Raw genomic sequence first — 57671 nt, forward strand, 5'->3', positions numbered from 1 at the left:
TTGGGGACTTCGTCCTCGAACGTATGGGCGATCTCGTCCGCCGTGATTTGCTTGTGAACTTCAACCGCCGACATGCGCTTGTTCCCCAACCTGGCTCCCACGTCATTCCGGGGCGATGCGTCAGCATCGAACCCGGAATCTCGAGATTCCGGGTTCGGCTCTTCGAGCCACCCCGGAATGACAGCTCATTGCTATTTGACCGCCTGAATGCGTTCCCAGTCGGCCTTGCGATAGTCGAAGCTCTCAAAGCTCACGTTCTTGAGCACGGTGTCGCGAAACTCATCCTTGTTGACCTCGGTCACGGTCAGGCCCTTCTGCTTGAAGAAGTCGACCAGCTTGCCTTCGTTGGTCTTGATTTCCGCGGTGGCCTTGGCCGCCGCTTCCTGGGCCACGTCGGTGAAGATCTTGCGGTCTTCCTCGGACAGCTTCTTCCAGAGCGCGCCGGAGACAACGGTGTTGAGGTGATCGACGATGTGGCCGGTCAGCACGATGTGTTTCTGCACCTCGTAGAACTTCTTGGCCTCGATCGTGGTGAGCGGATTTTCCTGCGCTTCCACGGTGCCGTTCTGTAGCGCCAGATAGACTTCCGCAAAGGCGATCGGCGCGGTGTTGGCGCCGCAGGCGCGCGGCATCGCCAGATAGGCCGGCACGTCAGGCACGCGGATCTTGAGCCCCTTCATGTCGGCGCAGGTCTTGATCGGCTTGTTCGATGACGTCTGGCGCACGCCGTAATAGGTCACGGCCAGGATGCGGTGGCCCGTCTTGTCCTCATAGCCCTTCGCAAGCTCCTTGAAGACGTCGCTCTTGGTATAAGCCAGGAGGTGATCGGCGTCGCGGAAGGTGTAGGGATAATAGGTCACGCCGATCGGCGGAAAGCTTTTGGCCGCAAAGCTCGAGCCGGAAATGATCATGTCGACCGAGCCGAGCGAAAGCCCCTGGTTGATGTCGGTTTCCTTGCCGAGTTGCGAGGCCGGATAGACATCGATCTGGTAGCGCCCGTTGGTGCGCTTGTTGATTTCGCCGGCGGCCCAGACCGAGGCGGTGTGGAACGGCTCCGAGGTTTCGTACACATGCGCCCATTTCAGCTTGGTCTGCGCCATGCTAGAGGTGGTCGCGGCCAGAAGCGCAGCGGATGCCGCGAAAGCAATCGTCAATTTCTTCAACATTTGAATTTCCTTCCCTTGTTCTAAATTGCTTTTGTTACTCAACCGGCCCGGCACTTCGCCGAGCCGCTCGAATTCCTCTCTCAGCCGCTCCTCGTAGATGGGCGGGCGGTTGAAGCCTGTGTTCCAAAGTTTTGCGCGAAGCGGGCCTGCGAGCGCGCCAGATGCTCGCGCATCGCCTCGCGCGCCTTATCCGGATCGTGGGCCGCGATGGCATCGCGGATCGCGCGATGCTCTGCCAGGGCGGCATTCCAGGATTGCGGATTCTCGAAATAGTGCGCCAACTTGGCGAAGTAGGGATTGAGCCGCTGGTCGAACAATTCGCCGACGACGCGCACCAGCACGGCGTTGTCGAGACAGCCGGCGACTGCGACATGGAATGCGCGGTCGTGAACCATCGAGGCTTCGCCCGGGTGTTGCACGGTCGCCATCGCCTCCAGCGAAGCGTCGATGCGCGCGATGTCTTCGGGCGTCGCCACCTTCGCGGCCTGCTCGGCAATGGCGCCTTCGAGGAATTCGCGGGCGCGCAACAGTTCGAACGGGCCTTCGATCTCGCTTGCTGCCGGCAGCATTGGCGCAAGGGGCGGTGGTTCGCAGACATAAATGCCGGAGCCGACGCGAATGCGCACCCTGCCCTCGACTTCAAGCGCGATCAGGGCCTCGCGCACGGTCGGCCGCGATACTTTGAGCTGTTCGGCAAGGTCACGTTCGGTCGGGAGACGGCTGCCCACGCCATATTCGCCGCTGTCGATCAACGCGCGGAGCTGATCGGCAACCTGACGATAAAGGCGTCGTGCTTCCACGGCTTCGAGCGGCACGCTCGGCTCTCCCTGACGATCCCGTGAATCGATTTTTCTTGCTTGGTCGGGGCAAGGCCAATAAATCCGGAACATTGGCCTTACCAATTGACCAGAAATTGATGGATTGAGTCCGCCATGTCAAGCGAAACGGCAAAAAACCCGCCTTCCAGCCCGAAAAACGGTGATTTGCGCCTGTCCAAGTCCAATCTCGACAAACTGCCCGGCCAGATTCGCCGGCCGGCCTATGACCGCTCGCGGGTCACACCGGGTATCGTTCACCTCGGCATCGGTGCGTTTCATCGGGCGCATCAGGCGGTGGTGATCGACGACCTCATCGCCGGCGGCGCGACCGAATGGGGAATCGTCGGCGCCAGCCTGCGCAGTCCGGACACGCGCGACGCGCTCGCGCCGCAGGATGGGCTTTACACGCTCGCGGTCCGCTCCGGCGAAGGCACGGATCACCGCATTATCGGCTCGGTCCTCGCCACCGAAGTCGCTAAGGAGAAGCCGGAATACTTGATTGCGCGTCTCGCCAATCCAGCGACGCGCATCGTCTCGCTGACGGTCACCGAGAAGGGCTATTGCCATACGCCGCAGACCGGCGACCTCGACGAAGCGCATCCCGACATCGTTCATGACCTGCAGAATCCCGGCACGCCACGCTCGGCGATCGGATTTCTCGTTGCCGCACTCGCGCGCCGGCGGATCGCCGGCGAGCCGCCTTTCACGGTTCTATCCTGCGACAACCTCTCCGCCAATGGCCACACGGTCGGACGCATCGTGACGCAGTTCGCGGGTTTGCGCTCGCGCAACCTAGCCAAATGGATCGAGGCCGAGGTCGCCTTCCCTTCGACGATGGTGGACCGGATCGTGCCCGAGACGACGGATGCGGACCGCGCCGCAGTGTCCTCCGCGCTCGGCATGATCGACGCATGGCCCGTCATCACCGAGCCGTTCACGCAATGGATCGTCGAGGACCGTTTTGTGGCCGGGCGGCCGGATTTCGCGGCCGGCGGCGTGCAACTGGTTTCCAACGTGACGCCGTTCGAGCACATGAAGCTGCGGCTGCTCAACGCCAGCCACTCGGCGCTGGCCTATCTCGGCTATCTCGCGGGCCATGAGACCATCGCGGCCACGATGACCGATGCGCACTTTGCGGCGTTTGCCCGGCAGGTGATGCTGGACGCGGCGCCGACGCTCGCGATGCCCGAGGGCACCGACCTGGCGTCCTATGGCGCGTCGCTGCTGCGGCGTTTCTCAAACCCCGCCCTGCACCACCGCACCTGGCAGATCGCGATGGATGGCTCGCAGAAGCTGCCGCAGCGCCTGCTTGCCACGATGCAGGACCGGCTGCGGCTGGGGCTGCCGATCGAAACCCACGCGCTCGCGGTCGCCGGCTGGATGCGTTACGTCACCGGCACCGACGAACAGGCCCGCGCGATCGACGTGCGCGATCCGCTCGCCGCGAAGCTGAAGGCGATTGCCGAGAGCGCGGGCCCGGTCGCGGACCGGCTTGCGCCGGCGCTGCTGGAGGTCGAGACCATCTTCGGCACGCTGGGTGCCGATCCCCGCATGCGCAGCGCCGTCACCGGGGCACTGACCAATCTCTACGCACTCGGTGCACGTCAGGCCGTGCAGACGTTTCAGGCAGTGTAATCGCTACGGCGACAACAACATCCTGATAAGCTGGTGGCCGGGATCGGCGAGCCCGTCGATGACATCGAAATGATGCCGGCCGGGTTCTTCGACCACGCAGGTTGTCGCGCCAAGCCCGGTCCAGACGTTGGCGAGCAGCGCGTTCTGGCGGACGAATTCCGGGCGCTCGGCGCTGCCTACCCAGCATGTCACGCGGGCATTGTGCATCGGCTCCAGCAATGCGGGGCTTTCTGTCAGCGCCTCGGCCGCATCGATGCGCAGCTCCGTGTTCATCGCGGCCTTCATCAGCGGACGCAGATCATGGACGCCTGATATCGAGACGGTGTGGCTGACGCGCGCGCGGACATTGTCCGGGAGTGGCGACGTCGCCGAGATCATGCGCGTCACCAGATGGCCGCCGGCGGAATGGCCGGTGAGAAACAGTGGGCCCTCGACCATCGCGGCGGCGCGCGCGATGGCCGCGCCGATTTCGCGCGTGATCTCGGCGATGCGCACGTCCGGGCATAACGTGTAGGAGGGCATCGCCACCGCATAGCCGTTTTCGACCGATCCGCGCGCGAGATGCGACCAAAAACTCTTGTCGAGCGCCTTCCAGAATCCACCATGGACGAAGACGACCATGCCCTTCGGCCGGCCTTCCGGGGTGAAGAGATCGAAGCGGTTTCGTTCGCGCTCGCCATAGCTGATGTCGAGCGTCACGCGGCCGCTGGCTTGCAACGCATCGCGATAGGCCTGCGCCGGCTGCACCCACGCGGCCGGCCAGCGGTCGCCGCCTGGAATGTTCGGAGCGTTCGCATAGGCGTCGCTCCAGTCGGAAATCTGATGAAAAATCACTTGGGTATCACTTGGGTTCGGTTTCCATTCGCTTCGGCGGACAGGACTGGGAATGATGTCCGCCGACAGCTAGTCTATACTGAGAAGCGCGCCCTGCGCCCATAAATTTTAAGCTTGAAATAATTGGCATCCGCGCAAATAATTGCGCGCGGGCACGGACCAGGGAACGACATGACCGATTTCACGCGAACGAAATCCCTGTTCGCCATCCCCGATGGCGTGATCTATCTGGACGGCAATTCGCTCGGCCCCCTGCCCGTTGCCGCCGCCGAGCGTGTCGGCCGCATGTTACAGGAGGAATGGGGCAAGCACCTCATCAAGGGCTGGAACGTCGCCGGATGGATGACGCAGCCACGGCATCTCGGCGACCGCATCGGCCGGCTGATCGGCGCCGCCGACGGCACGGTGGTGGTGGGCGATACGCTGTCCATCAAGGTCTACCAGGCGCTGGCCTCGGCGCTCGAACTCAATCCGTCGCGCCGCGTGATCCTGTCGGACACCGGCAACTTTCCTTCCGACCTCTACATAGCCAGCGGCCTGCTCCAATCGCTCGGCCGAGGCTATGAGCTGAAGGTGGTCGCGCCCGAAGAGGTCGAAGCCGCGATCGACGAGACGATCGCGGTGCTGATGCTGACGGAGGTCGACTATCGTACCGGCCGCCTACATGACATGCGCGCGCTGACGCGCAAGGCGCATGCCGCCGGCGCATTGACGATCTGGGATCTGGCGCATTCCGCGGGTGCGCTGCCGGTGGAATTGGAAAGTGCCAAGGCCGATTTCGCGGTCGGCTGCACCTACAAATATCTCAACGCCGGTCCCGGCGCGCCCGCCTTCATCTACGTCGCGCCTGTCCATGCCGATACGGCGCGGCCGGCGCTTTCCGGCTGGATGGGCCATCAGGCGCCGTTTGCCTTCGATCTCGACTACCGCGCCGGTCCAGGCATCGAGCGCATGCGGGTCGGCACGCCCCCGATCATTGCCATGGCCGCGCTCGATGCTGCCCTCGACGTCTGGGACGGCGTCAGCATGGCCGACGTGCGCCATGCATCGATCGCGCTTTCTGACCTGTTCATCCGCGAAGTCGAAGCGCGCTGCCCTGAACTGACGCTGGCTTCGCCGCGTGACGGCACGCGGCGCGGCAGCCAAGTTTCGTTTCGTCACCCGGAGGGCTATGCGATCATGCAGGCGCTGATCGCGCGCGACGTGATCGGCGACTTTCGCGCGCCCGATATGATGCGCTTCGGCTTTACGCCGCTCTATATCGACGAAGCTGAGGTTCGCGCGGCGGTCGACATCATCGCCGACGTCGTGGCCCATCGCCGCTGGGATGGCCCGGAATACCGCAAGAAGGCGCTCGTGACATGACTGGCAAGCCCGACGAGCCCTCGCGCGAGGGAGCCCAGATGTCGTTCGAAGGACGCATGTCCTACAGCGATTATCTGCACCTCGAGCGCCTGCTGGACGCGCAGAAGCCGCTCTCGGATGCGCATGACGAACTCTTATTCATCATCCAGCACCAGACTTCCGAACTCTGGATGAAGCTGGCCATCCACGAAATCCGTTCCGCCATAAGAGCGATCCGCCACGACCAGTTGCAGCCCGCCTTCAAGATGCTGTCGCGCGTCGCCCGGATCTTCGAGCAACTCAATACCGCGTGGGACGTGCTGCGGACCATGACACCCAGCGAATATACCGAGTTTCGCGATCAGCTCGGGCAATCCTCGGGTTTCCAATCCTACCAGTACCGCGCGATCGAATTCCTCGCCGGCAACCGCAACCTGGCGCTGCTGGGACCGCACGCCCACCGCGCCGACATCACCGCAAAGCTCGAGGAAATTCTCGCCGAGCCGGGCCTCTATGACGAGGCGCTACTGCTACTATCGCGCAACGGCTTTGGCATCGGCGAAGACGCCCGCCGAACCGACTGGCGCGTCAAGCGCACGCCGAATGACGAGGTTCTGGCGGCCTGGAAGACCGTCTACGCGGCCCCGGCGAAGCATTGGATGCTCTATGAGCTTGCGGAAAAGCTGGTCGATTTCGAGGACTATTTCCGCCGCTGGCGCTTCAACCACGTCACGACGGTCGAGCGCATCATCGGCCTGAAGCGCGGCACCGGCGGCACCTCTGGCGTCTCCTATTTGCGCAAGATGCTCGAGGTCGAGCTTTTTCCGGAACTCTGGAGGTTGAGAACCGAACTGTAGAGCACAATGATCCTTGGTTAGATGAGTTTAGCCACAGACGCGCTTTACCTCTCCCGCTTGCGGGGAGGTCGGCGCGAAGCGCCGGGTGGGGGCTCTCTCCACTCGGGCAGTATCGCTCGCGGAGACACCCCCAGCCCTCCCCCGCAAGCGGGAGAGGGAGCACACCTTCTTCGTGGCCGTAGTCGAATCTATTTTCATCAGCGCGGCACCACTGCCGTTGCCTCGATCTCGACGCGGGCTTCCTTCTCGACCAGGCGCACCACCTGCACCAGCGCCATCGCCGGATAATGTGCGCCAAAGATTTCGCGATAGGCGCGGCCGAGCTCTTTCAGGCTTGCGAGATATTCCTCGATATCCAGGACATACCAGGTGAGCCGCACGAGGTGCTCGGGCCTGGCGCCGCCGGCGGCCAGAATGTCGGAAATGTTGGCGAGCGTCTGGCGCGCCTGAGCGGCAAAACCCTGAGCCAGACGTTGCTCGGTATCCCAGCCGATCACGCCGCCCGTCACGATAATGCGGCCGTCCGCAGCCATGCCGTTGGCGTAGCCTTTCGGCATCGGCCAACCGCTCGGCTGCAGCACTTGCGGGCCCGACGAAACATCGGTCTTGGGATGAGGCACCACGCTCAGCGTGGGGCCCTTGGGGACGTTCACGGGTTAATCTCCATTAGTTACCAATCATTCCGCCGCAACGCTCGGCGGCGTCGGGCCGGAAGCGGCCATCTGGCGGAGCGCAAAGCGCCGCAGCTTGCCGGTTTCGGTCTTCGGCAGTTGCGTGACATATTCGATCGCGCGTGGATATTTATAGGGCGCGATGGTCTGCTTGACGTGATCCTGCAGCGCCTGCGTCAGCGCGGCATCGCCGAGCGCGCCACCCGCCAGCACCACATAGGCCTTGACGATCATGCCGCGCGCCTCGTCAGGCGCGCCGACCACGCCGCACTCGGCAACAGAGGGATGCGACAGCAGCGCGGCCTCGACCTCGGGACCGGCGATGTTGTAGCCGGAGGAGACGATCATGTCGTCCGAGCGGGCGACAAAGGACAGGCGACCAGTCGAGTCGCGAACAAAGGTATCGCCCGTGAGATTCCAGCCGTCGCGCACATAGTTCGCCTGCCTGGCGTCCGCCAGATAGCGGCATCCGGTCGGGCCGCGCACCGCTAGCTTGCCCGCGGTGCCGTCAGGCAACTCGTTCATGTCATCGCCGACGATCTTCGCCTCATAGCCCGTGACCGGGCGTCCCGTCGCGCCGGCAACGGCATCGCCGACGCGGTTGGTGATGAAGATGTGCAGCAGCTCGGTCGAGCCGATACCGTCCAGAATGGTCTTGCCGGTCTTCTTCGTCCAGCTCTCGAACACCGGCGCCGGCAGAGTCTCGCCGGCGGAAACCGCGATCCGCAGCGACGAAAGATCAGCCCCGTTGTCCATCGCCGCCATCATCGCGCGATAGGCGGTCGGCGAGGTAAAGCAGATCGTCGCCTTGTAGGTCTCGATGATCTTGATCATCTCGGGCGGTGAGGCATTTTCCAGAAGCGTTGCGGTGGCGCCGAAACGCAACGGAAAGATCGCCAGGCCGCCGAGCCCGAAGGTGAAGGCCAGCGGCGGCGAGCCGACGAACACGTCGTCCTCGGTGACGTTGAGGACTTCTTTCGCGTAACCATCGGCGATGATCATGAGGTCGCGATGGAAATGCATCGTCGCCTTGGGCTCGCCTGTGGTGCCCGAGGTGAACCCGAGCAGCGCGACGTCGTCGCGGCCGGTCTTCACGGCGTCGAACTTCACCGGCTTGTTCAGCGCAACACGATCGAGCTCGGCATCGTGGTTCGACGTGCCGTCGAAATTCACGACCTGCTTGAGGAAGCGGCTGGTCTTGGCGCAGGCGACCAATTCGTCGGCGATGCGGCTGTCGGTCAGCGCCAGCGCTATCTCGGCCTTGTCGATGATCTTGCCGAGCTCGCCGGCGCGCAGCATCGGCATGGTGTTGACGACGACGGCGCCGGCCTTGGTGGCGGCGAGCCATGCCGCGACCAGCGCCGGGTTGTTGCCGGAGCGGATCAGGACGCGGTTGCCCGGCTTGACGCCGTAATTCTCCACCAGCGCATGCGCGAGGCGGTTCGACCAGTCGGCCAGCTCCTTGTAGGTGCGCTGGCGGCCGTTGCCGATCAGCGCGATCCGGTCGCCCCAGCCTTTTTCGACGATGCGGTCGGTGAGTTCGACCGCGGCGTTGAGATATTCCGGATACCCGAACTCCGGACGGTCCAGCAGCAGATCGGGCCACTGCTCTGACGGCGGCAGATTGCGCCGCGCGAAATCATCGACATGGCCGGAGGGGCCAAGAGATCGGATGGGAGTTCTACCTGACATTTTCATCGCCTCATCAAGGAAAGGCTTGAGATCAAAGACGCCCGGCAGCGCTGGCTCGTCAATCATTTTAAGCTTAAAGTATTTTTCCGCAAGTGCGGAATTGGGCCCTGCCCACAAATAGAACGGCCGGGCAGCACGCGCCCGGCCGTGGAACTTGGCCCCTGCCCCTAGGCCGCAGCCCGGTAATCCGGCGCTGCGGCCAGGAAGCGACCATAGGCGGCGGCATCGGGCGGGGTGAATTTCTCGACCAGCGGATTGCGCCGCCGTCCGTTGACGCCGATATCGGCCAGCAATTCGTCGAAGTGCTTGAAGTGATAGGGCGCGACACACAGGCCGCCATAGACGCCGGCGGCCGGCCGCTCGACCCGCCGGAAATGCAGCATCATCTCGATGTTGTCCCGCATCTCTTTCGCGGTCGGCTGACGGGCGAGCTGGCCATCGGCGTAGCGCACCAGCCAGTTCGCCGCGAGGTCTGCGCACAGCACGGTGCAGAAGCTCGAATTGAAACCGACGAACCCCATCTCGGGCAGATCGGGATTGGCGATCAGACGATAGAGCCGGTACTGCCCGTCGGGATCGACAAGCTTGTCACGATACGCCTGCGGCAGGAACGGCACGCCGAGCTTGTAGCCGATCGCAAGCACCGCGACGTCGGCCTCAACGCGCTGCCCGCCCGTCATCACGATCGAATTGCCGTCGTAATGATCGAAGCTGCCTCTGATAGCCTTGATGCGGCCATCGGCGACCATCGGAAAGAATCCCGGGGTAGCGATCGGCACCGAGCAGTTGACGCCGTCCTCGATTCTTTCCTTCGGCACCATGTCGCATTTGCCGAGCTTGAGCTGCACCTTCAAAAGGCTCTCCAGCCCGCGCCAGTTGGCCCAGACGAACGGCTTTGCGACCGCATGCGCTAGCCGCGATAGCGCACCGATACTCCAGCTTTTGAACATCTCCTCCTGGGCGCGGATGTAGAGAATGCGTTTGAAATTGACGAGGCCGCCGATGAAATACGGAATCCGCCACACCGGCTCGCGATAGACCAGCGTCACCTCCGCCGCGCCGGAATTGACCGCATTGACGGCAATATCCGTCGCCGACTTCGAGCCGCCGAGCACGACGACTTTGCGGCCCTTGGCGATATCAGGATCGTTGTACTTCGAAGAGTGCATGATGTGCCCGCCCTGCGCCCTGAAGGCCTCCTCGCCGGACAGGCTGAGCGCCTGCGGCTCGTTGAACTGCCCGGTGCAGACCGCGACGAAGTCGAAATCTTCCAGACCGGTGGCGCCATCCGGCCCGCGCATTTCGAGCCGCCAGCCGGGTGCGGAATCGGGACGCCGCTCCATCCGCACCACCGTCCTGTTGAAGCGCATCGCGCCGAGCAAGTCGTGATCCTTGGCGTAGGCGGTGAGATAGGCATGGACCTGCGGGCCCTTCGGCCATTCCGGATAGGAATCCGGCATCGCCTTGTCGGTGTAGCGGTAGAGGTCCTTCGGGCTCTGGGTCTGCACTTCGGGATAAGAGCGCGCCGGCTCCCAGACGCCGCCGAGATCGCCGCTGCGCTCGATGATCGTGATCTGATGGCCGCGTGCGGCAAAGGCTTTTGCGGCCGCAAGTCCGGATACGCCTGCGCCGATGACGCAGACCTTCTTTCGCCTGACCATGACGACGTCTCCAGCTAGGATGAAATCAACGCGCTATTCGTTGGCCTCGGGCGGCAGGAAATCCACCTCGTGCTGCGCCGAGATTCGGACCACCTCTTCGGGATCGGTGAGATTGTGGAGCTTGTCGAACAGCGCCTCGAGCTTCTGCATCGGCGATACCCAGAACAGCGCCCGCGCCGGCCTGTCCGACTTGTTGAAATAGCCATGCGGGATGCCGCGCGGCATCCGGACGAGGTCGCCGGCCTTGGCCTGCACCCAGACGCCGTCGAGCTTGAGATCGAGCGTGCCCTCCTGCACCAGGATGAACTCGTCCTGGGTCGGGTGGACGTGCACGGGCACGAACTGGCCGGGCTCGCTGTTGGTCTCGAAGGCAAAGGTGGAATCGGTGACCGCCTTGGGGAAGTAGACCTGACCCAGGATGTTCCAGGTCTTGCCGCCATACCCGGCGCCGTTCTTGGTGATGCCTTTTTCGAGTGCCGCCATATCGCCCTCCTCTGTCGCTGTTTTGGTGTGGTTGCGATGTCCGAATTGGTCTGGGCAGGCTGGATCGGGTTGAGGCGACCGTCTATCCGGAAAACGAATCCGGGCTGACGCGCTGGTGGTTTTTTGAATGCTGCGGCGCAGAAAGGCACCGTCTTTCCGGGGACGATGCGAAGCATCGAACCCGGAATGACCGCGGAGCGCCTGCCTCCCTATCGGGCACCCACGGCCATCAAATTGCCTTTCCATCCACCCTGCCCGCAGATATTATAGGCTTCAAATAATGCGGAGGAACGGATTTGTGGTGACGGGCGTCAGCATTGCCAGGCGTGATCCGGCCGCCCGGCTGGCCGCGTTCACCCGCGTCGCCACCGACAGCGTCGATGATGCCGCCGACGCTGTGGGGCGCATCTTCTGTCCCCATCGGCTGACACCCGAGCGCAGGACTTCATCTGAATTCTTCGCACTGCATAACAGCGCTATTTTCAACGGGCTCTCCGTCAACTACGTCGCCTATGGCGGCTCGGTGTCGATCGATCCCGGCTGTCTGGAGCGGTTCTTCCTGTTGCAAATTCCGGTGCACGGCTCGGCGCGGATCAAGACCGCCTCGCGCGACATCGCGACCGTCCCCGGGGCCTGCGCCTCGCTGTTGTCGCCGACGATGCCAACACAAATGATGTGGCAAGACGATTGCGCCCAGATCATTCTGCTGGTCGATCGCCGCCTTTTGGAGCAACGCGCCGCGGCGCTGTCGGGCCGGCCGGCGGGCGCCGTCGAATTCGAGCCCGCGGTCGATCTCTCCTCCGCCGGCGGTCAGGCGCTTCAGTCGCAGATTCTGGAATTCGTTGATATCGCCGAGCGCCTGGGACCGCGGAAGCCGCTCTCGCCGGTCGCAGCGACTGACATCCGCGAGGCGCTGCTGGGAGCGCTGCTTCACGGCCAGCGCCACAGCGCGAGCGAGGCGATCGACCGCTTCGCCGGCCGGGCCGAAGTGCTGCCGCCGTCGATACAGCGGGCGCGCGAATTCCTCTATGCGCATGCCGACGAGCCGCTCGATCTCGTGCAGCTTGCCGCGACCGCCGGCGTCGGCATCCGCGCGCTGCAGCTCGGCTTCCGCCGGCACTTTGGAATGTCGATCTCGGAAATGCTGCGCGATATCCGCCTGGCGCAGCTCAATGCCCGATTGATCGCCGCCGCTCCTGACGACAGCGTGACCGAGATCGCCTTTGAGCTCGGATTTACGCATCTCAGCCGTACCGCGAGCGCCTACCGCGCCAAGTTCGGCGAAACGCCGTCGGCAACGCTGCGCGGAATGAACTAGCGCCCGCCGATCTCAGGCCGTGCGCGCTTTCGCCGACCTCTGTGCCGACGCCTTGGTCTTGGCAAGCAATCGCATCAATTCGCGCACGTCCTTCGGCGTCAGGTCGCCGAACATGTCGGCGATCCATAGTTCGTGCTCTGCCGCCATCTTGCGGAATTCGGCGCGGCCCGCCTTGGTCAGGCGGATCACCTGGACGCGGCGATCGACTTCCGAGGTGCGGCGGTCGAGATGCCCTGACTCAACGAGGCGCTCGACGAGGCCGGTGACGTTGCCGTTCGAGACCATCATCCGCTTGGAGACATCAGACAGCGTCATGCCCTCGGGAACCTTGTCGAGCTGCGCCATCAGGTCGAACCGCGGCAGTGTGACATCGAACCGCTCGCGCAGGCGGCTGCGCACTTCACCCTCGATCAGGGTCGTGCAGGTCAACAGGCGCAGCCATAGCCTGAGCTCGTCGCCATGATGCTCCGGGAGTTCGACGGCCTTGGTCTCTGAATCGAGGGTCATGAAAGTCTTTATCCGGCTGGGGCCGCGATCATTGCCCAGATTTCTTTAAGTTTCAAGTAATTGGCGCAGGGCTTGCATCAGGGCTTGCATGGAGGCGTTCTGCTTGCAGGTGCGGCGATCGTCAGAATAAGCTGCGCCCCGAGCACTTGATGTGGCATGAGTTTCGGCAGCCAGGGCCGAGCGGAGGAATAATCATGAAGCAGTCGTTGAAGCTGACCGGACTCAAGCTGACCGGACTTGCCGTTTTGCTGGGTACTGTCGCAGCTCCTGCCATGGCGCAGGAGAAGATCAAGGTCGGCATCATCGTGACACTGTCCGGCCCCGCCGCCGTGCTCGGCCAGCAATCCCGCGACGGTTTCCAGCTCGCGGTTAAGGACCTCGGCGGCAAGATGGCCGGCAAGGATGTCGAGGTCGTCGTGGTCGACGACGAACTCAAACCGGACGGCGCCGTATCCAAGGCCAAGGGCCTGCTCGAGCGCGAGAAGGTCGATTTCGTGGTCGGGCCGATCTTCTCGAACATCCTGCAGGCGATTCATCGCCCGGTGACCGATAACAAGACCTTCCTGATCAGCCCGAACGCCGGGCCATCGAGCTATGCCGGTAAGGAGTGCAACCCGTTCTTCTACGTCACCTCATACCAGAACGACCAGGTGCACGAGATCCTCGGCAAGGTCGCGCAGGACCGCGGCTACAAGCGCGTCTATGTACTGGTGCCGAACTATCAGGCCGGCAAGGATTCGGCCGCCGGCTTCAAGCTCGACTACAAGGGCGAGATCGTCGAGGAGAGCTACACGCCACTCAACACGCTGGATTTCCAGGTCGAGCTGACCAAGATCGCCAACTCCAAGCCCGATGCCCTCTTCACCTTCATGCCCGGCGGCATGGGCGTCGGCCTCGTCAAGCAATACAGGCAGGCGGGACTCGCCGAGAAGATCCCCGTGCTGTCGGCCTTCACCGTCGATGAATCCACCCTGCCCGCGCAGCAGGATGCCGCGGTCGGCATGTTCGGCGGCGCCAACTGGGCGCCGGATATGGACAATCCGCAGAGCAAGAAATTCGTCGCCGCTTATGAAGCCGCGTACAACAGCGTACCCGGCACCTACGCCATGCAGGGCTACGACACGGCGATGCTGATCGACAGCGCGGTGAAGGCGGTGAAGGGCGATTTGAAGAACAAGGACGCCGTCTCGGCCGCGTTGAAGAAGGCCGAGTTCATCTCGCTGCGCGGCGACTTCAAGTTCAACGTCAACGGCTATCCGATCCAGAACTTCTATCTGACCAAGGTCGCCAAGCGTCCGGACGGAAAATTCCAGACCGAGATCGTCGAGAAGGTGTTTTCGAACTACGGCGACCGCTACGCCAAGGATTGCCCCGCGAAATAATCTTGGGAAGGGAACAGCCAATGAAGACTGAAATCGCCGGCATCACCCGCGCCAATGAAGGCATCCAGGGCATTTCCTGGAGCATTCTCGGCCAGACCTATGTGCCGAAGAACGTCACCGAGCATTCCTTCTCATGGCATGCGACGTTTCCGGCCGAGACCTTCGTGCCGCCGCACATCCATCCCGACCAGGACGAATATCTCTACATCCTGGAGGGCCAGCTCGACTTCTTCCTCGACGGCGCCGAGACGCAGGCCACCCCCGGCGATCTGGTACGGTTGCCGATGGGCAAGCCGCACGGCATCTTCAACAAGTCGGGACGAACGGCGAAGACGCTGTTCTGGGTGTCGCCGACGCGGCGGCTCTACGATCTGTTCTGGGCGATCCACAACATGAAGGAGCAGAAGCCGGATGCCGTGGTAGCGCTGGCGGCCGAGCACAACATCCACTTCCTGCCGCCGCCTCCCGGAGCGTGAAGCACGCACGTGGTCGTCATGGCCGGGCTTGTCCCGGCCATCCACGTCTTTGCTGCTTCCAACACCGCAAGGCGTGGATGCCCGGGACAAGCCCGGGCATGACGGAGATTGCTGCTCGCTATGCGCGCACCGCCGCCAGCCCGAGCTGCGGCGCCGCGAACCCGGCCTTCGAGGCATAGCCGCGCACGATGGCCTCGCGCTGGGCGTGGCTCAGCACCTTCTCGATATCGGTGAATCCATCCGGCGCCAGTTGCTCGACGGCGTCGATCACGCCTTCGGGCCCGCCGCGGCGGTTGGAGCGCACGATCTCGGCCGTCATCGGCAACCGCTTCTTCTCATAGGCCACCAGCGCCTGGCGCGGATGCTCTGATCGCGCGAGTTCATCGGCCAGCGCGCGGGCATCGAGGATCGCCTGCGAGGCGCCGTTGGAGCCGACCGGATACATCGGATGCGCGGCGTCGCCGAGCAGCGTGACGCGGCCCCAGGTCCAGTACGGCAAGGGATCGCGGTCGCAGCAGGGATATTCATAAAATTCCGGGGTCGCCGAGATCAGGCTGCGCACGTCGACATAGGGCACCTTGAACCGCTCGACATGCGGCATCAGCTCCTCGCGCTTGCCGGGCCGCGACCAGTCCTCGCGGCGCGGCGGCTCTGAATTGCCGTCGCCGATCTTCACCATCACAGCCCAGTTGGTCAGCCGGCTCGACGGGCTGGAGCCTTCCGCGATGGGATAGATCACGACCTTGGCATTCAGCCCGCCCGCCACGATCATCGAGCGCCCGGTCAGGAACGCCGGCCAATCGCGCGCGCCGCGCCACAGCATGTGCCCGTTCCAGCACGGCGGCCCCTCGTCCGGGAACAGCATCTCGCGCACCCGCGAATGAATGCCGTCGGCGCCGATCAGGATATCGCCGCGCGCGGTTTTGACATGGGCGCCGGTGCGGTCGAAGAAATGCGCGATCACGCCGCCCTCGTGCTGCGCGAAGGAGCCGAGCCGGCAGCCGGTGTGGATCAGCTCAGGACCGAGCCGTTCCTCGACGGCGCGGTGGATCACGCTTTGCAGGCGGCCGCGATGAACGGAGAATTGCGGCACGTCATGCCCGGCGTCGAGGCCGCGCGGCTCGCGCCACACTTCCTGACCATGGCGGCTCAGATAATATAATTGATCGGTACGAACCGCGGCATTATCGAGCCGCTCCAAGAGGCCGAGGCCAGTCAGTTCCCGGATCGCATGCGGCAGCGTGTTGATGCCGACGCCGAGCTCGCGGATCGAGTCGGCCTGCTCGAACAATTCGCAATCGATGCCGCGTGCACGCAACATCAGCGCAGTGGTAAGGCCCCCGATGCCGCCCCCGACGATGATCGCTTTCATGCGCTTTACTCCACTCTCGTCCCAGCTCTCCTTCACCTCTCCCCGCTTGCGGGGAGAGGTCGGATCGCCACGAGCGATGCGAAGCATCGTCCGGTGCGATCCGGGTGAGGGGGTACCGCACTCACGGCAATCTCGCCCGTTGAGAGAGCCCCTCACCCCTGCCCTCTCCCCGCGAAGGGCGGGGAGAGGGAGAGATCGAGCCAGAGGGTGCCATCCGGCCTATTCGGCTGCAAGCGGCTTTGTCGCCTCGGCTTTCAGCTCAGCGCGGGTCTTCGGCTTACCCTTAATTTTGAGGTCTTCAAAATCCTGCCGATCGCGCACGCTGTTGCGGAAGATCTGCTCCTTACCGGGCAGATATTGCGGCGGACAGGCGATATCGGCGCCGTACCAGGCGGCGGCGCGCATCGTGAAGGACGGATCGACCAGATGCGGCCGTGCCAGGGCGACGAGATCGGCGCGGCCGGCGGCCAGGATGGTGTTGACCTGATCTGCGGTAGTGATGTTCCCGACGCACATGGTGGCGACCCGGGCCTCGTTGCGGACCTGGTCGGAGAACGGCGTCTGGAACATGCGGCCATAGATCGGCTGTGCGTCGCGCACGGTCTGGCCGGTGGAGACGTCGACCAGATCGACGCCGGCTTCGGCAAAGGCGCGCGCGATCGCCACCGCATCGTCGCCGGTGACGCCGCCGACGGCCCAGTCGGTCGCGGAGATGCGCACCGACATCGGCTTATGCGCCGGCCACGCCGCGCGCATTGCGGCGAATACTTCGAGCGGATAGCGCAGCCGGTTCTCGAGCGTACCGCCATATTCGTCGGTGCGCGTATTCGTCAGCGGCGAGATGAAGCTCGCCAGCAGATAGCCATGGGCGCAGTGCAGTTCCAGCATGTCGAAGCCGCAGGCCTCGCCGCGCAAGGCCGCCGCCACGAACTCCGCCTTGACCCTGTCCATCGCAGCACGGTCCATCTCGCGCGGCACCTGGCTGTCCGGGAAATAAGGCAACGGCGACGCCGAGATCGTGTCCCAACCGCCCTGCGCCAGCGGCCGGTCCATGCCCTCCCACATCAGCTTGGTCGCGCCCTTGCGCCCGGCGTGGCCAAGCTGCAGGCAGATTTTGGCGGCCGAATTGGCGTGGACGAAATCAACGATGCGGGTCCAGGCCGCCTGCTGCTCGTCGTTCCACAAGCCAGTACAGCCCGGCGTGATGCGGGCATCGCGGCCGACGCAGGTCATCTCGGTGAAGAGCAGGCCGGCGCCGCCGATCGCGCGGGAGCCGTAATGCACCAGGTGGAAATCGGTCGGCACGCCTTCCTTCGCCGAATACATGCACATCGGCGAGACGACTGCGCGATTCTTGATCTCCATCTCGCGCAGCTTCAGCGGCTGGAACATTGGTGCCACTGGCTTGTCGACATCGACGTCGAACCCTTTGGCGCGCACCTGCTTCGCAAAGGTCTGGTCGACCTCGCGGACGAACTCCGGCGCGCGCAGCATCAGATTCTCGTAGGTGATGGCCTTGGCACGGGTCATGACGCCGAACGCAAATTGTACTGGATCGAAATCCCAGAAGCGGTCGACATGCTCAAACCAGACCAGCGACACGTCGGCGGCGTGCTGGGTCTTCTCGACCTCCTCGCGCCGGCCGTGCTCGTAGGTCTGCAAGGCGGCATCGACCGAAGGCGCCGCGGCCATCGCGTCCGCGAGAGCAATCGCGTCTTCCATCGCGAGCTTGGTGCCGGATCCGATCGAGAAATGCGCGGTCGCCTTGGCGTCGCCGAGCAGCACCATGTTATCCTTGATCCAGCGCTGGCTGCGGATCATCGGGAAATTGCGCCACATCGAGCGGTTGATCAGCAGCGGATGGCCGTCGAGGAACCAGCCGAAGATTTCGGCCATGCGGTCGGCGGATTGCTGTTCGTCCAGCCCTTCGAGTCCGGCGCGCTGGAACGTCTCGGCATCGGTCTCAAAGATCCAGGTCGAGCGACCCGCCTCATACTGATAGGCATGCGCGATGAACGGGCCCCACTCGGTCTCCTGGAAGATGAAGGTGAAGGCGTCGAGCGGTTTGGTCGAGCCCATCCAGGCGAACTTGTTGGAGCGCAGGTCGATCTGCGGCTGGAAATGGTCGATGTATTTGTCGCGGAAGCGGCTGTTGATGCCGTCGGCCAGCACGATGAGGTCGGCATCGGCAAAACGTTCTTCGTCGTCGATATCGGTTTCGAACTTTAGCGTGACGCCGAGTTCGCTGGCGCGCTCCTGCAGGATCAGGAGTAGCGTGCGGCGCGAGCAGCCGCAAAAACCGTTGCCGCCGACGCGATGCACCGTGCCGCGGAAATGCACGGCGATGTCGTCCCAATAGGCGAATTCCTGCGTGATACGGCGATAGCTCGGCGGATCGTATTTCTCGAAATTGTCGAGGGTCGCGTCGGAGAACACCACGCCGAAGCCGAACGTGTCGTCGGCGCGGTTGCGCTCATAGACGGTGATCTCGGCCTGCGGCCGCTGCTTCTTCAAGAGGATCGCGGCGTAGAGACCGGCCGGTCCGCCGCCGATAATCGCGATCTTCATCTCTCGCCTCCGAGACAGGCTTTCGGGCTAGTCCAGAAATTACTTTAAGCCTAAAACAATTTTTGGGCAAGCCCCGTTGCCGCACCTTCCCTCATCCTGAGGAGCGGCCTCTTGGCCGCGTCTCGAAGGATGGGCCGCGGGCAAGATCAGGGCCTCCATGGTTCGAGACGCCGCCAAGGCGGCTCCTCACCATGAGGGGATAGATGGGCCTCAATTCCCTTCGAACACCGGGGTCCGCTTGTTCGAGAACGCCTCGAATGCGCGTCCAAAATCCTCCGTGGTCATGCAGAGCGCCTGGGCGACCGCTTCGGCCTCGATCGCCTCCTCCACCGACATCGCCCATTCCATCGCCAGCATCCGCTTGGTCATGGTGTTGGCGAACGTCGGACCTTCCGATATCTGCTTGCCCAGAAGCTGCGCCTGCGGCAGCACCTGTTCCGGCGTGACGATCCTGGAGAAGAAGCCCCACTTCTCTCCCTCCTCCGCGGTCATGAAACGGCCGGTATAGAGCAGTTCCGAGGCGCGCGACTGGCCGATGATGCGCGGCAGGATCGCGCAGGCGCCCATGTCGCAGCCGGCGAGCCCGACCTTGTTGAACAGGAACGCGACCTTGGCGCCTGACGCGGCGAGACGGATATCTGCGGCCATCGCGATGATCGCCCCGGCGCCGGCGCAGATGCCTTCAACGGCGGCAACGATCGGTTGCGGACAGGCCCGCATCGCCTTGACGAGATCGCCGGTCATGCGGGTGAAGGCGGTGAGGCCCTTGGTGTCCATCTGGATCAAGGGGCCGATGATTTCGAACACGTCGCCGCCGGAGGAGAAGTTGCCGCCCGCGCCGGTCACGACGATGGTCTTGACTTCATCATCCATCGCGCAGGCGCGGAAGAAATCGGTGAGTTCGCGATAGCTTTCGAAGGTCAGCGGATTTTTCCGCTCGGGGCGGTTGAGCGTGACGGTGGCGACGCGGTCGACCACGGCCAGCAGGAAATGCTTTGGCGAGTAATCTGCCAGCGGCAGTGTGACGGGATTGGCGGGCTTGCTCATGGGTCTCTCCCTGAATTGGATGTTGTCGTTGGCCGCTCAGACCTCGCCGCCGGCGACCGCAATGGCCTGCCCGGTAATGGCGGCAGCACCCTCGCCGCACAGCCAGAGTACGGCATCAGCCACTTCCGATGGCGCAATCAGGCGCCCTTGCGGATTGTGCTTGGCAAGTTCCGCGATCGCCTGCTCGCGGCTGCGGCCGGTCTTCTTGATAATGTTCTCGATCGAGCCTTCCAGCAGATCGGTCTCGGTGAAGCCGGGACAGACGGCGTTGACGGTGACGCCGCTCTTGGCTGTCTCCAGCGCCAGCGAGCGGACGAGGCCGATCACCGCATGCTTGGCGGCGCTGTAGGCCGAGACATAGGCATAGCCCTTCAGGCCCGCAGTAGAGGCGACGGCGATGATGCGGCCATTTCCGCGCTCCAGCATACCGGGCAACACGGCCTGCGCGGCATGCACCACGCCCATGAAGTTGACGTCCATCATCCGCTGGAACAGGGCCGCGTCGGAGCGGCCAAACGGTGCGGATTCCGCCGCGCCGGCATTGGCGATGAGAATGTCGATCGGCTGCCGCGCGGCGACTTCCGCGATCGCTGATGTCACCGACGCGGGATCGGCGACATCGGCAACAGCCACGAACTGTGCTGCGCCGAATGCAACCGCTTCATCGAGCGTCGCGCGGTTGCGGCCGAGCACGGTGACGGTCGCACCCGCCTTCGTCAGCGCCACGGCAATCGCCCGGCCGATACCCCGCCCGCCGCCGGTGACGAGCGCATGGCAGGAGCGCGATATCAGGGCCATCGGTGGAACCTCCTGAGGGATGGTCCAGCATATATTTTAAACTTCAAGCTTTTGCAAGGAAGCGGTGAACGCCCGCATATTGAGGCTCGCTTCAGATGTAGCCCACCCCTCGCCGTCCTTGCGAGCGCAGCAAAGCGATCCACGTCTCCGCGTGCCGCGCGATGGATTGCTTCGCGGAGCCTGTCATCCGGCGGCGCTTCGCGCCGACCGGGTGGCTCGCAATGACGGGAGATGTCGCCGCATCCACCGCTGTCATCCTCCGCGCAGGCGGAGGATCCAGCACGCCGCGGCTTCTCGGTTCTATCATTGGCGTCTCTGGGTACTGGGTCGCCCGGTCGAGCCGGGCGATGACAACGGAATATGAGGCGGCGTTCTCGCGACATGATTTGCCCGAGGTTTGCCAGATAACTTCCGCCCCCTCCAATCAGAGGGACTCACCCTCCCCCTCCAGGGCCCTTCAGGGGAGGGTAAGAGTTAGAGCAGCGTCATCGGTGATGGATGATGGGCACGCCGCGCTTACAGTTCGCTCATCCCGTCACATAGCCGCGCTGCGTCAGATGATCCCGTCTCTTCGCAGCGCTGCAATCGCGTCCGCATCATAGCTGACATCGGCCAGCACGCGATCGGTATGCTCGCCGAGCGTCGGCGGACGCCTGGCGATCTCGCCTGGGGTTTCCGATAGCCGCACCGCCGCGCGCGCCACTGGCGCCGGGTTTGGCAAGCCTGGATAATCGACATCCTGCAAGAAGCCGGTGGCGCGGATATGCGGATGTTCCAGTGCCTGTTGCGGACTGAGCACAGGCCCTGCCGGAATCATCGCTTTACCAAGCGCGTCGACCGCTTCCTGCGTGGTGCGTTCGGCGCACCAGCGCGCCATTCTTTCACTGATGATCGGGCCGTTGTCGCCGCGCTTGATGTCGTCGGCGAAACGCGGATCGCTCAGCCAGCGGTCCGCCTCGCCCATCAGCCTTGCCCAGCGGATGAACAGCGGATGCCCCGTGACCTGGCACAGCACCCAGCCGTCCCTGGTGCGGTAGATGTCGGCAGGCGCCGCGGTCTGGCCGAGATTGCCGGTCGGCACGCGGTTGGCCGATATCACCGCCTGCTCGATCAGTGTCGCGTTGGTAAAGGAAAGCGCGGTCGCCAGCAGCGCGCCCTCGACGATCTGGCCGCGGCCGGATTTGCCGCGCTCGATCAGCGCAGCCAGCGTGCCGAATGCACAATGCAGCGCGGTGCCGAAATCCACCCAGTTCACCGCGGCTCGGTAGGGCGGATCGCCCTTGCCCGTCATGTAGACCGCGCCCGACATCACCTGCCCGACCCCGTCGAAGCCGACGCGGTCGGACCACGGCCCGGGGTTGCCGAAAGCGGTCGCCGTGGTCAGGATGATGTCCGGCTTGATCGCTTTGAGCGATTCATAATCGAGCTTCATCGCGCGCAGCGTCTGCGGCGGCAGGTTGGCGACGACGACGTCTGCGGTCGCGACCAGGCGCCGCATCACTTCCTGCCCTTGCGGTTTCATCGGATCGAGCGTGATGCTCTTCTTGTTGCGGTTGACCTGCAGGAACAGCGCGCCCTCGCCGCCTTCGCCGACCGGTGCCACGAAGCGATCTTCGCTGCCGTCGCGCTTTTCCACGCGAATGACTTCCGCGCCGAATTCCGCCAGCAGGGTCGCGCAGTAGGGACCTGCGATATAGCGCCCGAAATCGAGGACGCGAACGCCCTCCAGAACTCCCCCCATCGGTCCTCCCTTTTTCTTATCCGCCGGTTACGCCGAGCCTTCTAGCATGTTGATGAACGAGTTGGACAACCATACAATCACTGATCCCCTCCGAACGGAACATCAAGAATGACCACAACTGCAAAACGGCCCCACCGCGGTGTCTTCCCCGTCGCCCCGACCATCTTCGACGAGCGCGGCGAGCTCGACCTCGAGGGACAGCGCCGCTGCATCGATTTCATGATCGACGCGGGCTCCAACGGCCTCTGCATTCTCGCCAATTTCTCCGAGCAGTTCGTGCTGACAGATGCCGAGCGCGAGAAGGTGATGCATGCGGTGCTCGACCATGTCGCCGGCCGCGTGCCTGTCATCGTGACGACGACGCATTTCGGCTCGCGCATCTGCGCCGAGCGCAGCCGCCAGGCCCAGGAGGCGGGGGCTGCCATGGTGATGATCATGCCGCCCTATCATGGCGCGACGTTCCGCGTATCCGAAAAGGCGATTTTCGAATTCTACCGCACCGTCTCCGACGCCATCGACATCCCGATCATGATCCAGGATGCGCCGGTCGCGGGGACGCCGCTGTCGGTCGACCTGCTCGCGCGCATGGCGCGGGAGATGGCGAACATCCGCTATTTCAAGATCGAGGTGCCGATGGCGGCGGCAAAGCTGCGCGATCTGATCGCGGCCGGCAGCGATAACATCGAAGGTCCCTGGGACGGCGAGGAAGCGATCACGCTGATGGCCGATCTCGATGCCGGCGCGACCGGCGCGATGACCGGCGGCGGCTATCCTGACGGCATCAGGCAAATTATCGATCCCTATCTCGCCGGGCGCCGGGTTGAGGCGATGGCGGCCTATGCACGCTGGCTGCCGCTGATCAATTACGAGAACCGCCAATGCGGCCTGCAGACCGCAAAGATCCTGATGCAGGAAGGCGGCGTGATCGGCTCGGAAGCGGTTCGCCATCCCCTGCAGAAAGTCCACCCGGCGACGCGCGCCGGGCTGATCGAAATCGCGCGGCAGCTCGATCCGGTAGTGCTGCGCTGGGGGCGATGACTGGCCGGCCGCGGCTCAGGGGTTCAGCTTGATCACCACGCCTTCGTTAGGCCGGAGATGCATCGGGCCCTCGACCTTGTCTTGCTCACGGTCGAGATGGGTCGAGATCAGCGTGACGCCGCGGCCCTGCCATTCCCAGAGCCGCGGCTCGCCGCAGAGATTGAGACCGACCAGGATTTCGGATTTATCCAGGGTGCGCGCGAACCAGAAGATGTCGTTGTGCGCCCGCTGCGGCCGGTACTCGCCGTGCAGCAGACATGGCTCGCGGTCCCGTAAGGCGATCACCTCGCGGTAGAGATGCAGCAGCGAACGCTTCTCGCGGCGCTGCGCCTCAATGTTGCGCGAACGATCCTCGTCCAGGGGCAGCCAGGGCTCGACGGTCGTGAACCCACCCTGCCCGGTGTCGTCCCAACGCAGCGGCGCGCGCTCGGGATCGCGATTCAAGCCGAACCCCTTCACCAGTTTTTCAAAGGGATCGCGAATCCTGTCGGGCGGAATTTTTACCTGCTCCGCTCCGAACTCGTCGCCGGCAAACAGAAACGGCGTGCCGCGCAGCGTCATCAAGAGAATCGCGAGAATTCTTGATTGCGCTTCGCCGAGCTTGCTCGCCACCCGGTGCTTGTCATGGCCACCGATCACGAAGTCGGGCCAGCCACCGTCCGGGATCGCATTGTAATAGGCATCGATTGTCGCCTGCAGCGCGATTGCATTCCATTCCGTATCGAGCAGCGCGAAGTTCAGCGGCAGGTGCATGCGCGGCTTGTCGTTGCCGTAGAAATGGCCGATACGGTCGGTCTTGCCCTGCACCTCGCCGCAAAGCAGCCTTTCATCATACTCGTCCAGAACGCTTCGAATGAACTCGATGCAGCCCATCGCTTCGGGCCGGTCATCGGTGAAGACGGGCGCGTATTTTTGCGGCGGGGGCGTGTTGTCGTCGGCTTCAGGATCTCTGGGATTGTCGCGCAGCAGTTCGTCCTTGATCAGCACCGCGCTGGCGTCGACGCGAAAGCCGTCGACGCCGCGGTCAAGCCAGAAACGCATGACGTTGGCCATGGCCTGACGCACCTTCGCGTTACGCCAGTTCAGGTCCGGCTGGCTGGTCAGAAAGGAGTGATAATAGAACTGCCGACGCGCCTCGCACCATTCCCAGCCGCTGCCGCCGAACCGGCTGAGCCAGTTATTCGGCGGTCCGCCGTTCGGGCCGGCTTCCGCCCATACGTACCAATCGGCCTTCCGATTGTTTCGCGACGTGCGGTTTTCTTGAAACCAGGCGTGCTGGTCGGAGGTGTGATTGGGGACGAAATCGAGGATGAGTCTGATGCCGGCCGCGTGCAGCGCGTCTCTGACGCGCTCAAAATCCTGCATCGTGCCACAGCGCGGATCGACGGCGCAAAAATCTGAGATGTCGTAGCCGAAGTCCTGATCGGGGCTTTTGTAGATCGGCGTCAGCCAGACCGCGCCGACACCGAGCCATTTGAGATAATCGATCCGTTGCAAGAGGCCCGGAAGGTCGCCATAGCCGTCGCCATTACTGTCCTGAAACGAGATGGCGGCGATCTCATAGATGACGGCGCTTTGCCACCAGGCCGTCGACTTTTCCTTTGCACTCACGCGTGCGACTAAGCTCCCTCGGTTCAAGCGGAAAAATCCGCCTCAGCGAGGGCCAAACGTCCGCCAGATGTGCTGGTTCCTATCGGCTCGCCAGATCGATCACGAGTCCCTCGTCCCCGACGATCGTGACGATGCCGGGAACGCGTTCGCCGTCGCGCTCCGCCCGGGTCGAGACCAGGATTTTTGCGTGCGCCCCCTCTTCCAGCTTCAGCGCCTGCGGGCGGTCAGTCAGGTTGAGGACGATGAGCAGCCGCTCGTCATTGAGCTCGCGGTAATAGGCCAGCAGATCCTCGTCCACAGCATAAGGCCTGTAAGCACCGACCGACAGCGCAGGCGTTTCCTTGCGCAGGCGCAGCAGGCGGCGATAGAGATTGAGGATCGAGCGGGCATCCCCGCGCAATTCAGCTACGTTGTTCGATCGCCAATCGTTCGCCAGCGGCAGCCATGGCTCGGCCGCGGTGAAGCCGGCGTTTTCGCCGGCCTCCCATTGCATCGGCGTCCGGCAGCCGTCGCGGCCGACGCCGATGCCGGGGACATTGCGCTCAAAGGGATCCCGCACGCGCTCGCGGGAAATATCGACCTGGGGCATGCCGAGTTCGTCGCCATAATAGATCGTCGGCGTCCCGCGCAAGGTCAGCAGCAGCATGGCCGCGACCGTGGCCTGGCGCGCGCCGACTCGGCCGGCAATGCGCGGACGGTCGTGATTGCCCAGCACCCAATTCGGCCAGCCACCCTCCGGCAACGAGCCCTCATATTCCGCGATCAGCGACTGGATGCACCTTGCGTCCCAGCGCACGTTGAGCAGCGCAAAGTTGAACGGCAGATGCACGCCGCCAAGATCCCTGCCGTAATAGGCGACGAGGCGCTCCACCGGCAGATAGATCTCGCCGATCAAGAGGCGGTTGGGAAACTCATCGATTGTCCGGCGCAGCGTGGCGATCACATCATGCACTTCGGGCAGGTCGGTGGTGTAGAGCGGGACCAGCGCTTCGTTCGGCGGCCTACCTGCGTGGTAGTCCGGGTTGAGCGGATTGTCGCGAAACTGCGCATCCTTGATCAGGTGCCAGATCACGTCAGCGCGGAAGCCGTCGACGCCCTTGCCCAGCCAGAAGCGCAGCACCTCGCGCATCGCTTCCACGACTTGCGGGTTGCGCCAGTTCAGGTCGGGCTGGGAATTCAGGAAGGCGTGGTAGTAATATTGCGCGGTCGTGGGATCGAACTCCCAGGCGCTGCCGCCAAACTCGGACAGCCAGTTGTTCGGCGGACCGCCGCCAGGAGCCGGATCACGCCAGATGTACCAGTCGCGCTTCGGGTTATTTCGCGAGCCGCGACTTTCGACGAACCACGCATGCTGGTCGGACGAATGGTTCGGGACGAAGTCGAGGATCACCTTGATCCCGCGCGCATGCGCCGCGGCAACCAGCCGGTCGAAATCCGATATCGTTCCGAAGATCGGGTCGATATCGATATAGTCGGCGATGTCGTAGCCGAAATCCTTCATCGGCGAACGGAAGATCGGTGAGATCCAGATCGCGTCGACGCCGAGATCGACGAGATAAGGCAGCCGTTCGGTGATGCCGTTGAGGTCGCCGATCCCATCGTCATCGCTGTCCTGAAAGGACCGCGGATAGATCTGGTAGATGACGGCGGATTCCCACCACGGCCTTGATCCATTCATGCCGTCAACAATTCGCTGGGCAGGCCGCGGTTCCGGAGGCGGTGGGAGATCCGGGCGATCGGGAACCTTCGCGTAACTCGGACGTAGAGCCGACGGAGGATCACATGACGGATGACAAAAGCTTCGCACCGCTGCTCGGCGATGCAGCCATCGCCATCTGGGGCGACATGCCCCGCGACATCCAGGAGGCGCTGTTCGAAACCGCGATGAAAGCGCGCCCGGAACTGCGCCACGATCTCGCCGTGCTCCTGCACGAGCGCCACCCAAGGACGCTACACCCTGCCAAGCCTGTTTGAAAAAGGATACAGCGAGCCGCGTCATCTAACCCTCATGGTGAGGAGCGCGTCTTCGCGCGTCTCACCATGAGGCCCGCGGCTCATCCTTCGAGACGCCGCTCCGCGGCTCCTCAGGATGAGGGGAGAGATTGCGCGCTCCGCTATATCCACGTCATTGCGAGCGCGGCGAAGCAATCCATCTATCTCCGAGCCGAGACGTGGATTGCTTCGCTGCGCTCGCAATGACGGAGCTGGATAGATTCACAGACTCTCAGGATGAGGAGTTGAAGCTATTCCCCAAACGCGACATCCGCGATCACGGGAAGATGGTCCGAATAGGCGCACGCCTTGCGATCGGTCCAGGCCGAGCGGATGGTGAGATCGCGCGAGGCATAGACGCGGTCGAGCCGCATCATCGGCAATCGCGACGGAAACGTCCGTAGCCGCGTGCGCACCGGGCAAATCCGCGCCAGCACGCCGCGCACCGATTTCACCCAGAACCAGTCGTTGAAATCGCCGAGCACCAGCGTTCGCGTCGGTTGCACCAGTTCGGCCAAGGCATGCGCCTGGGCGTGCCGCTCATGGATGCTCAGGCCAAGATGGGTGGCGATCACGGTGACCTCGCCCTGGTCCGCCAGGATGCGCGCGGCGATCGCCCGGCGCGGCTCGCGCTCCTGATAGGAGACATCGGAAATGTGCGGCGGCGCGGCGAACGGCCAGCGGCTGAGCAGCACCTGGCCGTAGTCGCCATCCTCGGTGACGATCGTCCGCGCATCGACGCTATGGCCGGCGATGGCTTTGGCCAGGAGGGCGAAGGGGTCGTCAGTCCTGCCGCGCGAATCGACCTCCTGCAGCGCCGCGATATCGGGAGACCAGCGGCGAATGATCGAGCACACGCCCTCCACGTCGAACTTCGGATTGAGGTGGAAGATGCCGTGCACGTTCCACGTCATGATGCGCAACGTGTTCGTCACGTGCGTCGTCCCGCCCACCAGGTGACCAGGAACTGCACGCCGAGGCACAGCGCGATCCAGGCGAGGATCGCCAGCGCGAGCAGCAATGCGTTGCTCCACGAGGCGTTTCGCGCGAGATCGGCGATCTGCGCGCCGAGCGCCGCCATCACTGCAATGCCCGGCGCCATGCCGAGCACCGTGCCGAGCATGAAATCGCGCAGGCTCAATTTGCTGGCGCCCGCCACCACGTTCACGATCGAGAACGGGGCAATCGGCACCATCCGGATCATGGCAACCGCAACGACGCCCTTGCCGATGATGCGGCTCTGCACCCGGCCCGCCCGCCGCCCGAGCAGCCGCTGCAGCCGCGCCTGGCCGAGCGCGCGGCCGATTGCAAACAACGTAAGCGCGCTAAGCAGCACGCCGGCGCCGGCGCTGAAGAACCCCATCCAGGGCCCCAGCGCCGCCGCCGTCGCGGCAATCAGCACCAGCACCGGAAACACGACCAGCCCGCCGAGGACAAAGGCGGCGACCGCAAACAGCGGCGCGAACTGCGTGCGCGCGGGCTGAGAAATGACCGAGGAGACGAAGCCGATATCGGTGAAGTCATGCAGCGACGTATACTGCCAGGCCAGCGCAAGGCCGCCGAGCGCCGCGGCCAAACCGCCTACCGCCAAAATCGTCCTTGGCGTCCACATCCGCGTGGCGGCGCGGTCGAGATGCAGCGGCTCACGGGGATCGGCGACCGGCTGCACCATGGCCGCCATGCCGCCCGCAGTCGCGGCCGGATCGATCGGCCGTAGCGCTTTCGCCGCCTCGCCCTCCGCCCGGGGGTCGAGATATCCGAACAGATCGGCCTCGTTGCTTTCGATCTCCCGTTCACCGACGCCGCAGAAATGCCCGATCAGCTGCCGCCGAAGCCGCGCGATAAATTTCTGCTGCGTCTCGGACGTTGCCTCGAAGGCGAGATCGCATTCGGTGTCCGCGCCCATCGAGCGGTTGTTGAGGTTGGCCGAGCCGACGCGGAGAATACGGTCGTCGACGATCATCACCTTGCTGTGCACCATGACAGCAGCATCCGCCTCGTCATCCCGCACCGCCGGATAGAGAAAGCGGACCCGGTCCATGACGCCGGCGGCCACGAACTGGCCAATGAATCCGCCGCGGCCGCTCTGCATCGCCTGCGATTCGAACCAGGACGAATGCAGTTTTGGCGTCACGATCAGGACGCGAAGCTGCGGCACCTCAACCATCCGCCGTGCCAGCAGGCGCGCGATGTCGGTGGCGCTGGTGAACTGGTTCTCGATATAGATGAAACGGTCGGCCGCGTTGATCGAAGCCTCGAACAGCAGCGCGACCTCGTTTACGCCGGGCGTGCTGGCGGTTGCAATCTCGGTACGAGCGATCCCGGCCGTCATGCCGCGGCACTGCACCGGCACCGAGGCCGGCCAGCGCTCGTCTGTCACCGCCGCCGATGTCTCGACCGTGCAGCCCGCCGCTCGCCACCGGCTCTCCGCAATTTGCGTTATGCTGGCTGCTGCGTCGCCATCCACCATGCACTGCACGTCGTGAAACGGCGGATAGGGCTTGCCGTCGGGATCGATCCGCAGCGGATCATGAACCTCGTGCGCGCTGGTGTCCCAGCGCCGGATCGTGAGGTCGAGCCCGCCAACGAAGGCGAGCGCGCCGTCGATGACGACGATCTTCTGGTGCTGCGCGGAGCCGAGCGGCAGGCTGGAATCGAAGCAGAAGCGAAGCCGCTCCGATGCGCCCGCGGTGAATTTGGTGGCGGAATTCCATTCGCGCTCGGCGGCATAGAGCGCTGGGAAATTCCAGATCAGGATATTGATCCGCAGCTCTGGTTTGGCCAGCAGCAGCGCCTTGAGAAAGGCGCCGAGCTCTTCCGGGTAGCCGTCCTCGCCCTGCCCTGAGGGCCCGACGAACCGCGTCTGGCTGTGGATGTCCCAGCCGATGATGTAGACCTGCCGCCTGGCAAGCAGCAGGGCTTCGCGCAGAGCGGCGAAATAAGCGGCTGCGTCGTTGAGGATTGCCAGCCGCCCTGCCTTGCACCTTCTCCAGACGGTTTTACCCGGAATGAGGATGGATGAGCTTTGCAGCAGGCGACACCTCGGCAACACGAAGAAGCAGATAGCGGGCACAGAGTGCCTCGCCCGAGGAGCAACGTTCCGCCAGCAGGTTTGGTTCCACCTTCCCGGAACCGAGCGGCTCAGGTGGGAACTGGAGGTGTCGGACCGCCGCTGTGCGGCACAAAACCTAAGAACCGGAGCGTCATGGGTTGGTGCGAGCGGATTCGCGTCATTCCTCGTCAATGGTTTCGATGTAAGTGCTGTGCAGCGACGTCGCCGATTTGAATCCGTCAAACATGATGCGGAACGTGCTGCGGTAGTGGCCGATGCCGATGATGACCCCTTCCCGCCCGGCCAGGTTTGGGCACCGTATCGCGCCGAGCGCGCTCATTCTGATCCGGATACGTCCCGGCAGCGCAGGCTGGTCCGGCAACTCATTTTCCGATCTGCTGCCCGGCCCCAAGGTTTTTTCGGGATTCATCGAGCGTGCCCTCCTTTCCTCGGCACGCGCCACCCACGCGGGATCACTCCGACAGCGAGTCTATGCCGAAATCACCTGTTCGCGGGCAGCTTGCCGGTCCGGCATGCTCCGCCAATCGCGCCACTTCCTCACCGACGCTCCGTTTGCAGGTTCGACGGCGGCCAGGAGCGCGGCATTGACTTCCGCCATCCGCCCCAGCTTCACCATGCATCGGGCCGCCGCGACAAACGCATCGGGCGAATCCGGCTGGAGCCGCATGACCTCCAGATGGTGGCGCAGCGCCTCTTCATGCTGATCGAGGCGTTCGCAGATCTGGCCGAGGCACTGCCACGCTTTGGGTGCGTCGGGGCGCACCGTCGTCAAGGTGCGGAACGCCCGCTTGGCACCGGCCAGATCAGGTTTCGCCGCCAGCAACTGGCCGAGCCGGTGCAGCGCATCGGCGTGCTTCGGCTGAACCTCCAGAATTCGCCGGTAGCCGACTTCCGCATCGCCAACCCTTCCCTTGCGGTGAAGTTCGGTCGCCTGCGCGAGCAGATCGGAGATGCAGCGGGGGTCGATCCGGCCGCCGAGATTTCTGCCGGTCCGGGTCTCAAGAAGGATGGAGTATATCCTCCGCTCGTTGCAGCCGAACGAATATTTGTATGGTTCGTCGCCGCGTAGGAAATCGTATTCGACAAACCCCCGCCCGATGGCGTCACGAATGCTGTAGGCATGCAGCAGCACGCCGGCCGGCGGCCCCTCGAACGTTTCGTCGCGCCCGGTCATGTAGAACGAGAATGTCCGCTTGCGCGGCTCCATCAGCGTGGCCAGCGCCGCGACCGCCCGGTCGCCATGCCAGAAGGTCGGCAGATACACCAGACCGGCTTGGAAGCTGCGTGTCAGCATGCTGCGGTTGGATCGGACCAGGCTGTCGGTCCGATCTCCCTTGCGCGGACGCCACTTGGTCTCCCAAAACCCGAGCAAGGTCTCGAGATCCCGCTCGAACGTCTCGGGCGTAGCAACAGTCATGTGGTACTCGCTCGACGCTTCGACCTGCTTCAGCAGACGTCGAGTTTTCTGCCGCGTATTCGCGCTGAGCTGGTCCAGATAGCCATTCCAGTCCTTTGGAAGCGTGACATAGGGGCAGCGACTGTTATCGATGTTGTCGATCTTGATAACCTTATTGACGGTCGTCGAATGGAATCCTGCCTTCGGAAAGCAGGCCGTCAGCAGCCGCCAGCGCCGCTCAGACGTCCTGATATTATCGAGATGGAATCGCGCCCAATTCATCTGTTTAATGGCGCGGGCAAAGGCCGGAATAGCCCTGTTGTCCGCCTCCGGCCGGCAGACGATGCCGGTATAATCGGCGGCAAAACTTCCCGCCATCCGGAGATTGCCGAGGACTTCGGACTTCTCGAACGTGGTTTGCAGCCGCAGCGGAAAGAAAGCGACGTAAGGCAGCTCGGCAGCGTCGCGCTCTTTCGCCGCCAGGATAAACCAGGGTCCCGGGATGCTGGACAGCCAGCCGCTCAGCCATTTCCATGACAGGAATATCTGGGCGTCGTCATCCGCATCGTAGACGGCGTTCCAGTCATCCTCGAGCCTGGCGAGCTGCGGCAAGTTTTCGATGATGTCGATATGCACGTCGGTCACCTTTCCAAGTCTGCGGGTTGACGGATCGGCCTAACGCTCCCTGAATGCGCGCATCATGCTGTCGTGGATCGGCCTGACGAGGTATTGCAGGAATGTCCGTTCCGCCGTCTTGATATAGACTTCGGCCGGCATACCCGGCGTCGGACTGAAGTCGGGAATGTTCCTGCTCTCCTCGCTGTTGAGCTTGACGCGCACGATATAGATGTCAGTAGGCCCGACCTGCTGCGACTTCTTCTCATCTGCAAGCGTGTCTGCGGACAAATAGATGACATCACCGGACAACATCGGCGTGATGCGCTGGTTCAGCGCCGTGAGCCGCACCATCGCCGTCTGACCGTGCTTGACATTGTCGATATCCTGCGGCCGCAACCTTGCCTCGATGATGAGCTCGTCCTTCAGCGGCAGCAGCTCCATGATGTTCTTGCCCGCCTCAACCACGCCGCCCTTCGTATGGTAGCGAAGCTTCACCACCACGCCGCTCACCGGCGCCGCGACGCGGACCCGGTCGAGCACGCCCTTTGCGCTCAGCATCCGCTCTCGTACGTCGGCCAGCTCGCCGCGGACCTCGTGCATCTGCTCCACGGCGGTCTTGATAGCGGTCTTGCGCACACCATTGATCTGCTCCACCGCTCGGGCGATGCGTTCCTTGGCATCGCCGATGTCGCCGAGGATGCGGCCGACCTCGCCTTCCAGATTGGCCTTCTGCCGCTGCAGCACCATCAGTTCCGGCTTGCGCACCAGTCCCTGCTGCACGAGCTTGTCCTTGGTTACGATCTCCTCATCGAGCAAGACGATCTGGCGCCGGACCGCGTCGAGTTGCACGTGCGATCCCCGGATTCGCTCATCGAGGGCGTTGATGCTCTCCTGGATGCTCTTGATGTCGCTGTTTAGATTGTTGCGGCGCGCAGCGAACGTCATTTGCTGGCTTTCGACGATTTCCCTCACCTCGGGCGAGCTGTCCATCCATTTGACGACTTCGGCCGGCAACGTGACATCGGACTCCTCCTTCGTCTCGGCCTGCAGCCTGGCGTCGATTGAGGTCAGGCGAATGCGCCGCAGGAACAGCCGCTGCAACTCCGCACGCGCCGCGGTATCGTCAAGCTCGAGCAATATCTGCCCGGCTTCCACCTTATCGCCTTCGCGCACGTAGATCTCGCGGATCATTCCGCCTTCGAGATGCTGGATGATCTTGTTCTGTCCGGTCACCACAAACACGCCGGAGGCGACCACGGCGCCGGCGATCGGCGCCATGTTGCCCCAGACGCCGAATCCCATCAGCACGACGGCCATAATCAGCGCGCCGGCGACGGTCGGCAGCCTGGTCGAGCGCGGCAGCGATTCGTACCACGTGCCTTCTGCTTCGGCGGGGCGGGCTGCAATTTTCCTCTTGGCCATCGCTTGACCTCGTTGCTTTCACATGGCCGCCCCTAGTTCAAGGAAGGCGGGGCGCCCCCTGGGCCGGGCGAGATGTTGTTCGGCTTGCGCCCGGTGATCATCGGAAGGATCTCGTCGCGGGTGCCGAACGCCTGCACCGAGCCCTGATGCATGATCATGATCTTGTCTACGCTCACCAGCAGCGCTGCGCGCTGGGTGATCGTCACCACCGTGATCTGTTTCTCCTTGGCGCGCAGCAGTGCCTTGGCGAGCGCCCGTTCGCCATTGGCGTCGAGATTGGAGTTCGGCTCGTCCAGCACGATCAAGCGCGGGTTGCCGAAGAAGGCCCGCGCTAACCCGATCCGCTGTCGCTGGCCTCCCGATAGCGGGCTGCCGTCCATTCCAACGATCGTTTCATAGCCCTGGGCAAAGCTGGAGATCATCTCGTGCACGTCGGCAGCCTCGGCGGCGTCGAATACATCCTCGTCGCGGGCGTCGTCGCGCATGCGGCCGATATTGGCTTTGATGCTGGCTGGGAACAGTTGCACGTCCTGCGGCAGATAGCCGACGCTCTCGCCGAACTGGCGTGGATCCCAGTTGCGCAGATCCATCATGTCAAGCCTCACGCTGCCTGCCGTCGGGATGATGGATCCCACCAGCATCCGCGCCAGCATGGTCTTGCCGGTGCCGGAGTCTCCGACAATCGCAAGCGATTCGCCGGGCTGCAGTTGAAAGCTGATGCCGTTCAGGATCACTTTCTTGTTCGGCGGCGGCACATAGAGAATACGCTCGACGTTGAGATAGCCGGCAGGACGCGGCAGGCGGAGCCGCTCCAGGTTGAGCGGTGAATTCAAGAGCAGCCCCTTGACGCGGAGATAGGCCGAACGCGCCTGCACGAAGTTGCGCCAACCCTCGATCGTGCCTTCCAGCGGCGCTAACGCGCGGCTGGCGACAATCGAGGCCGCGATCACCATGCCGCTGGTCATTTGGCTCTCCAGCGCCAACCATGCGCCCCAGCCCAAAATGGCGATCTGGGTGCACAGCCGCAGGAACTTGGACAACCCCGTCATCAGGATGTTGCGATCGTGTCCGATCACCTGCGCCTTCAAGGACTCCACGGTCTCGCGGCCCCATACCTGGACGCCTTCCGGGATCATGCCCATCGCGTTGATGACCTGGGCATTGCGGGCCATGGATTCCGCCGTGAGATTCGCCCTGGCTCCATAACTGTTGGCTTGGTTGAACGGCACCGCGGTGACCCGCTGGTTAGCCAACGCCACGAGGACGAGCGCGACGCCGGAGCCCAATACGATGAGCCCGAGATGAGGATGGATCAGGAAGACCACCGCGAAGTAGACCGGCGCCACCGGCGTATCGAACATCGTCAATAGTACCGGGCCGGTGATGAAGGCACGCAAGTGCTGAAGGTCGGCCAGGGTCTGGAATTCGCGGCTGGAGCCGCTCTGCGCTGCCTTCGCGGCAGCACTCAGGACGGGTCCACCCAACCGTGCCTCGGTTTCGACCGCAACCCGCATCAGGATCAGACGGCGCATCATGTCCATCAGCACATGTGCTCCGATCGCGATGATCACAATGATGGTCAGCATCACCAGCGTGTCCGTGCTGCGGCTGGTCAGCACGCGGTCGGACATGTTGAAAAGATAAATCGGGATGGCGAGCACCAGCAGATTGACCGCAACCGAGAAGATGCCCACGGTCACCAGATTGCGGCGGGCATTCGCGAGACCGCCGCCAAGCACGTCTCTGAATTCCTTGTCGCTGAAACGCCGATGCAGTGGCGGCTTGCCACCACCGCCACCTCCCCCGCCGCTGCCACCCGAGGATCCGCCACCGTCTTTGTCACCATTGCTGCGAAGCGGAGGAGCCGGCGTCGCCTGCTCGATCACGACAGTCGATCCCGGAGGCGTCTTGGCCTCTGTCTTGGCTTCTGTCTTGGCTTCTGTCTTGGCTTCGACTTTGGCTTCGACTTTGGCTTCTGGCGCCGGCGCCGGCTTGGTCTCGGACTGACCTTGTTTCCGCGTCGACGGATCGGCCGATGCCGGGCCGATGTTCCGGGGTGCGGCTTTTGCTTCGGCAAAACCGACATTCGCCCCGGCTAGTCTTCCCGGCAGATCTTCCGTGCGAGAATGTGTCGGATCGAACCACGGACGAAGCGGAATTATCTTGGCCGAACTCGCCGTTGCTTCGTCAAGCTGAGTCAGGCGCCAGCTCCCGGCGCCTGCCCGATCATCCCAGCCCCACATGTGAATACTCTCCTGCACCTGCAATCAAAAAACAAAAATCCCGTCCGCTAATGCAACATGGCCGCCATCGGGTCCGCCTGAGCCGCACTGGTAATCGCTGCCGGAGGTGGGGCCGCCGTCTCCTGCGGATGGTCGTCAACGAAGGCAACAAGTTCGGTCACCAGCGTGTTGGTGTCGCCCTTGAGCGCTTGATCGGCCTCCCCCGGCATCAGGTCGGCCTGGACCAGAATGGAATCAGTGTAGATCTGCCCCGCGACGTAGGTGGCATCGGGATTGACGTCGACGATCGCAGCATCGTTGGTGAGCTGGTTGCCGCCTGATGTGACCGATTGCGTCACGACGCCATCGGGATCAAGCGCCATCAGATCCTGCGCCGGCTGGTTTTGCAGTTGATACATCACATTGACGTCGGACGTGACGTTGGTCTGCCAGACCGCATTAATGTCGTAATAGTCTCCCGTGATGTAGAGCACCTTGAGGACGCCGCCATTGCCGACCAGGGCGCTGCCCAGCGCGGGATCGATCGACGTCATGCCGGAGGCCAGCAGGCTCTCGATCAGCGCGAGGTTCGGCGGCAGCGTATCAAAGGTGTCGCCGCCGAAATTTTCAATGGCCGCCTCGTTCAACAGGCTGTTGGAGCCTGAACTCACCGATTGAGACGGATCGGAGCCGTCGGCCGCCATTACGATCTTGTCGTCGTTCAACAGGATGTTGTTCTGAAAGATCACGTTCATCCCGTGATAGGCGCCCTTGATGATGATCAGGTCGTATTGAATGCTGCCATCGAGAACCAGCGACAGGTTACCTTGCTCATTATGGCCGCCGACAAGATTGTAGTGGGTGCTGCTGCTGACCTGCGTTGCGACGTCGTTGTCGGAGAGGTAATTGACCTGAGCCACCGCATGAACGCTGTAGTAGTCGCCGTCCACCACATCGATGCTCCAGTGCGGGCCGGCCACCGTCGCCGCGAAGCCGGTGTAGATGCTGGGATCCCGGACGAAGTCGGCAATGTTGGTCGCGACATCCTCTCCGCTGCTCACCGATGGCGAGCCGTGCCCGCCCGATACGCTGATCTGGTCATGGTCGACGATCGTATTGGTCTGGAAGATGGCATTGGTCTTGAAGTAATCGCCCATCACCACCATGGTGCGGACACCTTCGCCAACATCGATAATCAGCGCTGCGTTGACGCTGAAGTTGCTGCCCAGCGTTGCCCACTGGCCGATTCCGTCCCCGGTGTCGGGCAGCGTCGGCGGCTCGGCCGGCGGCGTCGGCTCGGTCGGGCGATCCTGCAACTCGCCATCGACGTAATAGCCGACCGGCACCGAATGCTGATCCGGCGTGCCGCCGCCGTCGGCCCATGCTGCGTCGTGGGCGGACAGAAAATCCTTCGCGCCGGCATCGTTCTGCGGCATCTGCCAGTTGGCGGGAATCTCCGCATTGGCATTGGCCGCCAGTTGCTCAATGGTGGCCATCGCGCTGCTGTTGACCTGCATGATCAGGGGTTCTGCGACGGCAAGCGCGTCCGTCGGCAGATTGGTGTCGTCGTCATGCATGAAGTTGTACTGGTGGACCGTAAGCTGGGTCTGCTGGCCGCCGTCCTGGTACGTCACCCTGACATGATGGTCGGCATGCCCGCCTCCACCGCCGCCGGCCGGCAACGGCAGCGGAACGTTCAGTTTCGGCAGGGGTGGAAAGAAGTCGGGATCGTGATCCTGTACATCATGGAGCAATTTGAGCGGACGGCCTCGAACCAGGTGTATCGGATCGTCCGTGAGCGGTTCCGGAATCGGACCCGCCGCAGTATCCATATCGTCGGGCACGAAGCGATGATCGTAATTCGGTCGCAGCGTCGTGTAGTCGTCCGAAGAACGGGCCACGAGACCGTCGTCATATTGGACGCGGTCGCGGGCGATGTCCTGGAAGATCTGCAGATATCCTGCGAAGTGGGAAATAATCTCGGTAATGCTTGCTGACGCCATTGGAATCCTTCCCCTGTTGCCGTGAACGGTCAGGGTCGCGGACAGCTTGTTGTCGGCAACTGCGGCGACTGAAATAAAATCATTGAGAAGAAATGACCCGCGCGGCAGAAGCCGCGCGGGTCGAACGCGGAACTAGAGCGTATCGTGGCTATCGGTCAGGTCGTGACCGGCAACCTGCATGGTGATGCTGTTGAACTGGATGTTCGCACCCTGGGTGATGTTCTGGTCGAAAGCAGACTGGTTGAGGACTGCATCGGCACTGGAATGAATGCCGGCGCTTGCGCCTGCCGCATCGCCCATATGCGCGCCGTCGATCTTGGACTCGCCGCCTTCGATCTTGGCATCCATGTCGAACCCGGAGCCCGGATAACACGAGCCGCCGCCGTTATAGACGGCATAGGAGCTGTTGGTGTCGTTATCGACCAGGTTGTTGACCTGATCGATGTTGAACTGGTTGCCGCCACCGTACAGCGTCTGGTTCACCACGTCGGGCATCACGACGGAATCGGACGTGGTGAAATGCGTGAGGTCGATGACCGGGCTGCTCAGGCCGTCGGCCTTCACGTCGAGATCGACCTTCACATCGACATCGACGTTGACCTTGTTGTCGACGGTATTCTCGACCTTGTTGTCGATCTTGTTGTCGATATCGTTGTCGACCTTGTTGTCGAGCTTGTTGTCGACGTCGTTGTCGACCTTGTTGTCGAGCTTATTGTCTACGTCGTTCGAATTCTTGTTCTCGTTCTTATTCTCGTTCTTGTTGTCGTTGTCGTTGTCGTTCTCGCTCTTCGAATCCAACGACTGAACGGCGAACTGCAGTTGGCCCTGACCTTGGCCCTGACCCTGTCCTTGGCCCTGAAGCTGAGCCTGGAGATTGGCCTGCGCCTGTAACTGGTCTTGCTTCTGGTCCTGATCCTGGTCCTGATCCTTGGGATCCCACTTGGGCTTTGGCTTACTCATGACATGCTCCTGCGCTTGGAGCATCGCGGGCGGAACGAGATCGCTGATCTTCTAAGTCTGCGGTCTTCGATACGCGGCGGTGCTCGTTGACGTCGGTTCTTCCGACTGCCGGCACCTCGCGTTATTGCAGATGCCGGCTCTGACAATTTGCCGACACATCTCCGCCAACAACATCCACGCATTGGATGGATCGCCGTATCTTGCGATATCAACCATCCGGAGAATCAGAAGCTGCGCGAGTCGAGGTCGTTCGAGACCGTCTGTCGTTCAGGCCGCGTCGCGCGGCACGCTCGGCTGCTCTCCGCCGCAGACATGCGCTTCAAGGCGCGGCAATAGATCCCAGATCTCGCGATTGATCTTCGTCATTTCGCGGGTCGTCTGCAGCATTTCCTGCAGCCGGTTTTCGTCGAGCGCCTTTATGTCACCGAACTTCAGGCTCGACCTTGTTTCCATCAACCGCATCGACTGGGTGTGGGTGATGGCGCCCTTCGAATCGAAGATGAACATGCAATGATTCAATTCATTGCGAACCCGGGTGGATTCCGAAAAGCGCTCGATGAGCGCCGCCAGACTCCGGGCAAGCGCCTTGTCGGTTATCTTGATCTTCGCCAACCGCTGGATCAGGTCGAGCCTCGCCCTGGTCGTGTTCAGCGTAGCGAATACGACAGCGGCCGCAGCTTCATCTGTCCGCAACAGAATCATAAGGACGTAGATGAAGAGACTTTCGTTGTTCGACCAGCTGCAGATCAGGTTGCCGATCAGGGCGAGAACGAAAGTGCGGCGATCTGCGGAAGCCGGCGCAGCTGCAGCGAGCAGGTCGAAATCCGGCTTTGGAGGCAACTTGCTGACAAACATCGCATCTGTCCCGATATGCATCCCATGAGGGACATCATCGTAATCCGCATCACAGCCGCAGATGTACGTATCGAAAGATATAGGAGCAACGGTTGCGTGACGCCGCTATTCCAATCGGGGGATGTCAAAATGTGGCTGAAAGACGATGCTTTGACGACATCTCGTCACACGGCGCCTTCTTGGCATCTACTACTATCGAGTGTAAACTTTTTCTGAACAATTATGATGCATCATGAACTAATTCATATCAACCAGCGCGGTCCAGAAGGAAACTATCGATAGCATCGCCAAAAATCGGGGGCGCGTTATGTCAGTCCCACCACAAAAGACCGTTTTTATTGTAGATTCGATGGCATTTCGACGAGCTCGAACCGAGAGCTTCTTGAGTTCCTGGGCCAGCAACGAACAGGTCGAGTTGGTTTCGCTCGATCCCGGCGAAGCGCATGCCAGGCTGGTCGATCGCAGCCGGTGCGATATGCTGATCTATAGCTCCGGGGCGGCCTCTCACCTCGAGCTGTTCGCCGAGATGCAGCTATTCCACACGCTGCGACGGGAAGCCGCGCTAGTCATCCTCTCCGACGATGAAAATCCTGCGATGGTCATCGCAGCGATCCGTTCGGGAGCCCAAGGCTACTTCAGCAATTCGATGCCCCCCGACCTGGCGTTACAGGCACTTTCTTTCGTGCTGCACGGCGGCACCTATTTTCCACCTGCCGCGATCATGGCCGGCCGGCCGCTCGGCGGCAGGCCGTCGATCGAGTCCGGATCATCCGATTTCATTCAGGAGTCGACATCCCCGGAACTTGAGCCGCAAGATCAACCATCAAGGACAGGGCCGGAAGGGGTCGTTTACGAACCGCAAGGTTCCCTTTTCGACGGAAAGGCCCCTTCTATCCACCACGGCGATCACTCCGATGGCCTTCGACCCGCTCCCGAGTTCACCGAGCGGCAGTACGCCGTTCTCGTCTGCCTGTGCGAGGGCGATCCCAACAAGGTCATCGGCCGCAAGCTCGGAATGACGGAAACGACGGTGAAGGTCCACGTCCGGGAGATCATGCGCAAGCTGGGCGTATCCAACCGCACACAAGTCGCCATTGCCGCCCGCCGCGGCGCTGTCGGCACCGAGGGCATCGCACTCGTTCCCTCCGACGCGCCGATCCTCATCAAGTCATCTCTCCCTCAATAGCGATATTTTCGTCGCGGCATTTGCGAAGTGCGCGCAGAAAAGCTTCCCCCGGGTGACGGAGGCTGCTCCGGAGTGGCTCGGACGGGGGCCTGCGTTCACCGAAGCTCAGTTTGGGGCCGCTCTTCCTGCCGGGTGATCGCATCACCCATTGGGACCCGTGAAGCCGATTGGTGCATGGACGGATATCATTGGTATTAATCCTTTTGATGCGGAAATCGACCGTAAAAGGGGCCTCGCCCGCGCTTCACGGAAAAAAGTGTGGCGGAAGACCTTTAATCCCGTATCGGCGCATCCCCCAGTTCTGCCCTGCCGGACCGACATGGCAGTATGGTTGTCCTGTTTAGCTGACAAGCTTAGCTGACCGACCTCGTGGCCCTTGCCGCGCAAGGCGGGCTGATCGTGACGTTGCTGTACACGCTGGAAGCGCGCAACGCCTAGCGCGGCGTTACCGCGGTCTGCATCGGCGGCGGCGAGGCGACCGCGATCGCGTCGAATGCGCGGTACGGTAACAGGGCGCCCGAGGCCCTCGGCCGTCAGGCACGCTTCGGGCGCAACGTCACAACCGCATGTGCATCGGTCTGCGCGCGCATCACTTGATCGATTACGGCGGCGAGCGCTGCCTGGTCGAACGGCTTGGAAATGCGCGGCAGATGCGGCTGCGCGCTGCCGAGTAGCTCCGCATAGCCCGTGCAGAGCACCACGGGCGTGCCGGGATGCTCGGCGGCCACGGCTTCGGCGAGCTGCAGCCCGTTCATTCCCGGCATCGCGTAGTCGGTCACCACGATGTCGATCTTCGGCGTTCGGCGCAGTAGCTGAACGGCCTCCTCGCCGGAGCGCGCCTCGATCACGGCGTGGCCAAAATCGTCGAGCATCGCCGCGACGCTGTCGAGAACGAGCAGGTCGTCGTCGACGACCAGCACCGAAAGCGGGCGAATGCGGCGCGGCGCACTGGCCGACGGCTCCGCTGCGGCGCGCGACGGCACCTGTTCGTCCTGGGACGCCGGCAGCCAGATTTCGGCCGTGGTCCCCTCGCCGATCTTGCTCTTCAGTCGCAGCGCGCCGCCGGACTGTTCTGCCAGCCCTTTGACCATCGACAGGCCGAGACCGGTTCCCTTGCCGACGCCCTTGGTGGTGAAGAACGGCTCCTGCGCATGCTGCAGCGTCTCAGTGTCCATGCCGCATCCGGTATCGCTCACCGAAAGCGCGACGTAGCGTCCCGCGGCAAGGCCGTCGCTCGCCTGCTCCTCGCGCGCGGCAATGCTGATGGTGCCGCCGCCGGCCGCCATGGCATCGCGCGCATTGACCGCAAGGTTGAGGACCGCAAGCTCGAGCTGGTTGGCATCGACCTTCACCTTGGCCAGCTCGATCGGAAACCGGGTCTCGACCCGGATCGCCGGATCGAACTTGAGGAGCGCGGACATGCCGCGGACCAGCTCCGGGACGTCGACAATGACGGGCTTGAGATCCTGCTTGCGCGCAAACGCCAACATCCGCTGGGTCAGCGAGGCACCGCGCAGCGCGCCATGGATCGCATTGTCGAGCAGCCGGTGAATTCTCGGATCTTCCGGCTGCAGGCGCTTCTTCGCCAGTTCGAGACTGCCGAGGATCACGGCAAGGATGTTGTTGAAGTCGTGGGCGACGCCGCCGGTGAGCTGCCCGACGGTCTCCATCTTCTGCGAGATCGCCAGCGCGTCGCGCGTGCGTTCCAGCGCTTCCTGAGACAGGCGGCGTTCCGTCACGTCCCGGACGATCTTGGCGAAGCCGATGGTCTCGCTGCGCTCGTTGCGCACCGCCCTGATCGTCGCCTCGGCCCAGAAGCGGCTGCCATCCTTGCGGACGCGCCAGCCCTCGCCTGCCGACTTGCCGTCGCGCTTTGCGTCGCGAAGCAGGGCATCCGGAACACCGGCATCGCGGTCTTCGTCGGTGTGCAGGATGGCGTAATGCGCCCCGACGATCTCCTCGCCATAGCCGATCAGCCTATTCGCGCCGAGGTTCCAGTTCGCGACCCGCCCTTCCGGGTCGAGCATGAAGATGGCGTGATCGGCGACGCCCTCCACCAGCAGGCGGAATCGCTCCTCGCTTCGCCGCAGCGCCTCGGCTTCGCGGCCGGCGCGTTCGGCCGAGGCGCGGTCATAGACAGCCGCAACAAGCCCGATCATCAGCACCACGATGGTGGTGCCGGCAATCAGGAAAGCAAGCGGCGCCTGCCCCACCGTGCCGGAGGCGGCGCGGCCGAGTACCCGTTCGGTCAGGACAAAAGACGAGCCCTGCATCGCCGCGTAGTGCATGCCTGAGATCGCCAGGCCCATGACGATCCCGGCCGATATCCGCTCGCGGACGCTGGTCATGTGAAAGGCGAGGCGCAACGCCACGATCGATGCGCCGATCGCAATGGCGATGGACGCGACCACCCAGGCAGTGTCGTAATTGATCGACGCCGCCATCCGCATCGCGCTCATGCCGGTATAGTGCATGCCGGAGATCGCGAGCCCCATTCCGATTCCGGATGCGATCAGCGTGCTCGACCGCTGACTGACGATGAGGAATGCCGCCGCCGCGACCAGAATCGGAAGGGCCAGCGAGAGCAGCGTCAGCAGCGGATCGTAGGAAACGTCCACGCCCGGCAGGGTGAACGCCAGCATGGCGACGAAATGCATCGACCAGATGCCGCCGCCCATGGCGACGGCTGCGGCCACAAGCCAGCCCAGGCTGACAGTGCCGGAAGCCGCCCGCATGCGAGTCGCAAGATCTAGCGCCGTGTACGAGGACAGCGCGGCGATCAGGACCGACAGCGCGACCAGAACAGGATCGTGGGAGCCAGGATGGTGGTGCATTCCATCGACGAAGCAGCGAAAGCATCTCAATAGCACCGAAATTGTGGCGGCGCATTGTTCCCGCGTGACGGGCGCCGGTTGAAAATGGCAAAATCGGCGAGATCGCAAGTCCGGATGGCGGTAGCCAAATCCGTTTGGTATCCAATATTTTCAATGCGCATCTGGAGCAATTTGGCTGACAGCGCTCCAGCGATTTCAATAGCTTGGCAGCCGTTTCCATGGCCGTTCGATGTGGATCGGAATTCCCGTTGGAAAGCCGCATGGATCGCTTCCATTCGATATAAAAACCTCAGGTTGTAAATGTCGGGCTGGAGCAGTAACCTGTCCATGAACAGGAACTGCAGGAAGCTTCGCGCAGAACGCCGATGCATTGAGCCTGTTATTCAACGCCGGCCCAAAGAGCTTCCTTTTGCGCATCCTCAGCGCGGCGGCCGGTCATGCCTCGAAGCAAAATCTGTCGGTCATCGATCAAGGCGGCACAAGCAGCGGCGTCACCACTGCGGCGCCAGGACCAGGTGATTTTTCTCACGTGAGCTTCGACAGGGTTCAACGGAGAAGCAGAAAATGTCGATCCCATGCAAGTTCGAACGGAGCCTCCTCAGCCACGAGGAATATGAGACGATCCGCCTCACACATCATCCCGCCATCTACGGCGCCGAAGCGGACGCTCTTGCGGATCTGCGATCCCGCCTGCGAAAAATGCACGACAAGGAGCGGACGCTCAGCCGGCAGAAGCGGCGAGAAGTGCGCGGAAAAGGCGGGGCTCGCGGCACGAACTTCCCTGGAACCGCCGAGCGCCCGTCCCAGCGCAAGCAAATCTTTGCTGCGGCGCTGAAGCGGCTCAACAGGGAGCTCAGGCGCCTTCACAACCTGACCGCCCGGACCAGCCATGTCGATGCGGCGCGAAAGGCGCTCGCGCTACGTCGCGCCGCGAATTTCATTCCCTACCCCTCCGCCGGATTGACTGCCGGCGAAGGTATGGCGCCGCGCCTGAGCACGCGCCGAAGAAAGATCGTTACGGGCGCACGAATCGGTCGCGTGTCACAGGCGACGAAGGTCGCCCAGGCCATACGCGACGCGCGAGGAGCATGAAGCCGTGGGCAACATGCCATGAGCAGCTCGACGAACCGATGGAGGCAAGCATGAAGACCCTACTCATATCAGCTGTTCTGATCGTCGGCCTCGTAACAGCCGTCGGGGCGCCATCAAGACAAGCGCTCGCTCAATCGACCGACCAAAGCACCGTCGCGCCAAAGAGCGCGAAGCCGAACACCAACATGAATCCGCACAAGCATCGCGCCTGGCGCCACCAAGGCGGACGACATCCGCATTTCGGCAGCAGGCGGGTTCGTACCGGTGCGCATGCAGAACGGCCTTCGGCCAACTGATCTGAAAGCGGGGACGGAAAGAGCCGACGGTAGTGTCCCATGAGCGAGACTTACGGACAACAGAGCGAGGCTGCGCCTCCTTCGACCTATTCCGGGAGAGCCAGCTTCCCCTGGCAGCGGCTATCCTTTGCCGTCGCCCTCGTGCTCGGCATCGCCGGCGTCGCCTATACCAATATCTCGCATCAGCCGCTCGTCGGGTATTGGGAGTTCCTGGCGCTCGCCATCGCCGTCGTCTGCGTCGTCACCAAATGGCCCGAGCTCGACAACAAGCAGGCCCAGTTTCGCTTGATCTGGACCCAGGCGCTCCACTGGGTAGCGGTGCTGGTCACGATGAACATCATGCTGGTTTCCGGCGTGCAACAACTGCTCCCCACGCCGGCAACCAGCCTGGTCCTTCTGACCCTGCTGGCGCTCGGCACCTTCCTTGCGGGCCTCAGCCTATTGTCCCCCGAGATCTGTTTCCTCGGCATTGCCATGGGCGCCGCCGTGCCGGCGCTGTCCTGGCTGAAGCAGTCGATGGTCTTCTTCCTGCTCGCAGCGGTATTGGTGGTCGGCATCGGCATGACCTTCTGGCTCGGCTATGGCCGCGTGGCCGCATCTGACAACAGCAAGGATCACGTCGAGGCCTGAAGATGCAGACGAAACAATTGCTTTGCGCCCTGTGCGTTTCCGCCTTGAATCTCGCCATCGCAACGCCTGCGCAAGGCGAGATGTTCAGGGCCGGCCGTCTCCTGTGTTCCACGAGCCCGAGAATCGGATTCCTCGTCGGATCGACGCAGTCGCTGCGTTGCGTATTCTACCGGCGAAATTCCGCGCAACGCTACATTTATGCCGGACGGATCAGGCGTGTCGGGCTCGACCTCGGCGTCACCGGCAGCGGCGTTCTGTCCTGGGCCGTCTTTGCCAGGAACTCGCGGATTGGCCCCGGCACCATGCGCGGCAGCTATGTGGGAGCCAGCGGCAATGTTGCACTCGGCCCCGGCTTTGGCGCCAACGTCCTGATCGGTGGCTCCCGCCGAAGCGTCGTCTTGCAGCCATTGTCCACCGAGCGCGCGATCGGCGTCAATCTCGCGGCGACGGTGACCCATTTGACCCTCGGCGAAAGAGGACGGCGATAACGCAGCCGAGAGGACCTGCGCGTTTTACCGCAGCGGCGAGAATTTACTAGGCCGGGTCCTTGGCCATTTCGGCGCGGTGCCGCAGAAATTTCGAAACCGGCGGCACATTCCACAACATATCCACTATCGTGCGACCAGCCGTGGAGAACACGGCAGCCATCGGCCATCGGCGCTCGACGGGGTGCGATCAGATTGTTAAGCCCGCCTGCCTTGAGGAGACTTTGAGTCGGGACATGACCGTTGCGATCGAGATGGGGCACACGACGGCGGGCGCTCCGGCGGGTCTGGACCTTGAGGAACTGCTGGCGACCCGCCTGTTGGTGCAGGGCAATTCGGGCTCGGGCAAATCTCATCTGCTGCGCCGGCTGCTCGAACAGAGCGCGCCCTGGGTGCAGCAGACCATCATCGATCCCGAAGGCGACTTCGTCACGCTTGCCGACCGCTTCGGCCACCTCTTGATCGATGCCGAGGACCACACCGAGCGCGGCCTGCAGGTCGCCGGCGAGCGCGCGCGCATTCATCGCGTCTCCACCGTGCTCAATCTCGAGGGGCTCGACGCCGAAAACCAGATGCGGCGCGCGGCGGCGTTCCTCAATGGGTTGTTCGAGGTCGCGCGCGACCATTGGTACCCGATGCTTGTCGTGGTGGACGAGGCGCAGCTGTTCGCGCCCGCGGTCGCCGGCGAGGTTACGGATGAGGCGCGCAAGCTTTCGCTTGGCGCCATGACGAATTTGATGTGCCGCGGCCGCAAACGCGGACTTGCCGGGGTGATTGCCACCCAGCGGCTGGCGAAGCTCGCCAAGAACGTCGCGGCCGAGGCGTCCAATTTCCTGATGGGCCGGACCTTCCTGGATATCGACATGGCGCGCGCCGCCGACCTTCTCGGCATGGAACGGCGGCAGGCGGAAGCCTTCCGTGATCTGCAGCGCGGCCAATTCATGGCGCTGGGACCGGCGCTCTCGCGCCGTCCGCTGGAGCTGCGCATTGGTGCAACCGAGACCGCGCCGCGCAACGCGACTCCGCGCCTGATGCCGCTGCCGGAGGCGACGCCCGATGCACGCGCCATCATCCTGGCCGCACCGCCGCCCGAGACCAACCGGCCGCAGCGCCGGACCCCGCCGCCGGATCTGCTCAACCAGCTGATGGCGGCGAAATCAGCGGCGCAGGAGATCCGCCCCGACGCGGCGGAGCAGCCCCTCAGCGCCGAGGAGCTGGCGGAGCGGCGTGAACGGGTGGACCGTATTCTGCGCGCCATCATGGCGGAGCCCGACGCGGGATTCCGCGCCATCGGCGTCCTCTATCAGGAATTCGTGGTCCGCTGCCGGATCGAGGGCCTCGGCGCGACCGTGCCTGATCTCGGTGAATTCCGCCGCATGCTGACGCGCGCCCGCGCCGGGCTCGGCTCCGATGTAACCGAGGATGACGGCTGGCAGGACGTCTCGGTCCGTGCCTCACTCCTGCCGGAGGATATGCAGGGCGTCTTCATGATGATCGCGCGCGCCGCGAAGGAAGGCTGGCCGTGCCCGGGCGATGCGGCGATTGCCCGCGCCTATGGCTCGCATTCGCTGCGCCGGGCGCGGCGCCTTCTGAGCTATATCGAGGAGCAGGGCCTGATCGTCTGCCAGCTCGACGGCGCCGGCCGGCGAATCGTGACGCTGGTCGAACTGGCCTGGGCGACGGCACCGGGCGACCCCAATGCCGAGGAAGTTCCGGCGGAGCTGGGTTACCCCTCCTCGGCTCTGTGATGTAGCCGATAGCGCCTGCCTCGCCCGGCGGTGTAAATCGCTGAGCATTGCGCTACTTTGAAGGAGTTTTTGCCTTGAGCGTCGCCTTCACCAAGGAAGACAGTGCGGAAACGGCATCGGAGACGTTGCTTCCCGACCGCCCGGTTTCGCCTCACCCGAACCTCGTGACCGCAGCGGGATTGAAGACCCTCGAATTCCAGCTCCGCGAGGCGCAGGAGGCCTACGAGGCGGCGCAGAAGATCGAGGACGTCAACGAACGGCGGCGGCAAAGTGCAAACCCGTTGCGCGATGCGCGCTACTTCGCGGCGCGAGTCCGAACCGCCCAGGTCATGCCCGATCCGGCGTCGACCGATACGGTCGCCTTTGGCAGCACCGTGACCTTCAGGCGCGAGGATGGCCGCGTGCAGAAATATCACATCGTGGGAGAGGACGAAGCCGACCCGAAGGCCGGCTCCATCTCCTTCGTATCCCCGGTGGCACGGCTTCTGATGGGCAAAGCGGTCGGGGATGTCGTCGGCGCATCCGGTCAGGAGTTCGAGATCATGGCGATCTCGTAAGTCCCCGAAGCTGCCCCTTCGGTCTGCTTGTTTGACAGGGTATGCTGCCCTTGAGCCTCGGAGTTACAATGAGGTCTCAGCGCAGGCTGCGGCCGACAACGACTTTTGACAGGTCTGGGGAGAGCAAAAATGAAGATGCCAAAGAGCGCAGCGACGCGCGTCGCGTTCGCGCTGCTGTTCACTATCGGAGTGACCTCGATGTCCGCCGCCAAGACGTTCGTCTACGTGTCGAATGCGCAGGACGGCAATATCGACGCCTACAGCATGGACACCGCCACCGGCGCACTGACACCGATCGGCAAGACCGAGGCCGGCAAGCTGGTGATGCCGATGACGGTGAGCCCGAGCAAGAAGCACCTCTATGCCGTGATACGTTCGCAGCCGACGCGCGTATTGACCTACGCCATCGATCCCGCGACCGGTGCGCTCGCGCAAAAGGCATCGGCGCCGCTTCCCGACAGCATGCCCTATGTGTCGACCGACCATACCGGGCGTTATCTGTTCACCGCCTCCTATGGCGGCGACAAGCTGGCGGTGAGCCCGATCGGGGAAAATGAACTGGTCGAGAAAGAAGCGATCCAGGTCATCCCTACGGGCCGCAATGCGCATGCGATCCTGCCCGACCGCGGCAACAAATTCGTCTACGCGACTACGCTCGGCGCCAACCAGGTGCTGCAGTTCACGTTCGATGACAAGACCGGCAAGCTCACGCCCAATGAGCCGCCGTCGGTCAGCCCGGATGCCGGTCACGGCCCGCGCCACATGGCGTTCTCATCCGATAACAAGAACCTCTACGTTCTGAACGAGCTGTCGGGGCACGTCACGCAATATGCCATCGATACCGCCAAGGGAACGCTGACGCTCGTCAAGAGCATCAGCTCGGTGCCGGCGGAGGCCGGCCTTGTCTGGGGCGCGCCGCAGGCGCCGGCCGGCACCGCAGCAGCAGCAGCGGCGGCACCAAAGGAAGAGAAGCCGAAAATCTGGGCGGCCGACGTCCAGATCACGCCCAATGGCAAATTCCTTTATTCGACCGAACGCACCACCAACAAGATCGCCCTGTTCACGGTGGCGCCCGGCACTGGCAAGCTCGCCTATGTCGCCAATTTCGCGACGGAGACCCAGCCGCGCGGCATCAAGATCGATCCGAGCGGACAGTATCTCGTCGCATCAGGTGAAAAGTCGGATCGCCTGTCGGTCTACAAGATCGACCAGAGCACGGGGAAGCTGGGCGAGCCCAGCCGCTACCCGGTCGGCAACGGCGCGAACTGGGTGGAGATTGTCGACGTCCAATGACGAGCGCGCTGCTGAGTTGAGCGACTTCTTTGTTCTGAGCTGCAAAGCCCCGGGCCACTCCGGGGCTTTGTCGCATCGGCTTCTCTTCCGGAAGGATACAGCTTGCTGCAAACTGCATGAACAGCCCGCGATTCGTAGATGTCTTGAGGAGCCATGAACGAGACTTTGATATCTGCCTGTATGCTGTTTCTTATTCCAGCAACGCTCTTGTTCGGCGCGTTGGGTGTCGCGCACTCGTCCTTCCTCAAGATGCTGGTCTGCCTGCTCGGCGTCGCCACAACCGGATTATGGCTTTATCGGATCTGGTGGTGGACAAACCTGTCGTTGATCGATCGCAGGACGGCGCTTGGTCTTGCCGGCATGTATGCGGCCGCGTGGCTGATCACCTTCCTGGTGCAGATAAAGAATGTGTTCTCGCGTGACTGATGCCCGTCGTGGGCCGCATCGCGCCGGTGACGGCCGGCTTGCGACTAAGGAAGACGATAAGCCCGCCGGGCATTCGCGCCAAACGCCTTGTCGCGCACCTGCGCACCGAGCTTCGTCAGGCACGCCTCAATCGCGCCCTTGATGGCGCCATAGCTTCCCGCGAGCAGACACACAGGCCAGTCCGAGCCGAAGATCAGCCGATCCTCGCCAAAGCATTGGGCGGCATGCGCGACGAACGGAAGCAGGCGTTCTGCATCCCAATCGTCCCAATTGGCTTCGGTAGCGAGGCCCGAAATCTTGCACCAGACATTACTGCTGGCCGCAAGCGCGGCGACAAGATCGGCCCATTCACGGCTGAAGCCTTCAGCGATCGGCGGCTTGGCGGCGTGATCGAGGACAAAGCGCCCTTGCGGAAAGGCCTGCGCGGTTGCGATCGCCGCCGGCAATTCGCGTGTGCGCACCAGCAGATCGTAAGTGAGACCTTGCGCAAACAGGGCGGCGAGGCCGCGCTGCACATCTTCGCGCAGCAGCCAATCCGGATCGCTCTCGTCGTGCACCTGGTGGCGAATGCCGACCAGCCTGTCGCCGCCCGGCAAGCCGCACAGCCGCGCGAGCGTCTCGTCCACCGCGCCGTCCGTCAGATCGGCCCAGCCGACCACACCGATGACGAAGGGCGTCGCTGCGGCGACACGCAAGAATTCCTCGGTCTCCTCGATCGAGGAACGGCATTGCACGAGGATGCTCGCGTCAATGCCGTTGGCGCGGAGCAGCGGCGCGAGATCGGCGGGGCCGAAAGCGCGGCGGATCGGCGCCAGTTCAGGCGCCTCCATCCAGGGATAATCGGCGCGTGCGGGATCCCAGAAATGCTGATGGGCGTCAATCACCATGGGTCAGGCTCCATCCGGCAGTGGTGCCGCCGCATCGACCAGCTTGCGCTCGCGGAGTTCCTGCCAGAAGGCTGACGGCACCGGCCGCTCGGCCATCGCGATATTCTCCGAAACCTCGGCGGCGTTGCGCGCGCCCTGCAGCGCGACCGTAACCGCCGGATGGGCCATGCAGAACTGGACTGCCGCGGCCTTCAGCTCCGTGCCATGCTTGCGGCACAGCGCCTCCAGCGCCAGCGCGCGGGTGACGAGCGCCGCATCCGCGTCTTCGTAATTGAACTTCGCTCCCGTTCCCGGGTTCGCGAGGATGCCGCTATTGTAGATGCCGCCGAGAATGATGCCGATGCCCTTTGCCTGGCAGACCGGAAACAATGTCGTCAGCGCGCCTTGGTCGAGGAGCGTGTAGCGACCAGCGAGCAAAAAGCAATCGACCGGCGCGGCCTCGGCGAAGCGGACGAGCATCCCGGATTGATTCATGCCGGCGCCGATTGCCTTGACGGTGCCATCGTCGCGCAGGCGCCGGAGCGCGCGGAAGGCGCCGGCGATGGCATCTTCGTAATGGTCATCCGGATCGTGGACGAGCAGCACATCGACGCGGTCGAGCCGGAGACGGGTGAGGCTTTCTTCCACCGAGCGCATCACGCCGTCATAGCTGAAATCGAACTGCGGCCGCTCTGCAGACGTTCCCTTGTAGTGATCGTCTTCCGGCGCGGCGTTGGCGGGACGCAGCAGGCGCCCGACCTTGGTCGAGATCGCGAACGAATCCCGCTTTTGCCGGCACAGAAAATCGCCGAGGCGGCGCTCGGCCAATCCGAAACCGTAGAGCGGTGCGGTGTCGAAAAACCTGACACCGAGCGACCAGGCGCGTTTGATGGTCCCTTCTGCATCGGCATCGTTGACCGGCGAGAACAATCCGCCCAGTGGAGCGGTTCCTAGACCGATCGCCGTGACGTCGAGCCCCTCCGCAAGCCGCGCACGCTTCATTTCAACATCCTTCCGAGGTCCAAAGCAGCACTCCCTCTCCGGCAAGCCAGAGAGGGAGTGTAGCGCAGGAACGTTGGGGCTGGCGAACGTTCCTACTTCAACAATTGAGCGACGTTGTCCTTGGTCACGAGGTCGAGACCGGTATAGATGACCTCGGGAACCTTCTGGCCCTTCTTGATGGCCAGCAACGTGTCCATCGCCTTCTCGCCCATCTCGAACGGGCGCTGTCCCGTCAGCGCGTTGGAGTAACCGTCGCGCAGCAGTTCGAGCTGCATCTTCAGCGTATCGGCGACAACAAGCGTCAGCTTGCCGGCCTCGATGTCCTTCTTATTCTTGTTGACAAAGGCCTTGTAGCCCTCGGGCGCGAACATCGGCCAGCCGCCGACCGGGACGATCGCCCCGAGATCCGGCGTCGCCGTGCGCAGGTCCGCCATCTGCTGGACCGCGAGCGCGGGATCGTCGTTGCAGAAGGTCGGCGAGCCCGCGACTTCGGTCCACTTCGAGCCCTTGAGCGCTTCGCGCACGCCATCGACGCGCTCGGCAAGGTTCTTGGCGCCGGGACCGCCGGAGACGACCGCATATTTGCCGCCCTCGGGCTTGAGCTGCAGCAACTGCTTGCCGAGCGCGAGGCCGAAATCCTTGTTGTTGGTGCCGATATAGGCGATGCGCTTGGAGCCCGGTGCATCCGCATCGAAGGTGATGACGGGAATGCCGGCCGCCGTCGCGGCGTCAATCGACTTGGTCATCGCCGCGACGTCGGCGACCGAAATCGCCAGACCGTCCACCTTCTGCGTCACGAAATCCTGGATGATCTGCGCTTGCGTCGCCGGTTCATGCTCGACCGGCCCCTTGTAGATGCACTCGACGTTGCCGAGCTCCTTGGCGCGCTTCAGGCAGCCGTCGCGCGCGACGTCGAAGAACGGATTGTTCATCGCCTTGGGCACGATCACGAACTTGTAGGTCTGGGCGAATGCCGGGGTCGCCATCATCGCGATAGCCATGCCGGCAAGGAGTATCTTCTTCATGTGTCCCTCCATTTTGTGCCTATCCTTTTCGAATTGCGTGCTCCGGAAGGCGGATAGACGATGCGTTCGTTGCTTCCTCCGGAGTAATCTCATGTGATGCGTGATCGGATGCGGTCGACCAGCACGGCGAGGATGATGATCACGCCCACCAGCGTCTGCTGCCAGTAGGAGCTGACCTGCGCCAGCACGAGGCCGTTGCGGATCACCTCGAGCAACACGCAGCCGACGATGGCGCCAAGCGAACCGCCGACACCGCCGGCGAGATTGGCGCCGCCGATCACCGCCGCCGCGATCACATTGAGCTCGTAGGATGTCGCCATGTTCGCCGGCGCCGATCCGAGCCAGCCCGAGACGATGATGCCCTGCAGCCCCGCCGCCAGCGCGCAGATCACGTAGACTTCGATCTTGACCCGTACGACCGGAATGCCGGTCAATTCCGCTGCCTTCTCATTGCCGCCGAGCGCGAAGACATGGCGGCCGAAGCTGGTGTGATGCAGCACGATCGCCATGACCAGAGCGAGGACCACCAGATAGATGAACGGCGCCGGCACGCCGAACAGATCGCCCGATGTCAGCGCGTAGAAATAGTCGGCGTCCGGCCCGCCCGGGAAGCTGCCGCGCCCGTTGGAGACGACATAGCCGAGACCGCGCACGATCGAGAGCATGCCGAGCGTGGTGACAAAGGGCGACAGCCCAAGCACGGCGATGCAGAAGCCGTTGACGAGGCCGACGATCAGCGCGACGACAAGCCCCGCCAGGATCGAGACCAGCAGGATCAGCCCCGGCACATTGGCAACCACGGTCTTGCCGTCGGACGCCAGATGCACGAACAGCGACGCGCCGGGCATGCCCGGCGTCGACAGGCCCGACATCACCATGGACGTAATCATGGCGGAGAAGCACATCATCGATCCCACCGACAGATCGATGCCGCCGGTAATGATCACGAAGGTGATGCCGAGGGTGGCGATGGCGATGAAGGAAAAGTTCTTCGCCACGTTCTGCATGTTGCCCTGCGTGAAGAAGTACGGGCTGGCAAAATGCATCGCGACCAGCAGCACCAGCAGCGCCAGCAGAACGTAGCCGGTTTGCGATGCAAAGATGCCGCGCTGCCACCATCTGCTGCGGCCGACATTGGTGAAGGAGATCGGGGATTCCAGCGGCATGGCCATCACGCAGCCTCCTTCGCGCCGGTGATCAGAGCGGTGACCTCTTCCGGACTGGTATCGCTGATCGGCTTGTCCGCCCGCTTCTCGCCGCGGCGCATCACGACGACACGATCGCAGACAGCGAAGACGTCGGGCATGCGGTGCGAGATCAGCATGACGGCGACGCCCTGCTCTTTCAGCCGGTGGATCAGGCTCAGCACCTGCTCGACCTGGCGGACCGATATCGCCGCGGTCGGCTCGTCCATCATCACGAGCCTGGCGTTCGACAGACGGGTGCGTGCGATCGCCACCGCCTGGCGCTGGCCGCCGGACATCTGCTTGACGAGGTCGTGCGGTCTCGTCTCCGAACGCAGCTCGCCGAACAGTGCCAGCGCGCGCGCCGCCATCGCGTTGTGATCGAGAAAGGCGAGCGGGCCAAACTTGCGCTTGAGCTCGCGGCCGAGAAAGACATTGGCCGCCGCCGTGAGATTGTCGGCGAGCGCGAGATCCTGATACACGACCTCGATCCCGACCGCGCGGGCATCGATGGGGCGATGGAAATGGACCACATCGCCGCCAAAACGGATCTCGCCGTGGGTCGGGCGGAAATTGCCGGCGATGATTTTCACCAGCGTCGACTTGCCGGCGCCGTTGTCGCCCATCAGGCCGACCACCTCGCCCGGAAAGACCTGCAGATCGACGTCGTGCAGCGCCCGGATTGCGCCGAACTCCTTGCCGATGTCAGTCAGTTCCAGAACCGGCTGCGTGGTGCTACCTGCGGTTTCCATGCTCGGCCTCGCTTCAGACGTACCGGTTGACCAGCGATTCCAGATATTCCTGACGGCCCGAACGCGGCTGCGGATCGAAACCCGGCGCCAGCGCGCGATCGGCAAGATCGGCCAGCGAACGCTGACCGGCGAGGATCGCGCGTCCCTCGGCAGCCGTCCATCCGGCGTAGCGATCGGCCATCGGCGCCGTCAGCGCCTCGGCATCGAGCATATCAGCCGCGGCCAGGAACGCCCGCGCGCAGGCGTCCATCGAACCGACATGGGCGTGGATCAGATCGTCCGGATCGATCGATTGCCGCCTGATCTTGGCGTCGAAATTGAGGCCGCCCGTGGTGAAGCCGCCGCCTTTCAGAAGATCATGGAACGCCAGCGCCAGCTCCGGCACGTTCATGGCGAACTGGTCGGTATCCCAGCCAAGCAGATCGTCGCCGCGGTTGATGTCGAGCGAGCCGAACACGCCGAGCGCCTGGGCCAGCGCGATCTCATGCTGGAAGGAATGGCCGGCAAGGATGGCGTGGTTCTGTTCGATGTTGAGCTTGACGTCGTTCAGAAGATCATAGCGCTGCAGGAAGCCGTAGCAGGTGGCGACGTCATAATCATATTGATGCTTGGTCGGCTCCTTCGGTTTTGGCTCGATCAGGATCGGTCCCTCGAAACCTATTTTGTGCTTGTGCTCGACGACCAGCGAGACGAAGCGGCCGAGCTGGTCGAGCTCGCGCTTGAGGTCGGTGTTGAGCAGCGTCTCGTAGCCTTCGCGTCCACCCCAGAGCACATAGTTCTGCCCGCCCAACCGGTTGGTCACCTCAAGCGCGGCCCGTACCTGGCCCGCGGCATAGGTGAAGATGTCCGGATCCGGATTGGTCGCCGCACCCGCCATGTAGCGGCGATGCGTGAACAGGTTGGCCGTCCCCCAGAGCAGGCGCACCTTAGAAGACGCCATCTTCTGCTCGAACAGGTCGGCAATGGCGTTGAGGTTGGCGACGGATTCGGCGAGCGAGCCGCCTTCCGGCGCGGCATCGACGTCGTGGAAGGTGAAGAAGGGCACGTCGAGCAAGCGAAACAGCTCGAAGGCGATATCGGCTTTGGCCCGCGCCTGCGCCATTGCATCCGTGCCATGATGCCAGGGCCGCAGGAATGTCTCGCCGCCGAATGGATCGCCACCGGGCCAGCAGAACGAATGCCAGTAGCAGACCGCAAAGCGCAGGTGATCCTCGAGCCGCCGTCCGCGCACGAGGATATCCTTGTCGTACCAGCGGAACGCGAGCGGGCTCTTGGCGTCCTTGCCGCCATAGGCGATCGGCGCATTCGCCGTGAAGAATTTGGGTAATGCGTTCACAGGGAAAGCTCCTTCAGCGCGGGATATAATTTTCGCCATTGGTGATAGGCTTCATCGTAGGCAGACTTCGCAGATGCGCGTGGCGTGAAGCTCGCAAGCCGCCGCGGACGCGTGCAGACTTGCGCGAGATCTTCGCCGGTTGCCGCCAGCCGGCCGAGCCGTGCCGCGCCGAGCGCCGCACCGACCTCGCCCTCCTCGACGCGGTGGACGGGAATGCCGAGCACGTCGGCGCAAATCTGGGCCCACAGCGCCGAGCGCGAGCCGCCGCCGACAAGATCGACCTCCGTCATCGCCGCGCTGGCGCTGCCGAGCGCCGCAAGATTGTCGCGCGCGGCGAAGGCCACGCCTTCGAGCACAGCCTGGACGATCTGATCGCGCCCCGTCGCGCCGCGAAGACCTGCGAATGCGCCGCTGGCGCCAGCGTCGTTGTGCGGCGTGCGCTCGCCATCGAGATAGGGAAGAAACTTGACCGGGCTCGGGCCGCGGACGGTTTCGCCGAGCGGCGCCAGCAGTGCGGCGGCAGGCGTCGCCATGACGCCCGAGAGCCAGGCCAGCGAGGCCGCCGCCGCCAGCATCACGCCCATCTGGTGCCAGAGACCTGGAAGCGCATGACAGAAGGCGTGCACGGCCGATGCGGGCGCGGGCGCAAAACTATCGGTGACGCGAAACAGGACGCCTGACGTTCCCAGCGACAGGAACGCATCGCCCGGGGTGATGGCGCCGAGCCCGATCGCGCTCGCGGCGCAGTCTCCCGCACCGCCCGCGACCACGACATCCTTCGCCATGCCCCAGCGCTGCGAAAATTCGCCCGCGAGCGCCGCACTGGTCTCACTGCCTTCGACCAGGCGCGGCATGTGGCTGACATCGAGGCCCGTGGCCTGCAGCAGCAGCTCGGACCAGCTGCGCTGACCGACATCGAGCCAGAGCGTGCCGGCGGCGTCCGACATGTCCTCGACCATTTCGCCGGTCAGGCGATAGCGCACATAGGCTTTTGGCAGCAGCACTTTTGCTACTTGCTTGAAAATCTCCGGCTCGTGGCGGGCCACCCACAGCAGCTTTGGCGCGGTGAAGCCCGGCATTGCGAGATTGCCAGCGATCGCGTGCAGCGAAGGGCAGCGCGCCTCCAACTCCCTGCATTCGGCATGGGACCGGCCATCATTCCACAGGATGGCTGGACGCAGCGGCCGGCCGTCCTTACCGAGCAAGGTCGCGCCGTGCATCTGGCCGGACAGGCCGATGCCACGCACCTGCGCAACCTCGCGCGGATGAGCGGATGCAAGATCGTCGACGGCGCCGATCGCGGCATCGACCCAGGCGTCGGGATCCTGCTCGGACCACAGCGGCGCGGGATGGAAAAGCGCAAGCTCGCGCGCGGCCGTCGCGACGACCGCGCCAGCCT

51 protein-coding genes (2 of these 51 only partly in view) are annotated in these 57671 nt (G+C 63.4%); 16 read left to right on the plus strand and 35 right to left on the minus strand.

Annotated features, from left to right (window positions below):
- The 3 genes from QA643_RS30815 to QA643_RS30825 all read right to left on the minus strand — a co-directional run.
- A protein-coding gene (locus QA643_RS30815) for a TRAP transporter small permease (protein ID WP_283029425.1) crosses the window boundary here: on the minus strand, positions 1–74 show its 5' end (the start). The gene continues 505 nt to the left of window position 1, outside the view; the window shows 74 of its 579 coding nt (coding positions 1–74); it begins with the start codon at positions 72–74; its stop codon lies off the left edge, out of view.
- Between the two features lie 117 nt (positions 75–191).
- Positions 192–1166: a sialic acid TRAP transporter substrate-binding protein SiaP gene (locus QA643_RS30820; protein WP_283029426.1), complete on the minus strand. Its 975-nt coding sequence runs from the start codon at positions 1164–1166 to the stop codon at positions 192–194.
- Between the two features lie 80 nt (positions 1167–1246).
- Positions 1247–1981, minus strand: a complete 735-nt coding sequence (locus QA643_RS30825) for a FadR/GntR family transcriptional regulator (RefSeq protein WP_283029427.1) — start codon at positions 1979–1981, stop codon at positions 1247–1249.
- Between the two features lie 117 nt (positions 1982–2098).
- On the opposite strand from QA643_RS30825, the gene QA643_RS30830 reads away from it, so the two are divergent.
- Positions 2099–3619: a mannitol dehydrogenase family protein gene (locus QA643_RS30830; RefSeq protein WP_283029428.1), complete on the plus strand. Its 1521-nt coding sequence runs from the start codon at positions 2099–2101 to the stop codon at positions 3617–3619.
- A gap of 3 nt (positions 3620–3622) precedes the next feature.
- Here QA643_RS30830 and QA643_RS30835 read toward each other — a convergent pair whose 3' ends face one another.
- Positions 3623–4453: an alpha/beta hydrolase gene (locus QA643_RS30835; protein WP_283029429.1), complete on the minus strand. Its 831-nt coding sequence runs from the start codon at positions 4451–4453 to the stop codon at positions 3623–3625.
- 171 nt (positions 4454–4624) lie between these two features.
- Between QA643_RS30835 and kynU the strand changes: the two genes are divergently transcribed.
- Positions 4625–5818, plus strand: coding sequence for a kynureninase (gene kynU, locus QA643_RS30840; protein WP_283029430.1), 1194 nt, complete (start codon positions 4625–4627; stop codon positions 5816–5818).
- On the plus strand, positions 5815–6654 hold the full coding sequence (gene kynA, locus QA643_RS30845; protein WP_283029431.1) for a tryptophan 2,3-dioxygenase: 840 nt from the start codon (positions 5815–5817) through the stop codon (positions 6652–6654). Before kynU ends, kynA begins: the two co-directional genes overlap by 4 nt.
- A gap of 197 nt (positions 6655–6851) precedes the next feature.
- Here the strand turns inward: kynA and QA643_RS30850 are convergent, their stop codons facing one another.
- From QA643_RS30850 to QA643_RS30865, 4 genes are all read right to left on the minus strand, one after another.
- A complete protein-coding gene (locus tag QA643_RS30850; RefSeq protein WP_283029432.1) occupies positions 6852–7307 on the minus strand; it encodes a RidA family protein in 456 nt (151 codons plus the stop codon).
- 24 nt (positions 7308–7331) lie between these two features.
- The gene (locus QA643_RS30855) at positions 7332–9017 is read right to left on the minus strand and encodes an AMP-binding protein (protein ID WP_283029433.1); all 1686 of its coding nucleotides are present in this window, start codon (positions 9015–9017) and stop codon (positions 7332–7334) included.
- 167 nt (positions 9018–9184) lie between these two features.
- Positions 9185–10678 (minus strand): FAD-dependent oxidoreductase, encoded by a 1494-nt coding sequence (locus tag QA643_RS30860; RefSeq protein ID WP_283029434.1) that lies wholly within the window; start codon positions 10676–10678, stop codon positions 9185–9187.
- 33 nt (positions 10679–10711) lie between these two features.
- Positions 10712–11161 carry a cupin domain-containing protein gene (locus tag QA643_RS30865; RefSeq protein WP_283029435.1) on the minus strand — a complete coding sequence of 150 codons (450 nt, stop codon included), beginning with the start codon at positions 11159–11161 and terminating at the stop codon, positions 10712–10714.
- Positions 11162–11462: 301 nt separating this feature from the next.
- Between QA643_RS30865 and QA643_RS30870 the strand changes: the two genes are divergently transcribed.
- Positions 11463–12479, plus strand: coding sequence for an AraC family transcriptional regulator (locus QA643_RS30870; RefSeq protein WP_283029436.1), 1017 nt, complete (start codon positions 11463–11465; stop codon positions 12477–12479).
- Positions 12480–12491: 12 nt separating this feature from the next.
- On the opposite strand, the gene QA643_RS30875 is transcribed toward QA643_RS30870, so the two are convergent.
- Positions 12492–12986, minus strand: coding sequence for a MarR family transcriptional regulator (locus QA643_RS30875; RefSeq protein ID WP_283029437.1), 495 nt, complete (start codon positions 12984–12986; stop codon positions 12492–12494).
- Between the two features lie 194 nt (positions 12987–13180).
- Here QA643_RS30875 and QA643_RS30880 point away from each other — a divergent pair, with 194 nt between their 5' ends.
- The gene (locus QA643_RS30880; protein WP_283029438.1) at positions 13181–14368 is read left to right on the plus strand and encodes an ABC transporter substrate-binding protein; all 1188 of its coding nucleotides are present in this window, start codon (positions 13181–13183) and stop codon (positions 14366–14368) included.
- A 20-nt stretch (positions 14369–14388) separates the two neighbouring features.
- A complete protein-coding gene (locus QA643_RS30885) occupies positions 14389–14844 on the plus strand; it encodes a cupin domain-containing protein (RefSeq protein ID WP_283029439.1) in 456 nt (151 codons plus the stop codon).
- A gap of 118 nt (positions 14845–14962) precedes the next feature.
- Here QA643_RS30885 and QA643_RS30890 read toward each other — a convergent pair whose 3' ends face one another.
- The 5 genes from QA643_RS30890 to QA643_RS30910 form a co-directional block, all read right to left on the minus strand.
- Positions 14963–16216: a flavin-dependent oxidoreductase gene (locus QA643_RS30890; protein WP_283029440.1), complete on the minus strand. Its 1254-nt coding sequence runs from the start codon at positions 16214–16216 to the stop codon at positions 14963–14965.
- 219 nt (positions 16217–16435) lie between these two features.
- Positions 16436–18784: a bifunctional salicylyl-CoA 5-hydroxylase/oxidoreductase gene (locus QA643_RS30895; RefSeq protein ID WP_283029441.1), complete on the minus strand. Its 2349-nt coding sequence runs from the start codon at positions 18782–18784 to the stop codon at positions 16436–16438.
- Positions 18785–18994: 210 nt separating this feature from the next.
- A complete protein-coding gene (locus QA643_RS30900; RefSeq protein WP_283029442.1) occupies positions 18995–19831 on the minus strand; it encodes an enoyl-CoA hydratase family protein in 837 nt (278 codons plus the stop codon).
- A 36-nt stretch (positions 19832–19867) separates the two neighbouring features.
- Positions 19868–20629 (minus strand): SDR family oxidoreductase, encoded by a 762-nt coding sequence (locus QA643_RS30905; protein WP_283029443.1) that lies wholly within the window; start codon positions 20627–20629, stop codon positions 19868–19870.
- Between the two features lie 553 nt (positions 20630–21182).
- Positions 21183–22370 carry a CoA transferase gene (locus tag QA643_RS30910; protein WP_283029444.1) on the minus strand — a complete coding sequence of 396 codons (1188 nt, stop codon included), beginning with the start codon at positions 22368–22370 and terminating at the stop codon, positions 21183–21185.
- A 108-nt stretch (positions 22371–22478) separates the two neighbouring features.
- On the opposite strand from QA643_RS30910, the gene QA643_RS30915 reads away from it, so the two are divergent.
- On the plus strand, positions 22479–23408 hold the full coding sequence (locus tag QA643_RS30915; protein ID WP_283029445.1) for a dihydrodipicolinate synthase family protein: 930 nt from the start codon (positions 22479–22481) through the stop codon (positions 23406–23408).
- 15 nt (positions 23409–23423) lie between these two features.
- Here the strand turns inward: QA643_RS30915 and QA643_RS30920 are convergent, their stop codons facing one another.
- Both QA643_RS30920 and QA643_RS30925 read right to left on the minus strand, forming a co-directional pair.
- The gene (locus QA643_RS30920; RefSeq protein ID WP_283029446.1) at positions 23424–25019 is read right to left on the minus strand and encodes an alpha-amylase family glycosyl hydrolase; all 1596 of its coding nucleotides are present in this window, start codon (positions 25017–25019) and stop codon (positions 23424–23426) included.
- A gap of 79 nt (positions 25020–25098) precedes the next feature.
- Positions 25099–26697 (minus strand): alpha-amylase family glycosyl hydrolase, encoded by a 1599-nt coding sequence (locus tag QA643_RS30925; RefSeq protein WP_283029447.1) that lies wholly within the window; start codon positions 26695–26697, stop codon positions 25099–25101.
- A gap of 104 nt (positions 26698–26801) precedes the next feature.
- Between QA643_RS30925 and QA643_RS30930 the strand changes: the two genes are divergently transcribed.
- The gene (locus QA643_RS30930; protein ID WP_283029448.1) at positions 26802–26993 is read left to right on the plus strand and encodes a hypothetical protein; all 192 of its coding nucleotides are present in this window, start codon (positions 26802–26804) and stop codon (positions 26991–26993) included.
- Between the two features lie 269 nt (positions 26994–27262).
- Here the strand turns inward: QA643_RS30930 and QA643_RS30935 are convergent, their stop codons facing one another.
- The 9 genes from QA643_RS30935 to QA643_RS30975 all read right to left on the minus strand — a co-directional run bounded on the left by QA643_RS30935 (position 27263) and on the right by QA643_RS30975 (position 39560).
- Complete coding sequence (locus QA643_RS30935; protein ID WP_283029449.1) at positions 27263–27946, minus strand: endonuclease/exonuclease/phosphatase family protein; 684 nt, start codon at positions 27944–27946, stop codon at positions 27263–27265.
- Positions 27943–30084: a VTT domain-containing protein gene (locus QA643_RS30940; RefSeq protein WP_283029450.1), complete on the minus strand. Its 2142-nt coding sequence runs from the start codon at positions 30082–30084 to the stop codon at positions 27943–27945. Before QA643_RS30940 ends, QA643_RS30935 begins: the two co-directional genes overlap by 4 nt.
- A gap of 157 nt (positions 30085–30241) precedes the next feature.
- On the minus strand, positions 30242–30493 hold the full coding sequence (locus QA643_RS30945; protein WP_283029451.1) for a hypothetical protein: 252 nt from the start codon (positions 30491–30493) through the stop codon (positions 30242–30244).
- Between the two features lie 60 nt (positions 30494–30553).
- Positions 30554–32092, minus strand: a complete 1539-nt coding sequence (locus QA643_RS30950) for a GNAT family N-acetyltransferase (protein ID WP_283029452.1) — start codon at positions 32090–32092, stop codon at positions 30554–30556.
- A 63-nt stretch (positions 32093–32155) separates the two neighbouring features.
- Positions 32156–33520 carry an HlyD family type I secretion periplasmic adaptor subunit gene (locus QA643_RS30955; protein ID WP_283029453.1) on the minus strand — a complete coding sequence of 455 codons (1365 nt, stop codon included), beginning with the start codon at positions 33518–33520 and terminating at the stop codon, positions 32156–32158.
- Positions 33521–33552: 32 nt separating this feature from the next.
- Positions 33553–35763, minus strand: coding sequence for a type I secretion system permease/ATPase (locus QA643_RS30960; protein WP_283029454.1), 2211 nt, complete (start codon positions 35761–35763; stop codon positions 33553–33555).
- A 47-nt stretch (positions 35764–35810) separates the two neighbouring features.
- Positions 35811–37745 (minus strand): hypothetical protein, encoded by a 1935-nt coding sequence (locus tag QA643_RS30965; RefSeq protein WP_283029455.1) that lies wholly within the window; start codon positions 37743–37745, stop codon positions 35811–35813.
- A gap of 132 nt (positions 37746–37877) precedes the next feature.
- Positions 37878–38705 (minus strand): hypothetical protein, encoded by an 828-nt coding sequence (locus tag QA643_RS30970; protein WP_283029456.1) that lies wholly within the window; start codon positions 38703–38705, stop codon positions 37878–37880.
- A gap of 267 nt (positions 38706–38972) precedes the next feature.
- On the minus strand, positions 38973–39560 hold the full coding sequence (locus tag QA643_RS30975; protein WP_283029457.1) for a hypothetical protein: 588 nt from the start codon (positions 39558–39560) through the stop codon (positions 38973–38975).
- Positions 39561–39942: 382 nt separating this feature from the next.
- Here QA643_RS30975 and QA643_RS30980 point away from each other — a divergent pair, with 382 nt between their 5' ends.
- Positions 39943–40746 (plus strand): response regulator transcription factor, encoded by an 804-nt coding sequence (locus QA643_RS30980; protein ID WP_283029458.1) that lies wholly within the window; start codon positions 39943–39945, stop codon positions 40744–40746.
- A gap of 533 nt (positions 40747–41279) precedes the next feature.
- On the opposite strand, the gene QA643_RS30985 is transcribed toward QA643_RS30980, so the two are convergent.
- The 3 genes from QA643_RS30985 to QA643_RS30995 are packed head-to-tail and all read right to left on the minus strand — an operon-like array spanning position 41280 to position 44109.
- Entirely contained in the window at positions 41280–43580 is a 2301-nt protein-coding gene (locus QA643_RS30985; protein ID WP_283029459.1) for an MHYT domain-containing protein, read from the minus strand.
- 26 nt (positions 43581–43606) lie between these two features.
- The gene (locus QA643_RS30990; RefSeq protein ID WP_283029460.1) at positions 43607–43909 is read right to left on the minus strand and encodes a hypothetical protein; all 303 of its coding nucleotides are present in this window, start codon (positions 43907–43909) and stop codon (positions 43607–43609) included.
- A 50-nt stretch (positions 43910–43959) separates the two neighbouring features.
- Positions 43960–44109: a hypothetical protein gene (locus QA643_RS30995; protein ID WP_283029461.1), complete on the minus strand. Its 150-nt coding sequence runs from the start codon at positions 44107–44109 to the stop codon at positions 43960–43962.
- A 170-nt stretch (positions 44110–44279) separates the two neighbouring features.
- Here QA643_RS30995 and QA643_RS31000 point away from each other — a divergent pair, with 170 nt between their 5' ends.
- The 7 genes from QA643_RS31000 (at position 44280) to QA643_RS31030 (ending at position 50107) form a co-directional block, all read left to right on the plus strand.
- A complete protein-coding gene (locus QA643_RS31000; RefSeq protein ID WP_349253243.1) occupies positions 44280–44672 on the plus strand; it encodes a hypothetical protein in 393 nt (130 codons plus the stop codon).
- A 335-nt stretch (positions 44673–45007) separates the two neighbouring features.
- Entirely contained in the window at positions 45008–45598 is a 591-nt protein-coding gene (locus QA643_RS31005) for a hypothetical protein (protein WP_283029463.1), read from the plus strand.
- Between the two features lie 2 nt (positions 45599–45600).
- Positions 45601–46086: a DUF992 domain-containing protein gene (locus tag QA643_RS31010; protein ID WP_283029464.1), complete on the plus strand. Its 486-nt coding sequence runs from the start codon at positions 45601–45603 to the stop codon at positions 46084–46086.
- A gap of 233 nt (positions 46087–46319) precedes the next feature.
- Positions 46320–47831, plus strand: a complete 1512-nt coding sequence (locus tag QA643_RS31015; RefSeq protein ID WP_283029465.1) for an ATP-binding protein — start codon at positions 46320–46322, stop codon at positions 47829–47831.
- Between the two features lie 74 nt (positions 47832–47905).
- Entirely contained in the window at positions 47906–48388 is a 483-nt protein-coding gene (greA, locus tag QA643_RS31020; RefSeq protein WP_283029466.1) for a transcription elongation factor GreA, read from the plus strand.
- Between the two features lie 129 nt (positions 48389–48517).
- Positions 48518–49681 (plus strand): beta-propeller fold lactonase family protein, encoded by a 1164-nt coding sequence (locus QA643_RS31025; protein ID WP_283029467.1) that lies wholly within the window; start codon positions 48518–48520, stop codon positions 49679–49681.
- Positions 49682–49834: 153 nt separating this feature from the next.
- Entirely contained in the window at positions 49835–50107 is a 273-nt protein-coding gene (locus QA643_RS31030; RefSeq protein ID WP_283029468.1) for a hypothetical protein, read from the plus strand.
- Positions 50108–50151: 44 nt separating this feature from the next.
- Here the strand turns inward: QA643_RS31030 and QA643_RS31035 are convergent, their stop codons facing one another.
- The 7 genes from QA643_RS31035 to xylB all read right to left on the minus strand — a co-directional run.
- Positions 50152–50994 carry an amidohydrolase family protein gene (locus QA643_RS31035; RefSeq protein ID WP_283029469.1) on the minus strand — a complete coding sequence of 281 codons (843 nt, stop codon included), beginning with the start codon at positions 50992–50994 and terminating at the stop codon, positions 50152–50154.
- A 3-nt stretch (positions 50995–50997) separates the two neighbouring features.
- Positions 50998–51975, minus strand: coding sequence for an aldo/keto reductase (locus QA643_RS31040; protein WP_283029470.1), 978 nt, complete (start codon positions 51973–51975; stop codon positions 50998–51000).
- 92 nt (positions 51976–52067) lie between these two features.
- A complete protein-coding gene (locus tag QA643_RS31045; protein WP_283029471.1) occupies positions 52068–53000 on the minus strand; it encodes a sugar-binding protein in 933 nt (310 codons plus the stop codon).
- Between the two features lie 89 nt (positions 53001–53089).
- Positions 53090–54172, minus strand: coding sequence for an ABC transporter permease (locus QA643_RS31050; RefSeq protein WP_283029472.1), 1083 nt, complete (start codon positions 54170–54172; stop codon positions 53090–53092).
- The gene (locus QA643_RS31055; RefSeq protein WP_283029473.1) at positions 54172–54936 is read right to left on the minus strand and encodes an ATP-binding cassette domain-containing protein; all 765 of its coding nucleotides are present in this window, start codon (positions 54934–54936) and stop codon (positions 54172–54174) included. The genes QA643_RS31050 and QA643_RS31055 overlap by 1 nt, the downstream gene beginning before the upstream one ends.
- Positions 54937–54949: 13 nt before the next feature.
- Entirely contained in the window at positions 54950–56272 is a 1323-nt protein-coding gene (xylA, locus tag QA643_RS31060) for a xylose isomerase (RefSeq protein WP_283029474.1), read from the minus strand.
- Positions 56269–57671: the 3' portion of a xylulokinase gene (gene xylB / locus QA643_RS31065; RefSeq protein WP_283029476.1), read on the minus strand. The gene runs 55 nt beyond the window's last position; only the last 1403 of its 1458 coding nucleotides appear in the window; its start codon lies off the right edge, out of view — the gene reads right to left on this strand; its stop codon occupies positions 56269–56271. Before xylB ends, xylA begins: the two co-directional genes overlap by 4 nt.

This window comes from Bradyrhizobium sp. CB3481 (assembly GCF_029714305.1).
Taxonomy (GTDB): Bacteria; Pseudomonadota; Alphaproteobacteria; order Rhizobiales; family Xanthobacteraceae; genus Bradyrhizobium.

Coding starts and splice junctions, on each gene's coding strand:
- QA643_RS31030 (WP_283029468.1), top strand. CDS start 49,835: ATGAACGAGACTTTGATATCTGCCTGTATGCTGTTTCTTATTCCAGCA.
- QA643_RS30915 (WP_283029445.1), top strand. CDS start 22,479: ATGACCACAACTGCAAAACGGCCCCACCGCGGTGTCTTCCCCGTCGCC.
- QA643_RS31040 (WP_283029470.1), bottom strand. CDS start 51,975: ATGAAGCGTGCGCGGCTTGCGGAGGGGCTCGACGTCACGGCGATCGGT.
- QA643_RS30990 (WP_283029460.1), bottom strand. CDS start 43,909: ATGGACAGGTTACTGCTCCAGCCCGACATTTACAACCTGAGGTTTTTA.
- QA643_RS31050 (WP_283029472.1), bottom strand. CDS start 54,172: ATGGCCATGCCGCTGGAATCCCCGATCTCCTTCACCAATGTCGGCCGC.
- QA643_RS30900 (WP_283029442.1), bottom strand. CDS start 19,831: ATGAGCAAGCCCGCCAATCCCGTCACACTGCCGCTGGCAGATTACTCG.
- kynA (WP_283029431.1), top strand. CDS start 5,815: ATGACTGGCAAGCCCGACGAGCCCTCGCGCGAGGGAGCCCAGATGTCG.
- QA643_RS30910 (WP_283029444.1), bottom strand. CDS start 22,370: ATGGGGGGAGTTCTGGAGGGCGTTCGCGTCCTCGATTTCGGGCGCTAT.
- QA643_RS30960 (WP_283029454.1), bottom strand. CDS start 35,763: ATGTGGGGCTGGGATGATCGGGCAGGCGCCGGGAGCTGGCGCCTGACT.
- QA643_RS30895 (WP_283029441.1), bottom strand. CDS start 18,784: ATGAAGATCGCGATTATCGGCGGCGGACCGGCCGGTCTCTACGCCGCG.
- QA643_RS30985 (WP_283029459.1), bottom strand. CDS start 43,580: ATGCACCACCATCCTGGCTCCCACGATCCTGTTCTGGTCGCGCTGTCG.
- QA643_RS30890 (WP_283029440.1), bottom strand. CDS start 16,216: ATGAAAGCGATCATCGTCGGGGGCGGCATCGGGGGCCTTACCACTGCG.
- QA643_RS30965 (WP_283029455.1), bottom strand. CDS start 37,745: ATGGCGTCAGCAAGCATTACCGAGATTATTTCCCACTTCGCAGGATAT.
- QA643_RS30830 (WP_283029428.1), top strand. CDS start 2,099: ATGTCAAGCGAAACGGCAAAAAACCCGCCTTCCAGCCCGAAAAACGGT.
- QA643_RS30855 (WP_283029433.1), bottom strand. CDS start 9,017: ATGTCAGGTAGAACTCCCATCCGATCTCTTGGCCCCTCCGGCCATGTC.
- QA643_RS30885 (WP_283029439.1), top strand. CDS start 14,389: ATGAAGACTGAAATCGCCGGCATCACCCGCGCCAATGAAGGCATCCAG.
- QA643_RS30875 (WP_283029437.1), bottom strand. CDS start 12,986: ATGACCCTCGATTCAGAGACCAAGGCCGTCGAACTCCCGGAGCATCAT.
- QA643_RS31045 (WP_283029471.1), bottom strand. CDS start 53,000: ATGAAGAAGATACTCCTTGCCGGCATGGCTATCGCGATGATGGCGACC.
- QA643_RS30975 (WP_283029457.1), bottom strand. CDS start 39,560: ATGTTTGTCAGCAAGTTGCCTCCAAAGCCGGATTTCGACCTGCTCGCT.
- QA643_RS31055 (WP_283029473.1), bottom strand. CDS start 54,936: ATGGAAACCGCAGGTAGCACCACGCAGCCGGTTCTGGAACTGACTGAC.
- QA643_RS31010 (WP_283029464.1), top strand. CDS start 45,601: ATGCAGACGAAACAATTGCTTTGCGCCCTGTGCGTTTCCGCCTTGAAT.
- QA643_RS30880 (WP_283029438.1), top strand. CDS start 13,181: ATGAAGCAGTCGTTGAAGCTGACCGGACTCAAGCTGACCGGACTTGCC.
- QA643_RS30930 (WP_283029448.1), top strand. CDS start 26,802: ATGACGGATGACAAAAGCTTCGCACCGCTGCTCGGCGATGCAGCCATC.
- QA643_RS31005 (WP_283029463.1), top strand. CDS start 45,008: ATGAGCGAGACTTACGGACAACAGAGCGAGGCTGCGCCTCCTTCGACC.
- QA643_RS30865 (WP_283029435.1), bottom strand. CDS start 11,161: ATGGCGGCACTCGAAAAAGGCATCACCAAGAACGGCGCCGGGTATGGC.
- QA643_RS31015 (WP_283029465.1), top strand. CDS start 46,320: ATGACCGTTGCGATCGAGATGGGGCACACGACGGCGGGCGCTCCGGCG.
- QA643_RS30860 (WP_283029434.1), bottom strand. CDS start 10,678: ATGGTCAGGCGAAAGAAGGTCTGCGTCATCGGCGCAGGCGTATCCGGA.
- QA643_RS30925 (WP_283029447.1), bottom strand. CDS start 26,697: ATGAATGGATCAAGGCCGTGGTGGGAATCCGCCGTCATCTACCAGATC.
- QA643_RS30945 (WP_283029451.1), bottom strand. CDS start 30,493: ATGAATCCCGAAAAAACCTTGGGGCCGGGCAGCAGATCGGAAAATGAG.
- QA643_RS31035 (WP_283029469.1), bottom strand. CDS start 50,994: ATGGTGATTGACGCCCATCAGCATTTCTGGGATCCCGCACGCGCCGAT.
- QA643_RS30905 (WP_283029443.1), bottom strand. CDS start 20,629: ATGGCCCTGATATCGCGCTCCTGCCATGCGCTCGTCACCGGCGGCGGG.
- kynU (WP_283029430.1), top strand. CDS start 4,625: ATGACCGATTTCACGCGAACGAAATCCCTGTTCGCCATCCCCGATGGC.
- QA643_RS30970 (WP_283029456.1), bottom strand. CDS start 38,705: ATGAGTAAGCCAAAGCCCAAGTGGGATCCCAAGGATCAGGACCAGGAT.
- QA643_RS31000 (WP_349253243.1), top strand. CDS start 44,280: ATGCACGACAAGGAGCGGACGCTCAGCCGGCAGAAGCGGCGAGAAGTG.
- QA643_RS31025 (WP_283029467.1), top strand. CDS start 48,518: ATGAAGATGCCAAAGAGCGCAGCGACGCGCGTCGCGTTCGCGCTGCTG.
- QA643_RS30820 (WP_283029426.1), bottom strand. CDS start 1,166: ATGTTGAAGAAATTGACGATTGCTTTCGCGGCATCCGCTGCGCTTCTG.
- QA643_RS30955 (WP_283029453.1), bottom strand. CDS start 33,520: ATGGCCAAGAGGAAAATTGCAGCCCGCCCCGCCGAAGCAGAAGGCACG.